Annotated in this window: 1 protein-coding gene (cut by a window edge); it reads left to right on the top strand. The window is 65.2% G+C overall.

Annotated elements, in window-relative coordinates; all coding sequences use genetic code 11:
• The first annotated feature begins 18 nt into the window (after window positions 1-18).
• Window positions 19-41,475 carry the 5' portion of a hypothetical protein gene (locus VL688_11955; GenBank protein HTL48763.1) on the top strand. Its footprint extends 6,207 nt past the window's final position, so 41,457 of the gene's 47,664 nt are visible here — the first part of the coding sequence; its start codon is at window positions 19-21; the stop codon falls past the right edge of the window.

Below are 41,475 nucleotides of genomic sequence, written 5' to 3'. Positions count from 1 at the left end.
CAGGCCGCTGCGTTCGTCATGCAGCAGGCCTTCCAGCTCTCCGCGGTCCAGGCGCAGAACGTGGCCGCGCAGCTTGCGCAGCACACCGACCTCGCGCCGGCCGTTGCCAATGTCGTGGCCGTCGCCGTCGCTTTCGGCGTGGACATCAATGTGGCCATCGCGCGCGCGACCGAAATGGCCAATTCGACGGTCGTCATGAACCAGGCGCAGCAGCTGGCCACGATCCTGGGCGTGTCCTTCAACCTTACCGCGGCGCAGATGCAGGAAGTCCAGAACCGCCTGGCCGCGTCTCCGGCATCCACGCCCGCCCAGGTCCTCGCGCACGTGATCGCGGCTTCCTATAATATAAGCCTCACCAATGCCGCGGCCGCCAACATCACGACGCCCGTGCAGGCCGTGCAGACCGTGCTTACCGCGGTCCAGCAGAACGCCCCGGCGCTGGCGGGTCTTGACCAGGCGCAGATGCTCGCGCTCGTCAACATGCTCGTCAGCAACGGCATCGCGGCCACGGCCGAGAATCTCGAAGTCGCGCGCGTGGCGCTGTCGCTCGGCATCACGGGAACGAATGCGGCGCAGAACGCGCAGCTGAAACTCGTGCTCGGCGCTTACGCGAGCGGCAAGTACAACGCGAGCGGCCTGCCGGCCCTCTTCGGCCAGATGGCGGAACTCGCGAACAAGGGAACGCCGGTGCAGACGCCGGCCCAGATGCACCAGGAAGCCGCGAAGGTCCAGGCCGCGGTCGCGGCGCTGTCGCAGGCCCAGGCCACCGCGACGCCCGAAGCCGTCCGGCTTGTCGCCGCCGCTCCGGCCGCCGCGCAGCTCGCGCTGGCCGCCGCCATTGCCGCGGCCCAGCAGATGGGCGTGACCGACCTTGCTTCCATCGTCAGTTTGATCGTCCGCACCGATTCGGCCGGCACCGTGACCTTCACGGTCACGAACGTGAACCGCGCCATCGCTCTCGTCGCCGCGCAGCAGGCGGGCAACGTCAAGATCGTCGATCAGGTCGTCGCGGCCCTCGGCACGCGCAATGTCTCGGCGTCGGTCGTCATGGTCGCCACCCTTGCCGCGGCGAGCGGTGTCTCGGTCGGCCAGGCCGTCGCGCTGGCGCTCCAGCAGTCCGCCGCGGGCACGGTCGCGTCACCCGTGCAGCTCGCGGTCCAGGTCGCGGCCCAGGTCCATGGCCTGACCCCGGAACAGGTCAAGAAAGTTCAGGAGGCGGCGGCGGCCCAGAACCTTACGGCCTCGGAGGTGTTCGTGGTGGCCGCGGGCGTTCTCCATGGACTGCAGGTCTCGAATGTGGTGGCGGCCGCAAGGACCGTCATCAATGGAGTCCAGGTGACGCCGGTCCAGGCGCTGGCGATCGCCTACGCCCAGGCGCAGGGCCTGAGCACGGGCGCGGCCCTTGCCGCCGTGAAGATTGCCCAGCAGAACGGAGTTAATGTTTCACTCCAATCCACGCCTTTCATTGTCGCCGCTTATAAAGCCAGCCCCACGCTTGTGACGGCCAATGTCATCGACGCGGTCATGGCTGAAGCGAGCAAGCTGATGGCCAAAGATGAAAAGACCGGCAAGACGAAATTCGATGCCACGGCGATTCCCGCGACCTTCGGACGTCTTGCGAAACTGGCCGAAGGCGGCGCGGTCATCACCACCAGCCTGATCCAGCAGGCGGCCCAGCAGTCCGGACTCGCCCTGAAAGCCATCGAGCAGGTGAGAAACATCACGGCCACGCCGGAACTGATCGACATCGTGACCAAAGTGCTGCCGGAGCAGAAACTGGCCATGGCCCAGGCGCTGGCCATCGCGCAGCAGCTCAATATCGACATCAATGTGGCCGCCCAGCTTTTGGCGCAAGGCCTTTACGGCGCTTCGCCGGTGCGCGCGATCGCGCTGGTCGTGGCGCACGCGACCGGGCATGACCTGGCGCAGGCCACGATCATCGCCCAGGAAATTTTCAATACGGTGGATCTGGACGTCACGCCTACAGTCGTGATGGCCATCGCCCTCGCGGTTTCGATGGGTATCGATACGCAGACGGCCATTGCCAAGGCCCAGGCGCTTGCGGCGGTTTCGTCGCCGATCACCGAACAGGGAAGGCTCGAATTTGTGGTGCAGATGGCGGCGGAAATCTTCGGGCTCACCGAAGCCCAGAAGCAGCAAGTCCTGTCAACGCCCGGCATTTCGGTCCAGGAAGTTTTCCCGGCCATGATGGCGCTGGCCAGCAATCAATCGATAGCTACCGTGCTCAGCCAGATCAACGGCGGCCTCGTGACGCCGGTGCAGGCCGTCGCGATTGCCGCGGCCGCGAACCTGGCGGGCATGACGCCGGCCACCGCGCGCGTGCTCGCGCTTGCCGCCATTGATTTCGCCCAGAGCCAGGGCATTACGGTCACGGCCCAGAACGTGGGCGCGGTCGTCGCGGCTTACAGCCAGAGCCCGACGCTCGTCACGAGCTCGAACCTCTCGCGCGTCCTGAACGTGCTGAGCGCCAACAAACTCAATGTGAACGCAGCTTCCGCGGTCTTTGCCGCGCTCGCGGCGCAGGGAACGACCGGCTCTTACACGAGCGCTCAAGTCAATGCCGCGGTCCAGACGGTCGCGCCGGTTCTTCAGGTCCTGGCGGCGGCCAATGCCGCGGCCACGCCCGCGGCGATCCAGGCTGTTCTTGCCGCGCAGTCGCAGAACGTTTCGCCCGCCGCGGCCGCCGCGGTTGTCGCCGCCGCGCAGCAGATCGGCGCGCCTGTCCACGAAGCCGTGGCGAACATCGCGGCCAATACGACCAACGCCATCGAGGCCGTGGCCGCATACATCGCCCAGCAGCTGGCATCGCCGGCGGTCAATACCACCGTGCTCGCCTCGATTCCCGGCGCCGCGGCCACGTCGCCGGCCGTCTTGACGGCCGTGGCCATTGCCCTGGCCAACGGCGTTTCGATCGCGACTATCGCATCGACAATCTCGACGGCCAGCCTCGGAGCCACGTCGCTCAGCGACGTGCAGGCGCAGAGCGTGGTCATCGCTCTCTTTGCCGCCTCTTTCGGATTGTCCACGGCGCAGACCCTCTCGATCAGCCAGCAGATCGCGGCCATGTCCGCGCCGGTCACGGCGGTCCAGATTTTCGCCATGGCCGCGGCCGCGCAGTTCAACGTGGCGCTGACCATGACGGCGATCGGCCAGGTGACCACCGTCACGCAGGCGCTGGCGCACATCATCGTCATCCAGGCTCAGGCCGAGAACACCGCGCCGATCACGCTGACCGAAGCCTTGAAGATCGTGGAATTCAGCCATCAGATCGGCGTGCAGGTCACGGCGCAGAGCGCGCCCGTTGTCGCGGCCGCTTACCAGGCGGGCGTCACTTCCGCGGAAACGGTGAAGGCCGTTCTCGGTGTTTACTCGAGCGCATCCGCGAACCCGCTCGCGCTGCCGGCCATCTTCTCCGCGCTCGCGACGCACACCGGTCCCGTGACGGCCGCGGTCGCACAGAACACGGTCGCGGCGGTCCAGGCCGCGATCACGACGATCACCGCCACGCAGGCCACGACGCCCGCCGTCGCGCCGGTCCAGTCGCCGGCCGTTGCCGCGGTTGCCGCGGTGGCTCAGCAAATGGGAGTTCCCGTGGCCCAGGCGGTCGCGAATGTCGCCCCGAATGCGACGCCGGTCCAGGCTGTCATGGCCTTCCTTGCCGCGCAGGCGGCAAACGTCCAGACGGCCCTCGCCAACGGCGTCACCGTGGCTCCGGCCATTGTGCTGCTGTCCGGTGTCGCGCACTCGAGTGCGATCATGGAAGCCGTGGCGATTGCCGTGGCGCAGGGAGTCTCTTTGGATGTGATCGCCAATGTTCTCAGGGTCGAGACCGGAATCCTGACCAGCGTCAACGGCCAGGTCGCGGTCACCGAAGCGATTGCCGCGACCATCGCCGCCCAGGTTTTTGCCGCCGCGCTGCAGCTTGATGCCACGCAGACCGCGCAAGTGGTTTCCGAAGCCGCGGCGCCGGGCATGAGCGCCGTCCAGGTTTACGCGGTTGCCGTAGCGACCAAGTACGGCACGGCGCTCACGACGGCCGAACTCGCGCAGGTGACGAATATCGCCGAGGCGCTTGCCAAGGTCATCGAAGTTTATTCGGCCGTCGAAACCACCACGCCGGTTAGCTTCACCGAAGCGCTGCAGATCGTCAATTTCGCCAACCAGTTCGGCATGACGATCACGGTGCAAAACGTGTCCGTGCTCCTTGCCGCGCACCAGGCCGGTGTCACGGGCGCGAATCTGACGACCCTGCAACTCCAGGCCGTGCTCGCGGCGCACCAGAGCTCGGCGCTCAACGGCCAGCAGCTGCAGGCCGTCTTCCAGGCGCTTGTGAATTCGGCGACCCTTGGCTCGCAGACCGCGACCGTCAAGAACGTGGTGGCGCAGGTTCAGGCCGTGGTTGCGGCCGCGACCCCGACCCATGCGGTCACGCCGATCGCGATGACGGCCCAGAACATCCAGATTGTCATGGAAATCCAGAAGACGGCGACGGGCACGGCGGCCGCCGCGCTGACCACGGCACAGAACGTGGCTGTCATCGCCAACATCGTCAATACAACCGGCGCTTCGGTGGCGACGGTGGTCCAGGCCCTCACGCTCGCGCAGGCTTCGGCGCCCGTCGTTTTCCAGGACATCGTCAACGGAACGCAGAACGGCCAGCAGTTCACGGCGGCGATCATCGAGATCGTGACGACGCACGGCGTGCAGGTCGCGCAGCTTGCGCTGGAGATCACGGTGGCCGCGGAAGCCAATTCCACGACACTCCTCGCTTCGGCCCCGCAGGTCGCGGCCGCGGTCGCCAATTACGGTCTCGCCAATGTCGCCCAGGCGCTCCAGATCGTCCAGAACGCGAACAGCACCGTGAACGAATGGGAACAGCTCGCGGTCAGCATGCCGACGCTTACGCCGGTCGCCAAGGCCCTCGCGCAGACGGGCGATGCGGCCCGCGTCGAAGCCGGCGTGAAGTTCTACCAGCGCGTCGCGAACGAAGTGATGGCCCAGAACACGCCGCAGTCGCTCGCGCTCACGTCCGAACTTATTGTGGCCTCGCAGTTCGTGGGCAAGCTGAACCTGTTCACGCTCGATACGGCGCGGCTCGCGGAAGTCATCCAGCAGATCAAGGACGCGACCGCCGCCTTCCAGGCCATCATCGCCAACAACAATACGCCTGGAGCTACGCAGATCGACATTTCCGACACGGACATGACGGTCCTCAATGCCACGCTCACCGCGGCCATCGCACTCCTGAAGGGCGGCGTCAAGATCACGCGCGCCGCCATCGACTTCGCGATTGCCACCGGCGTCACGTCCGTCACGCCGGGTACTACGGTCGGCACGCTCAACCCGTTCACCACGACGGTCGCGGGCCAGCAGGTAACGGTCCCGGCGCACGTCGAAGTCACGGTCGCGGCCAACGGTGCCATGACCGTGAGTGTCCCTGAAAACCAGACCACGACGATCACGCTTCCGAACGTGGGCACGGTCACGCTGCCCGCGGGTTCGACGGTCCAGTTCAACACCAACGGCACGGCCACCGTGAGCCTGCCGGCCGGCCAGACGGTCAACGTCCAGGGCCAGAACGTGGACTCGTTCGCGCTCACCACGGCCGGAAGCGTCCTCCTGACCACGACCGCGGACATGACGCTCGATAACGGCATCACCAGCGTCACCGTGGCCGCCGGCACCAGCCTGACGGTTGCGGCGGACGGCACGCGCACCTTTACCACCACGGCGCCGGTCACCACGACCCTCAGCGGCCAGCAGGTCACGCTCTCAGCCGGAGTGACGGTCAGCGTCAATGCCGCGGGCCAGATCGAAACCTTTACCATGGCGTCTTCCGGCACCCTGGAAGTGCAGGGCGGCACGCTCAACGTCGCGGCCGGAACCGTGGTCCAGGTCCAGGGCCCGAATCTCGAAGTCACCGCCGCTTCCGGCGCGGCCGTCTACACCTCGGGCGGCGTCACCACGACCCTCAGCCAGGGCGCGAATTTCACGCTCTCGAGCCAGGGCGAACTCTCGACCACTTCCGGCGCCAGCGTCACCGCAAACGGCGTGACGGTGAGTGTGCCCACGGGCGTGAATCTCACGGCGAACGCGCTCGGCGCCCAGGTCACGGCGACTTCCGCCGGCGTCACGGTCCAGACGGGCGGCCGCACGCTTACCGTGGCGCAGGGCCAGACGGTCAACCTCAGCGAGCAGCGCGCCAAGATTACCAACACGTCCGCGGGCGCGGTCTACACGGTCGCCAACCAGCAGGGCGCGGCGCAGCAAGTTGTCCTCAGCGCAAATACGGCCATCACGATCACGGACGAAGGGATCGAAATCCAGTCCAACGCGGCCGGCAGCACGGTGACGGTGAACGGCATGACCGCCACGCTCGGCAGCAACGCCTTCGTGCAGCTCGAGGCGGACGGCAGCGCGAAAGTCTTCGCGGCCGCCGGCAACACGACGGTCACGATCGGCAATCAGACGGTCACGCTCACGCAGGGCAGCAACGTCACCATCGCCGCCAACGGCAGCATGATCATCAGCGCCTCGACGCGGGGCAGCACGGTCACGGTCGGCAACGTCACCATGACGGTCGGCGCGAACACGCTCCTCACGGTCTCGGCCGCCGGCGAAGTCACGGTGATGGCCGCGCCGACTGCGGTCATTACCAACGTGAACGGTACCCTCATCACCATGGGCGTCGGCACCACGCTGACGGTTGACGCGGCGACGAACACGGTCTCGATCACGACGGGAGAAACCGGCTCGGCTTTCCGCGCTTCGATCACCGTGAACGGCACCCTTTACTCGGTCGGCCAGAACACGACGGTCACCCTGAATATGGCGACGGGCGCGGCCACGTTTGCATTCGCCGAAAACGGCAGCGTGCAGTTTGGCGACACCACGATTTCGGGCACGGCCGGCACGCAGGTCACGTTGAACGGCCAGAACTACAGCGTCACGCAGGGTACGGCCACGGTCAACGGCGCCACGCTCGGCGCAGGCCTCTCATTCCGTGTGGGCGCGACAGGCATGGCCGAGCTCAGCGCGAACGGCCGGACGATTACTCTTGCGGCAGGTGTCCGCGCGACGAGCACCGCGAACGGCAACGTCGTCCTCTCGACGCAGGGAACGACGGCGACGGTGACGATCAACGGCGCTCAGGTCAACATCGGCCTCAACACGCAGGTCGAAGTCAATGCCGTCACCGGCGCGGTCAGCGTGGCGGCCGGACAAATCCGCGTGGCCAGCGGCACGCTCGCCCTGCAGGCGGGCAACACGCAGATGACGGTGCCGGCCAACACGATCATCAACTCCGACAACGGCGTGCTCGGCTTCTTTGGAATCTCGGCCCAGAACGCGCTCACGGTGCAGGCGGGCGCGGCCACGGTCACGCTCGTCGGCAACACGACGGTTTCCGTCGATGCGGTGTCCGGCTCGGTTTCGTATACCAGCCAGGCGAACGGTGTCACGACGACGGTCCTCGCCGGCACGGACGGCATCACGGTCACGCATAACGGCGTTCAGGTCGCCTCCGTCGCGGCGACGGTCGGCGCGACGGTCACGCAGAACGAACAAGGCCAGCTCCAGATGGCGGTCGGCGTCACGCAGATCCAGGTCAACGAAACGGGCGTGGTCACGCTTTCCAACGGCACGCTGTCGCAGGCGCTGCCGCTCGGCGCCGCGGTCACGGTGGCCAGCGCCACGAACGGGACGGCGACGATCCCGGCCTCGATCACGATTACCTTCCGCGGCATCAGCTTTGCCATCGACGCCAACGCCACGCTCCAGTTCGACAGCGCGGGCAACATCAGCTTCACGGTCCTGGCCAACACGGAAATCGAAGTGGCCGGCCAGAAGATCACGATTCCGGCGGGCATGCAGGTGACGATCACCCAGAGCGGGGAAGTGGAATTTACGGTCACGGGTTCGGTCAACGCGGCCGCGATGAACTCGATGATGACCTCGATGGGCGCCAAGTTCACGCTGAGCCAGCTGACGAGTGCGCTCACGCAGGCCAAGGCGCAGCAGGCGCTGGCGGATCTCCGGAACAACCTGTCGCCTCCGATCACGCCCTCGGTGCCTACCGCCACGACCACCAAGTCCGCGGCCGAAGCCGTGCGGGACTTCGTGCAGGCCGTGACGCAGATCCTCGCCGAGGCGGAGGTCGACGTGGCTACGGCGCAGAACGTTTCGCAGAACCTGGCCGCGAGCCTCGGCAGCCTGGTTGTCGGCGACCTCCAGAACACGATCGTCAACACGCTGCAGTCCGAAATCACCAAGCTCACGGCGAGCAGCGCGAACTTCAACGAAGCCGTGATGGCCATGGTGTCGCTGATCGAACAGCTCTACGCCGCGAACATCATTACCGAAGAGCACCGTAACGCGCTCGTGCAGTCGCTGCTCCGCCAGATTTCCGGCACCGCGCAACAGACGGTTCAGACCGCGGTCGTGCAGGCCGTGACCACGCCGGTGGCCAAACGCATCGAAAATATCCGCAAGCTCGCGGAAGTGCTGCTCGGCCAGTCGCAGGTCACCAGCCAGTCGACGGGCGTCTTCGGCTTCATCCTCGCGCAGCTGGCCGGCGCGGTGAACTACCTGTTCGGCACGAACTTCATGGCGTACAATATTTCCGAAGGCTACGGCATCGGCCAGCAGCAGCTGACTGACCTGGCCAACCTCATCGTCACCTTTGACGACGTCCAGCGGGCCGTCGTGCAGGGTTACTACAGCTCGAACATGACGGACGCGCAGCGCGCGGATCGCGTGACCGAAGTCACGACGCAGCTGGCGGAACTCGACAGCAAGAGCCTGCAGCAGCTGGTCGCGAACCTGATCATGATCACCAATCTCAGCCCGGTGGGCCAGCGCTCCACGCAGCAGGCCCTCGCGGAGGCCTTCTCGTCCGGCCTCCTGAACATCGCGGACCTCCAGGGCATGAACTTCGTTTCGCTCATCGCCCAGGGCCCGGGCCGTGTGCAGGCCTTCCTCTCGCTGCGCGCGGCGCAGAACCAGCTCCAGCAGGCCGCGTCCGCCAACCAGCAGCTTTCGCAGGACCAGCTCAACCAGATCGCGGCCAGCCTCGCGAACAACTCGATCCTCAGCCAGCAGGGTGTTGCCCTCGCCGCCGGCCAGACGCAGGCCGACATGATGAACGCGATCAACGGCGCGGTGCAGAACTTCATGACCAGCCTCGGCAACGCGCTGATCCCGAGCGCCATCGCCGCGACCTCCGGCACGCAGCTGACCGCCGGCAATTCGCCGTTCGCAGTGCTCAACAGCACCGTGACCAGCCGCATGTCGCAGCAGGTGACGGGCACGGTCGTCACGACTCAGTCCCAGACCGCGGCGCAGCAGCAGAACGCGCCGGTTACGACCCGCGGGCCTCCGGTCGCGGCCACTACTTCGGCCCCGGCTCTTGCGGGCGCGCCGCAGTCCTGGTTCGGCAGGTTCCTGTCGAATCTGGTCGGCAACACCGTCGCGAGCTTCATCGAAGGCTTCGGTGAAACCGCGATCCAGGGCCTTGTCCTTGCGGGCACCATGCTCGCCGTCAGCACGCTCGTGGCCGCGCCGTGGGCGGCCGGCATCGGCATCGTGGCGCAGGCCGTCGTGTTTACCGCGCTTCATACGGTCGCGGCTTATCGCCAAGGCGACCTGACGCTGGCGCGCTTCGGCAGCCACTTCCTGTTCGGCCTCGGCACGGGTATCGTCGGCGCCCTCACTTACGGCCTGGTGTCCGGAACCGTGATGGCCAGCCTCGCGGGTCCGATGAACTGGACCGCGATGCTCGTCGCTTACGGTTCCATTTCGGCGTTCCACACCGCTTACAACATGGTCGCCCGCGGCACCGGCGCGATGATCACCCAGTCGATCTTCGGCTGGGGCGCGAAGAAAGAACAAGCCGCGGCGCCGACACCTACGTCACGCCGCACCGCGCCCGTGCCGAACGTCACGGCCACTTCCCAGGCCGCTTCCAAACTCGAAGATGCCACCAAGAACGGCAAGAGCGGCAAGATCAAAGGCGGCTTGAAGGTCGCCATGCAGCTGGCCGGCTGGATTTTCGGCATCACCGAAATGGGCTATCTCAAAGCCGCTCTGAGCCACGTGGTCCAGCTCTACCAGGGACGCGACATCGGCTCCAAGAGCGCCATCGACAAAATGATGATGGACGGCCTGCTGAACCGGAGCCCCGAGGCGCGCCAGAATCTCGCCGAGGATCTGGACACGTATGTCGCCGGACTGCCCGCCTCGGAACAGAAATTGGTCCGCAGCATGATCATGAACGCGGTTCAGACCGGCAAATTCCCGATCGACGTCCAGGCCCGCGGCCACTTCCTCACGTTCATGCTGACCAAAGCGCGCATCTTCTCGGCCGACGGCAAGATGGTCACGGCCCAGTACCTGCTCTCGTTCAGCAAGGCCGCGCAGATCGCTTACTTCGGCCAGGAACTTCCCGGCTTGAAAGAAGGCGCTTTCGAATTCAAGATCATCGCCGATGAGAATGCGAACTTCCGCGGCCAGGCCAGCCGCGACGCGGACGGCCGGACGATCTCCATCACCCTGAACGCCGCGGTCATGGACGACTTCGCGGGCGCCCTGCGCACGTTCGCCCACGAGCTCGGCCACGCCGCCTTCAACGCCGTCAACCTGGAACAGCGCGGCAAGTATGGCGCCGACCAGCTGTACGCCACTGAAGGCGTGGCCGAAGACTTCGCCCTTTTCATGATGGAACAGATCGCCGACTACACGAAGGGCGGCCCGGACGCAAACAAGGCCGACCACGGCTTCGACATTGCGGCCGCGCAGGCCCGCATCGCGAAGGCCGAAGCCGTGGATCGAGGCGGCATGTCCGCGGAATACAAATATTCGCAGGCCGTCATCCGCGCCATGCGCGAAATGCTGATCAAGCAGTTCGGGGAAGAGGAAGGCAAGCTTCGCTTCCAGGACTTCCTCATGAACGGCCTCAAGCAGGTTTGGAAGAACCAGGCCACGATGGAACAGGTCACCAATTCCTACCTGGCCGGCAATGTGATCGGGCAGAACACCAAGGCCGAGATGGAAACCCGCGCGGCCGCGCAGAAAGCCATGCCGCAGGCCAACCAGCTCAACCAGGCGGCGGAAGGCAAGCTGACGACGGCCCGCCAGACGTATGATACGGCGGCCGGCCAAGTCAATGATGCCGCGGGCAAGTACCAGCAAGCTCAGCAGGCGTATCTCTCGAGCCCGACCGCGGCTAATGCCCAGCGGGTCGCGGCGGCCCGGGAAGCTCTCAATGAGGCCATCAGCCGCCTCAGCGATGCCCGCGCCGATTACCAGCAGGCCATTACTCAGGCTCGCCAGACCGCGACCGCGCTGAACCAGCAGGCGTCGTCTCCCGCGGTTTCCAAAGCCGGCCCGGCGGTCCAGTCGCAGATTAAAAAGATGGCCGAAATGCTCGACAATCACGCGCAGGCCCAGCAGTCTTCGCTGGAAGACACGCACGCGGCCACGACCAATGCGGCCGACATGACCGTGCTCAACGAACGCGCTGCGAGCGCGAACCAGGCCAGCGCGGCTTCCGCCGCGATGCAGGACGCCGCGCGCAATTATCAGAGCGCGCTGAGCCAGGCCACGAGAGCCGCCAATGATTACGTCACGGCCAAGATGGAAGCGCTTGCCGGCAAAGCGGGTTCGGCCGAGAAATTGGAAGCGGCGCGGCTGGCCCTGGTGCAGGCGCAGGGAAGGCTGGATACCGCGCGCGCGGCCTACCAGCAGTCCATCGACAACGCCAAGAGCACGGTCGAAGGCTTGCAGCAGACGGCGGGCAACTTCAGTCAGAATGAGGCGGCTCAGACCGAAATCGAGAACCTGATCGCTTCGCTCCAGGCGCAGGCCGTCAACAACAAGACCGCGATGGGGCAGGCCACGAACAGCCTCGTCACCGACACGGCCAAGCTCGACGAACGCGCGGCCCAGGCCCATGCCGCGACCTCACAGAAAGCGACGGCCGCCGAAAGCGGCATCGGCGCCGCGACTACCGCGGACGCCCGTTTCGAAGCACTCATGAGCTACATGCGCGCGGCGCTCGGCAGCAATGCCACGGACGCGCAGATCGTCGCCGCGCTCAATACGGTCCTCAGCGGCAATAATGTCGAAGCCGGCGATGCGGTCGGCCAGGCTGCTCTCGCGGCTGTGTCGATCCTCCGGAGCGCCCTGATGCAGCAGAACGGCGATTCTCAGACCCTGGGCAAGGCGTCGCGCGCCCAGCTGGATGCCGTGGCCACCAACGCATGGGCTTCTCATGAAGCGAACGTGAACTCCACCGCGCCTCAGGCGCAGCAGCAGGCGGCTCCGATACCCGAAGGTCATCAGGCGATTCCGGGCGTCGCCAACAATGCCAAAGTCCCGACCGTCGTGACCGACGCCCAGAAGGAAAAAACCCGGGCCAAAGCCGAGCAAACCCTGCGCGATGCCGTCGCCAATTACCAGGCGGCCCTCAAAGGCTCGGGCGATGTCCAGAGCGCGGCAAAGGAAGTTCTGGCCGCGACCATCCCGGTCGAGATTTACGATCCGGGTCCGGATTCGCTCGCGCTCAGCCCGCTTGTCCTGAGCATTCTCAGCACCCTGGATTCGGATTACCGTGAAGCCATGATGTCGCTCCTGTCCGATCCGTTCAGCGGCTTTGCCAGCGGGGGCCAGCTCACGCCCGCCGGCCACATCGTCCTGAGCATGATCATCAACAACAGCCAGCACCTCAGCATCGAGGCGCGCCAGCACATCCTCGCGCGCTACATCGACGTGCGCGTGGCTTCGCGCTTCGGGGCCAGCGCGCTCCGCAACCTGGTCGGCAACCTCATCCGCATCGAAGTCATGGTCAGCAGGGGTAACATCACCCGCGAAATGGCGGATGCCTTCGTCAAGTTTGCCGGCAACATCGCGATCGCGCAGCTCGACGGCGGAATGCTGACCCGCGGCACGAACGTGCGGGCTTTTGTGGCGCTCTCCAGCGCGCTCGAGAAGGCTGCGAACGGCCAGGCGCTCAGCGCCAATGACCTGACGGCGCTCCGCAGCGCGGCCAAGGAACTGAAACTGAATCTTTCCGACAGCGATCTGGCCAAGACCGGCAATGACCTGACGGCCGCGCTGACGACAGCCTTGAACGAGATGCTCGGCAAGGCCTTCAACGGCGTGGACGGTTTCCTGGTGCCGGCGGCGATCGCGAGCGAAGGCGCTCCCGGCATCGCGGGCGCCAGCACGGGCCTGGAAGTCGAGAACGCGGAAATCGAAAACTTCGACGACAATAACCTCGGCTTGTTCGCCCAGTCGGGCCTCGGCCAGAGAATCATGGACAGCGTTCTGGGAACGATGCAGGGGCTGATGGAAGCGGCTGCCAATAGCGCTCTCATCGAACAGGCGCTGGCGGGCAACGCGCAGGGCATGCTGGATTCTCTGGCGGCCATCGGCGTCAATGTGGAAGGCCTCCAGGCCGGATCAGTGCAGGCCTCCGAAGTGCAGGCCCGCCTGCAGCAGTTCCTCTCGGACCAGACGGCGGCCATCGGCTCGATCCTCAACCATGTCACCACAACGCTCGAAACCGCGGAGGAGCAGGCCGCGGCGCCGCACATGTCCGGTCTGGCCGCGCTGATCGAAGGACAGCTGAATACCACGGCGCAGGACACATTCGATTACGGCGCGATCCCGGCCGGCCTCAGCACGGCCACGCCGCATCCGGTGAATACGACGAGCACGAGCCGCGCGGATGACCTGCTGCGCCAGGCCAACCAGGCCGCGCTCGACGGCAATCTGACCGAAGCCCGCCGTCTCTACGGCATCGCGCTGCACGGCATGGGCGTCGGCTACAGCAACATAGAAGGCGTGCCTCAGTCGTTCATCGACGCGGTCGCGGCGCGCTATAACGAACTCGAAGCGCTGGTCCCGGACATCAACAAATCGACCAAGGGAACGACTTGGGGGGACCGCCTCGCGCCGCTTCATCAGGAGGCCATCCAGAATATGATCCAGAACCGCGCGGCGCAGGGCCTCGGCATGAACGACCAGGTGACGGTCGTGGACGTGGGCCTGGGCAAGGGAGGCGCCCCGACCACGATGGAACTGGTCAACGCGCTGAAGGACGCGGGCTTCACCAACATCCTCGTCATCGGCATCGACAACACGCAGCGCTACGTGGACCAGGCCAACACCAATGCGGCGCAGCAGAATTTCGGCGAAGGCGTCCGCGTCGAGTTCCACCAGGTGGATAACTTCGAGCTGAGCAAGGTCGGCGCGCTCAGCGGCGGCACGGCCGACATGATCGTGGTCTCCAACGTCATGCTCTACTACAGCGACGACCAGCAGGCCGCGGCGCGCCAGAACATGCTGGGCGCTCTTGCCGCCCATGGCCAGCTCATCACCTCCGAAGGCCCGGCCGAACTCACGCCGGGCATCACGTACAGCTCCTATAATAAAGCCGGCGAAGCCGTGGTCAGCGGACGCCAGATCGACGCCGCCGACAAGATGGGCCGCACGGTCGCGTCGATGCAGGCCGAAAGCACGGTCGCGCAGCATGCCGCGGGCGTTGCCGCGCAATTCGGCTTCGACTCGTTCGACGCCATGGCTCAGGCCGTAACCGAGGGCATGGAAGACAGCCAGAAACGCAGGATCCTGACGGCGCTCTATGAAAATTTCGAAAGCAAGAGCGAGGCGGAGCAGGCCGCGATTCTGGCGCTCGGCGAGATCATCAACAGCAAGTGCTCGAGCTGCTCGGTGGCCGGCCTCGCTTCGGCGAACGCGCAGGAATCCCAGGAAGCTCAGGATGCTTTCGGCCTGCAATTGCGGGAAACGGTCGCGGCCGTCACTCAGGAAGTCCAGGCGAATCTTGCCGGTCAAAACATCAACGATCGGGCGCTGGCGAGACACAGCCTTGACATGATCATGCAGCGCCTCGCGCTGACGGGCCGGCAAAACCAGGATCTCACCCAGAAGATGTCGATCGATCAGCTGAGGGAGACCGCGGCCGCCGCGCTCAGGATCATCAATGGCGCCGGCGCGGCCGAAGCGGATCCGAACCTGCGCCGGACTTACACGCTCCTGGCGGAAGCCGTCGGGGCCGTCTTTTCGAATCTCGAGCAAGACATGGTCGAGAACGCCGCGCAGGCCGTGGGCGCGAAATTGCTGAATGAAGAAGCGCCCATGACCCCTCTCCAGGTCGAACTGAACGCCTTTAACCAGACCATCAGTCAATTTATCCGCGGCGGCAGCCTCGGATCGAATGTTTATGCCCAGACTTATAAAATCGCAAGGGACGCGAAAGCCCTTCGCGCGGCCGGCGCCGACGAAGCCCACCTGACCTTGCAGCTCAGTCAGGCGCTTGCCCGTTATTTGGAACAGGGCCATGATGTTTCCTCTGTCGCTCAGGCCGGACAGGCCTTCGGCCTTGATGCTCAAACGGTCGCTTCGATCATCCTCGAGCACATGCTGGACGGCGGAAGCCTTAGCATGATCGGCGGCGTGACGGATGCCGCGATCGCAAGCGCCCTCAGCGCGGTTTTCGGCGCTTCCTTTAATAGTGACGCCTTCCTGCAGCAAATCGCCGCCTCGAGGCAGCAGCAAAACCAGGCAGCTCTTAACCAGACCGTCGGAGACGCGGTGCGCGGCTTTGAATCGGCCAAGAATTCCGTAGAACAGAACAAGCATTTCCAGACTCTCCTGAATATTTATCTGATGTCCTTTACGGGCGAAGGCGGGGCCGAGGCCTTCCGGGCGGCTATTGCGGCCACGGGCCTGCGGTTCAAACTCTTCGATAATACGTGGCAATTCATGATGTCCCTCCGGAGCTCGCCCGAAATGCAAAACAATCCGGGTCTCATCCTAAGCCAGGTCGCGGCCCTCCAGGGTTTTGCCAAGGCCATGGATTTCGATGCGACTAAAATGAAGAACTTCGGCTTTGGTGTGACGATGATTACCGGCCAGGCCCAGAAGGCCCTCGATGCCCAGGCCATGGCGCGCGCGGACAAGGCCGCAGCCGCGCACGGCGGCTATGCGGCGGTCACGGCCGAATCGTTCACCGATGCCGCGGCCAAGAACGAAGTCCGCGAAGCCCTGATCAACCTGGCACGCCAGGCCAAGGCCGAAGGGAACACGGCGCTCGCTGATGCGTACTACAACCTCGCGTCCGAGATCAAATGCTCCAGCTGCGCGCTTGTCGCAGGTGTCAACACCGAGACATTCAAGGCCGAAGTGGAGCATCAGATGAGCGTGACGCCGTATACGGCCAATAAGTACGACGGAGGCACGGATATTAAGGGCAACGACGTTGCTCAGGCCCTGAATCTGACGGCGGCGCAGAATGCCGACATCGAAGGCACAATTGCGAATCTCACCAACATGATCCAGAACGGCGGGAAAATGATCGGGGTGCTGGCGGAAATCAGCCGCTCGACGACCGACCAGCAAGAAAAGCACGTGCTGCGTAATGTCGCGGGGCATATCCAGAGCGTCATCGATCAAGTCCGCTATGAGGCGCTGTCGGGCCATGTCTCGGCTGCCGCCTTGAATGCCTGGGCCGACGAAGCCATGGGGAAAATTTCTTCCGTGGTCGCCCAGGGAATGCTGAGCGCCAATGCCCTTAAGCAGCAGAACATCGCCGTGAACGAGAGCGCCGATGCGATCGCGGCCGCTTTCGGCGCAACCTATAACGCAGAGGTCGAAGCGATATTCGGCGAATTCGAAGGCGCCGGAGAAATGAGCCAAGAGTCGTTCCAGCATGACATGAAGAGCCTGGCTTCCAAACTGGTGCGCGGCATGGAAGGCCGTTCGCCCGAGGATATCGCGGCGGAGCGTCATTTCACCTCCTTCAAGGTTGAGCGCGCGGCGCTCGGACAGAACGCGGATGCGATCCTGACCCAGCGCCTGAGAAACGCGATTCTTGTTCTTGCGAGCACCAGCCAGAGCGTCGACGACCTTAAGCGCGCGGGGGCATCCAACCACCTGGTCGCGCTTGGGTTCCCGGAGCGGGTGCCGGCCGACGTCGAGGCCGTCTTCGTGACCCGCGATGTCTTCGAAGCCGTCCGAAATCAGCTCGATCCGGAAACGCTGGGCAAAGTCCAGGTCGTGGGCGAGACCCAGATCGCGGGCACGAACATCAGCGCGCCGGACTTCCTGGGCGCCGTGCAGAATTACCTGTCAGTGACCCTGCAGGGCCAGCAGGAGTCCAAAACCTTCTTCTCGCACACGGTCCGCCTGTCGACGCCGGTCGAAACCGAATCCAGGTTGATCATGGATCATGCGCGCGAGATCCAGTCGCAGGTGTCCGGACTTGCCGAAGCCGCTGCGAATTCGCTCGGCTTCGAATCGTTTGCCGCTCTCAAGGCCGCCGCCGCCGGCATGACGTCGGAGGAAAGAAGCACGCTTACAACGAAGCTCGCCGGGTTCACCGAAGGCCAGTCCGCAGAACTCCACTCGGCCTTCGCCAGCTACGTCGGCGAACAGGTCGAACAGTCGGCGGCCCAGGCGGGCGCGTCCACGCAAGCGGCGCAGCAGGCCGCGGCGCAGACAGGCGTCACTCTGAATGCCAGCGATCTCGCGGAATCGGCGTACAAGTTTGCGGGCGGCAGCGTCAGCGTGGACGAAGCCACGGCTGCCGCGGCCACCGAACAAGCCAATCAGCTCGTCCCGGGCATGACCCGCGAGCAGGTCGCCCAAAGCAATGACCAGGCGGCAGCCCGCCAGTTCAATACGGCTCTCTTCAAGGCCGCGGACGCGGCGCGTGCGGCGGGCAACGAAGCCCTGGCTCAGGCGCTTGAAGCTCTCCAAATGGAATGCTCGTTCTGCGGCTGGTCGGCTCCGGCCGGTTCCAGCCAGGCCCAGCAGGCGCGTTCGGAATTGACGGGTGAAGCCGAACGCGCGGCTCAGGCGGCCCAGGGCACGGGGACGCAGACCGCCGCTCAGGCTGCGGACGCTTTCGTGGTTCAGAACCAGCTCCGCGCCGAAGACAACATTGATATCGCGTCGTCCACGCTGACGCCGAATGCCAGCGCCACGGCCGGGGATTTCCGGTCCAAGGCCGCGGCGGCTGCGGCAGCGGGCAACGCCTTTGCCGCTGATTTCTTCAACCGCGTCGCGGACATCATCGAAGGCAAGGCCACGGTCCAGAATTCGGCGAAACTGCTCCTCGGCTCGGCCGTGATCGACCAGGCCGTCAAGAGCGCCCAGGCGCTCGAAGCCTCGGGCCAGGCGCCCGCGGGTTATGCCGACGCGGTCCGTTCGGCGCTCGAATTCATCGCCAGCGAAGGCATGGTCATCAATCTCGGCGGCGTGAACGGCATCGTCGGCCAGCGCAATGCCGCGACCGGCGACATGGACATCGACCTGGCCACGCTGCAGGCTTTCGTCAACCTGGCCGGCCAGATGCAGAACGGCAATACCGGCGTGGCCGATGCCTTTAATGCCCTGACGCAGCTCCTGCTCGCGACCGCCAGCCGCGCCCAGGTGCAGGGCGGCATGGTGCACAACGACGCCCTGACGGCCCCGTTCCTCGGTGTCCTCCTGAACCTGCAGCAGCAGGAAGCGGCCGCCAACCGTTCGGGCAGCCTCGGCGCGCTCGGCAGCATCATCCTGGCGCTTCTCTCCACGCCCGAAGGCGTGCAGAAGCTCGCGGCCCTTGGCGTGACGCTCGACGCGGACATCCTGAACGACGCCACGCGCGCCGCGGCGCTCGGCGACTCTTCCAAACTGATGGCCGCCGTGCAGGCGGTTCTCACGAACGGCCAGGCCACGACCTTTGTGGCCAGCCAGCTGCTCCTCAGCTCCGACGCGGCCCATCAGGCGGCGAAGGCGCAGGCCCTCGCGGCCCTCGGCCTGCCGAACTGGGCGCAGGCGAATGCGAACAACTTTGCGATTACCGACACGGGCGTCCTCGCCGTCATCAGCGAACACGGAAACGCGGGCGCCACGGTGAATGCGGCGGCCCTGACCAACGCGTTCGATACGATCCGCGCCGCGGAAGAACAGCTGGCGCTCGGCAATACGGCGGAAGCCGCGAGATTGATGGCCGAGGCGCAGGGACAGATGCCGCAGCTCAACGCCTTTGCTTCGGATCCGAACGTCCAGAAGGTGGCCGGACGCTTTGCGGCCCTGCAGTCCGCGGTCCAGCAGGCGCAGGCCGCGGAAGCCGCCGCGTCCACCGCGACGTCCACGCCCACGACTCCGGGAGCCGCGTCGACGTCGACATCGACGCCGACCGCCGCGGCTCCGGGCACGACGGCGCCGGCGAGCGCGTCTACGACGGCGGCGGCCACGAGCACCACGGCCCCGGCGACGGCGCAGGCAAAGATCGATGCGGCCCAGCAGAAGCTCGACGCGGCCGCGGCGGCGGAAGCCGAGGCCCAGCAGAAGGCGACCGAGGCTAAGGACAAGCTGGCCGCGGCCCTGAAGCGGCTCGAAGGCGCGAAGCAGGTCGCGCCCACCGCGGACCTGTCCCAGGAACTCACGGACGTGGCCACGGCCCGCGCGGAACTGACCAAGGCGCAGACCGACCTGAATACCGCCAAGCAGCAGCGCCTGGCCGCGGAACACGAACTCAATGTCCTCACCGGGAAAGTCACGGCGCCGGTCACGATCGAATCGGTGACCCAGGAAATCGCGGATCTCGAAAAGATGCTCGAAGACGTCATGCTCCTCGTCAACGCCGATGGGTCGCAGAGCGTCTTCCGCAACGGCGTCGAAGTCACGGGCCAGGAAGCGCAAACGCTGCTGGCCGACATGGCGAAGCTCGATGCCAAGCGCTCGCAGCTTGAAACACTGCGGCAGCAGAAGCAGGAGAACGAGACCCGTACGGCGGTTTATCACGCGTTGAATTCCCAGGCCGACCGCCTCGCGGCCAAGATCACGGCCATCCAGGATCAGGCCAAGGCCGAAGGCCGCGCGCTCAGCGCGGAAGAAAGCCGCACCGTGAACTCGCTCAACCGCCGGTTCCAGAAAATCGTTTCGGAAATGAACGACCTGAAAGGCAAGCTCCTCGCGGCCGGAGTGAAGGTCGAAGACCGGAAATCCGCGGCTCCGCAGGTCGAAGCCCGCAAGGCCGCGGCCGCGGCGGCTCCCGCTCTGACCGAAGGCGGCGTGCTGACGACGCGCCTGACGAACTTGCTCTTCGGCGGCCAGTCGGCGACGCCCACGACGTTCCTCGGACAATTCTTCGGCAGCCTGCTGGGCAACCGCATGACCGCGATTCTCGGATTCCTGACCGGCGCGGGCATGATCGCGGCCGTGTCGCTCACCGGCCTCACGTTCCTCGCGGCCCTGCCGGTCATTCTCGGCGGCCTGTGGATGATGGCACGCAACGCGCGGTTCCACGCCGCGGTCATGGCCAGACGCCAGGGTCTCGACGGCGTGCCGCTCGTCAATCCGGCGCAGGGCATCAAGATCGGCCTCCGCTTCCGGATCGGCAACGCGCTGCAGGGAGAAAATCTGCTGGCGCCTACGACGTTGTTCGGCAAACTTGTGGATTGGAAGTTCGGCGAAGACGGCGGCGCTGCGCTGCGGCTGTTCTATGCTTCTCCGATTTTCCTGGTCCGTGCGATGGCCGTGATCTTCGGCGGGGAAGCCGCGGGCAAAGTGGTGATGGGTCTCGGCCTTACGGCCATTCTGGGTTCGCCGCTTCTGCTGGCGGGCGCGGCTGTTCTCGGCGTGTCCGGCGCCTTGCTCGGCGTGCTTGGTGGTTTGGCGGTGCTTGCTTACGGATTCAAGGTCATGCAGGGCGCGCAAAACGAACGCTTCGCGAAGTCGGCCGGCCTGCCCACGAAGCTCACGGAAGACCAGGCCAATGCGCCGATGACGCAGCTGGCCGCGAATTCGATCCTCGGACCCGGACGCGCGGAACCGAGCTCGGCTTTCGGACGCTTCGTTGCGAAACTCTTCGGCAACTGGGCCGCGGGAGTGACCGGCATGGTGGCGGGCGCGGGCCTCATGGTCGCCGGCCTGCCGCTCTTCATCGGACTCGGCATTCCGTTCGCGATCGGCGCGCCCATCCTCGGTATTGTTGCCGCGGCCGGCGGGCTTGTCCTGGCGCGCAGCCTGAGGCTGGTCCTCGCGCTCGAGAACCAGGCCGCTCAGCAAAGCGCGCCGCGCAGCGAAGTCAAAGAAGCGGAGAAGAAGGCGGAAGAAGCCAAGAAGGCGGAAACGGCCGAGACTCCGGCGGCCCCGGCTGCGAAGACCGCCGAAGATTTGACGGGCAAGACGACAGCTCAAATCGCGGCCGAGCTTGCGGCCCTCGGACAGGAAATGAACATGGCGCATGTCTCCGAAAGCCTCGCGACGGAGCAGGCCGACCAGGCGCTGGGCCTCGCGCCCGATGCGCTGCAGGCCCGCATCGACCAGCGCGCCGTGGATCAGCGCGCGGGTGAAGTCCTGAACGCGTTCGGCGCGCTCGGCGGAAATCTCGCCGCGCAGATGCAGGGCCTCATCGCCGGCATCGCCGGAAACAACAACCTCACGCACACGGAAAAGCAGGCGCAGCTGGAAATGCTCGCGAAACTTGCCTCGAGCCTCTCCCGCATGAGCCAGGGCATCCGCGAAATGGCCATGGCCCGCCTTGCCGGCGCTCTCGAAGGAGCAGCCAGCGCCAATACGAAGTGGTACGCGCTTGGCGCGGCGCAGGGCGAAGTCGCTCAGTTCGTGCAGGCCGTGAGCGGCCTCAGCGCGGCGCAGACCGCGGCTCTCGAAAGCTGGGCGCAGGTCTTCACCGGCGACGCGGCGCTCATGAACGGTCTGATGACGCTAGGCACGCAGCACCTCGCGATGCTCGCCGACGGCCTCGCCGTGCAGCAGGGCACGGAAAATCAGAATGCCGCCGCGGCCCGCCTTGAATTGGACGAAGTTTTCGCGATCCGTGCGGCCCAGGACAGGCACGCGGCCGCGCAGGCGGCGGTCGACCAGCACGCCGCGCGCGTTCTCGAACTCGACGCGCAGATCGCGGGCCTCGAACAGGAAATCGCGCAGAAGTCCGCGGATTACGCTTACGTGATGGCCAACATGGACGAGATGCGCAGCCTCCGCAGCCAGCTCAGCTCCGCGCGGGCCGAACGCGAATGGCTCACGCTCGACACCGCGATCAGCCAGTCCACGGCCCGGCTCGCGCAGCTTGGCTCCGCCACGCGGGCGGTCCTCCTCGATCTCGACGACCAGATCGCGGCCGCCGAGCAGGCGCTCGCGCTGCACCTGGGCACGAACCTGACCGAAGCCGAAAAACAGGAGCGCCAGCAGGCGTTCATGAGCGGCGGCGTGAGCCTGTTGGACTTCAACGCGGAAACGTCGCGGCTCCAGGCGCAGCTCGACAGCCTGAGAAGCCAGCGCGCTTCCGAAGAAATCCGCCTGAACGGCGAAATCGCCGCGCTGACGGCCCATCTCGCGAATCTCGAAGCCGAACGCACGAACCTCTCGAAGACGCCGGCCGCGGCGCAGCGCTCCGCGGAAGTGCAGGCCGCGCTGGATGCGCGCCAGAGCCGCCTCGCGCAGCAGCAGGCCGATCATGCCAGCCGCAAGGCCGCCGAACAGCTGAAGGCCGAAAACGAAGCCCGCGTGAAGGGCGCGCAGGGACGCCTGCTCGACCGGCTCGGGGACAAGGAACTCGGCCAGAAACTCGTGGACGCGGTCGGCCGGTTCGGCCTGGATGCCGACGCGCAGGTCGAAATGCTGCATGATCTCGCGGCCATGGATTCGGGTTCGCTCAACCTCTTCCTCGCGGCGCTCGTCACGGGCGCGGAGAACGGCAGCCTGACGGCCGTCCTCGGCCATGTCTTCCGTTATCAGAACTTCAGCACGCGCGCGCTGCAGGCCCAGTACGCGGCGCTGCTCGCGGCGGCGACCGACGCGGCTTCGCTCCAGCAGGCGCTGGAAACGACCGAAGCCCAGCTCATCGCCATGAACGAACGCCGCGCCGCCGAAGAACGGGGCAACGCGGTCGTCGAAAACTTCGCGGCCTTCGGCACCGCCCTCCAGGCCATGATTTCCGGCGCGGTCATGCAGACGATCAACAGCGGCCTCACGTTCGCGGAAATGACCGCGCGTCTGGCGGAACTGCAGCGGCTCGCCAATTCGCTGAACAGCATGGACTCGGGCCTGCGCACCTTTATGATCGCCGCCATCCTCATGGCGGGCGCGGCCACGGGCTCGGCCGACATGGGAGCGAACCTCCGCGCGGGCCGGACCGAGAGAAGGGCCTTCAACGCCGCCTTCCTCGCGCTGAGCGACGAACAGCAGAACACGCTCAACAACTGGTTCGGGACGATTGCCGAAGATGCCGGCCTTGTGGCGCGCGTTCTCGCGCTGAATGAATCCGGCCTTCGGATGCTTGCCAACGGCCTGATCGTGGCGAGCGAAACCGGCGCGACCGGCGCGGCCGCCGTGGAACGCGAGCTTGCCGACGTCGAAAACATCAACCGCCTGCAGGCGAAGTTCAAGGACGCGCAGGCCAAGGCCCTCGAAAACCGTGAGCGCATCGCGGAGCTGAAGAAAGGCATTCCCGCGCTGGAAGCCGAGATCGCGCAGAAGTCTTCCGATTACGCCTACGTGATGGGGAACATGGAAGAGATGCGCGACTTGAACCGCCAGCTTGCCAGCATGAAGTCGGAACTGGAACAGCGGACGCAGGCCGAGGGCCTCCAGGCCGCGCAGGCGAAACTGACCGACCTCCAGGCGCGCCAACCCGTCCGGCTTGAAGAACTCGACAAGCAGATCGCGGCCAACAAGACAGCGCTCGACGCGCACCTGGGCGTGAATATGACCGAAGCCGAGAAGCTCGAACGCCAGCAGCAGTTCATGAGCGGCCAGATGACGATGAGCGAATTCAACGCGGAAACCTCCCGCCTGCAGGCCGAAGGCCGCACGCTTGCGGACCAGAGGGCGCAGGAAGCCGCGAAGTTTGACGCCGACATCCAGGCCGCGCAGCAGGAGATTGACGCCCGCGAAGCGGCGCGCGCCATGCCCGGAACGCGTGTCGTGGAAGCGGCCAAAGAAGTGAATGATGCGCTCATCGCGCGCCAGGCCCGCTTTGCCCAGATGAGGGCCGAAGCCCAGAAGCAGGCCTCAGACAAGCAGGCCGTTGCCGAAGCCGGCCAGCGCGTGCTCGCGAAAGTCAGTGAGGCCCGCCGCGCCGACGCCCAGAAACTGGTCGATGCCGTGTCCGCGCTGAACATTCCCGCGGCGCGCCGCGTCGGACTCCTGAACCGCTTTGCCGCTCTCGAAGGCCGGGCGCTCGAAGCCTTCCTCACCGCGCTCATTAATGCCGCGCAGTCGACGTCGGCGGTCACGGACCTGATTTCGATTTCGAAGGCCATCCAGCGCTTCAATGCCATGACCCCGGCGCAGCAGGCGGAATTCATCGCCATGCTGAACGCGGCCGGAACCGCCGCGCAGATTCTCGCGGTGCTGAACACCTCGGCTGCCGCGGTGCAGATGAGGATCGATGCCCGCGAAGCCAATAACCGCGCCATCCAGGTCGCGGCGCAGTTCGCCCCGCTGGACGCGGGACTCGCGTCCGCGGTGAACGCGCTCATCCAAGGCCTGCTCGCGGACGGAACCCTGACGCCGCAGGAACGCATGAGCCGCCTCGCGTTCCTCGAACAGCTTGCCGGCCAGATCGCCAACTACGCGCACGGCCTCGCGGGCGTGGATTCCTTCGTCATCGCGCAGCTGACACTGGCTCTTACCCAGTTTGCCGGAAACGCCCAGCTGCAGTGGAACGCTCTCGCCGTGAAGCAGGCCCAGCTCCAGAATTTCTTCGGGACGCTGCAGCGCGTCAGCGTGGGCGCGATGATCGTGCTGGCCGGATGGCTGAACGTGATCGGCTCCAACAGCGGTATTGCCGCGCGCGTCATGAACATGAGCGCGGCCGACCTCGAGCTTCTTGCCGAGGCCCTGCAGGTCGCGGAACTCACCGGCGACACGGGAGCGGCAGTCGTGGCCCGCGAAATGCGCAATATCGCCGAGATCCGCGGCCTCGAGCGCCAGCAGGCGGCCGCGCAGGCGGTTGCCGATCGTCATGAAGCGCGCATCACCGAGCTTCGCGCCTCGATTCCGGCGCTCGAAGCCGAGATCGCGCAGAAGTCCGCGGATTACGCGTACGTCATGGGCAACATGGAAGAAATGCGCGACCTGAACCGCCAGCTGCGCAGCCAGCGTGCGGAACTCGAAGCGCTGACACTCGACAATGCCATCGCCGATTCCCAGGCGCGGCTGGATGACCTGCACGTGACGCTTACGTCCACGTTGACTCTTCTGGACAACGAGATCGCGGGCAAGCAGGCGGAGCTGGACGCGCGTCTGAACACGAACCTTACCCTCGAAGAGCAGCAGGAACGCCAGGCTCTGATCCAGAGCGAAGGCGTGCTGGCTTACAACCTTGAGACCTCCCGGATCCAGGGCGAATTAAATGCGCTGCAGCAGCAGAGAGCTTCCGAACAGAACCGTCTTGGAAATGCAATCCAGGCCGAAGAGCAAACGCTTGCCGGGCTGCAGGCCGCGCGCGCCACGCTCGCGACCCGGGCTCAGAATGCTTCCGATGCGGTCGATGCCGCTTACGAAGCCCGCGCGCAGCGGTTCGCGGCCATGCAGGCGGAATATCAGGCCCGCGTCGAGGAACAGGAACGGCGCGCCCAGGAAACGGCCCGCGTGAGCGCGGCCGCGGATGCCGTCGTGGCGAAGGCGGCGCGCAAGGACGAAGCGCGGCGCCTGGCCGACATCCTGCGGAACATGGACGTGCCGCTGAATACGCGCGTCGCGGCCCTCAACTTCCTTGCGAATCTCGACGTGAACGTGCTCGAAGGCTTCCTGATCGCGCTCCGGATCGCCGCCGAAAACGGCGTGCCGTTCGGCATGATCGGCCAGATCAACCGCTTCCTGGCCATCACGGACGCCGCGCTCCAGACGGAACTCCTCGCGATGCTCATGGCCGCCGGCGACAACGAAGCCCTGATCCAGCAGGCCCTCGCCATGACCGAGGCGGAGCTCCAGGCGCGCATCGACCAGCGTCAGGCCGACGCCCGCGCCCAGGCCGTCCTCGATCAGTTCGCTCCGTTCGGCAGCGCGGTGCAGACGCTTGTCGGCACGCTGATCAGCACGTTCCTCACCGGCGCGCTCAGCCACACGGAAAAGATGGCGCGTCTGGAATCGCTGGCCAAGCTCGCTCAGCAGCTCTCGGCTCTCAGCGCCGGCCTGCAGAGCTTCTTCCTCGCGCAGATCACGATCGCGCTGAACCTTGGCACCTGGGACGCGCTCGCGGCCAAGGTGCAGGAACTGAACCAGTTCGCGGCGCTTCTGCGCGGCATGAATGTGAATCTCCGTACGGTCCTGGACGGCTGGCTTGCGGTTGCCGCGGCGAACGAAACCTTGATGGCGCGCGTCATGCAGTTTGCGGCTGTCGACCTGCGGCTCCTGGCCGTCGCGCTCCGCGTGTCGACCGAAGTGGGCGAGAGCGGCGAAGCCGCCCTGGAAACCGCGGTCGCGGAAACCGAAAACCTGCGCACCCTGCGTGAAGAGATCGCCAAGGCGCAGGAGCAGGTGAAGAAGGCCGATGAGCGCATCGCGGAACTTCAGGCCTCGATCCCGGCGCTCGAAGCGGAACTCGTGCAGAAGGGTTCGGATTACGCCTACGTCATGGCCAACATGGACGAGATGCGCGACCTGAACCGCCAGCTGAGCAGCATGCGTTCGGAGCTCGAAGCGCTGACGCTCGACAAGGCTTATGCCACGGCGCAGCAGCAGCTGGCCGACCTCAAGGCGCAGCAGCAGACGCAGATGGAAACCCTCGACAAGCAGATCGCCGCCAATCAGGCCGCGCTTGAGGCGCAAAATCCCGCCAATCTTACGCCGGCCCAGCAAACCGAACGCCAGCAGCAGTTCCAGAGCGGCGAGATGTCGATAAGCGCCTTCAACGCGGAAACGTCCCGCCTTCAGGCCGAAGGCCGCACGCTCGCGGAACAAAAGGCCAAGGCCGAAGCCCAGAACCAGATCGATCTGGCGGCCGCGCAGAAGAATGTGGACGATCTCGCCGCGGCGCGCAGCCAGCGTGCCGACCGAGTGGCCAAGGCTGAACAGGCTTTGGAAGCCGCGTTCGAAGCCCGCGAAAACCGGTTCGCGCAGATGCGCGCCGATGCCGCGGCCCGTGCCGCCGAGCAGGCCAATCTCCAGGCGGCCCAAGCGGCCCTCACGGAAGCTTCCAACAATTTCACGGCGCGCGTGAGCGAGGCCCGCCGCGCCGAAGCGCAGCAGTTCGCCCAGCAGGCGGCCGCGGTGCTCGCGCCCGCGGACATGCGCGTGCGCGCGCGGCTCCTGAACTTCCTCGCGGGCCTTGCGCCGAACATCCTCGAAGCCTTCCTCGGCGCGCTGGTCATTGCCTCGCAGCAGACCGATGCAGAAGGTACGGTCCGCGAAGTCGTGCGGGCCCTCCTGCGGTTCCAGGCGCTCGACGCCTCGCTGCAGGCCGAATTCCTCGCGAACCTCGCCGAGGCCAAAGACGCGCTCGCGATCTTCACGGCGCTCGGCATCAGCGCCGCGCAGCTGCAGGCGCGCATCGAAGCCCGCGAAGCCGCGGCCCGCGTGGCGGCCGTGCAGGCGCAGTTCGACGGCTTTGCCGCGGGATTCGCGTCGCAGATCCGCAATCTGATCGCGGGCATCATGGCGCAGACGCAGCTTTCACATCAGGAAAAGATGGCGCGCCTGGCCGAACTCGAACAATTTGCCGCCTGGGCGCAGAACCTGGGCACGGAACTCCGCGCGTTTGCCGTGGCGCGCCTGTCCGAAGCGCTGGACGCGCAGGGCCGCACGAACTTCGCCGGCCAGTGGATCGCGCTCATGAACGCGCAGGCCGGCATCCAGGAATTTGCCGGCAAGCTCGCCGGACTCGGCGAAGCCGCGGCGGTCCTGAACGGCTGGCTCGGTGTGATCGGCAGCATGGCCTCGGTGGCCGCGGCGGTCATGAACATGAGCACGACGGAACTCGGACTCCTCGCCGAAGGCCTGAAAGTCGCGGACGGCCTCAACGACCACTCGCTCGGCGCGCTCGCCCGCGAAATGCGCGACATCCTGAACCTGCGCGCGCTCGAACGCCGCCAGGCGCAGGCCCAGCAGACGGTTGAGAACATCGCGGCCCGCATCGAGCAGCTTGATAAAGAAATCGCGGCGCTCGAAGCCGAACGCACTTCGATCCAGAGCGACCCGAGCGTCGCCAACAGCCCGGACGGCTTGTCTCAGCTGCGCTCGATCGCCAGCGACTTGAATTCCAAACGCGCCGAACGTGAATCCCTGTCTCAGAGCCAGGCGCTGCAGGCCGCGCAGGCCCGCCTCGAACAGCTCCGCCAGGAATTGCCGCAGCGCCTTAAGGACATCTCCGATCAGATCGCGGCCGCGGAAGCCGACCTCCGCTCGCACCGCCGCCAGGACCTGACGCCCGAACAGCAGATCGCCTGGCAGGCCGAAATCCAGAGCGGCCAGGTCGACCTGATGGAATTCCGCCGCACCGAACGCCAGCTCGAAGCCGAGATCGCAAATCTCCAGGCGCTGCGCACGAGCGAAGAAGCGCGCCTGACCGGCGAAATCGCGGCCCAGACGCTCGAAGTCAGCCGCCTGACCGCGCTCGGCGAGCAGGTGAGCGGACGCGTTGCCGCGGCCCAGGCCGGCGCCAGCGTGCAGGCCGCGGTCCAGGCCCGCGCTCAGCGCCTTGCCGGACGCCAGGCCGATTACCAGGCCGCCAAGAGCGAGCAGGAAAGAAAAGCGAAAGAAACCGCTTCCGTGACGGAAGCCGAAGGCCGTCTCGTCGCGAAGGCGACGGCCAAAGACGCGGCGCAGCGCGCGGCCGAAGCGATCCGCAACCTCAACATCGACGTGACCGAGCGCGTGAACATGCTCAATCTTCTGGCGAATCTCGATGCGAGAGTGCTGGATGCCTTCATGGGCGCGCTGCAGGATGCGCTTAAGGCGGCGGACCCTGTCGCGGCGGTCAACGCGGTGCTCGCGAAGATCGCCGAGTTCCAGGCCATGAGCGCCGAACACCAGGAAGAATTCCTCGCGAGCCTCGGTAAGGCCACGGATACGGCCGCGGTGCAGGCCGCCATCAATGTTTCGCCGGCGGAACTGGATGCGAAGGCCCGCGCGACCGAGCTTAATAATAAGAAGGCGTCCGTCATCGCCGCGTTCCAGAGCTTCCCGGATGCCATGAAGAGCGTCATCGCCCAGATCGCGGAACTGATTGCCGCGGCCGACAGCGGGCTGGATCACGCGGCGCAGCTGCAGGCGCTCGATGCCCTGGCCGCGCTCGCGGCAAGATTCGCGGTTCTCGGAGCGGGCCTGCAGGCGCACCTGGCCGGCCAATTCCAGCAGATCCTCGGCACGACCGCGGCCGCGCAGGCCAAGCTGCAGGCGCTGCAGAACTTCCAGCGCGCGGCCGTGCAGTTCCTCGACTCCTTCGGACGCCTCGATGCCCAGGCCCAGGCCATGCTGAACACGTGGATCGCGGCCATCGCGGCCAATGCGAACCTCATGCAGCGGCTCATGAACCTGAGCGAAGGCGACCTCGCGGAACTGGCGAGCGGCCTTGCCGTTGTCACGGAAGCGGGACAGAGCGGCGAAACGGTGTTCGCGGCCGAGCTCGCGGAGCTCGAGCAGATCCGCGGCCTGAGAGACCAGGCGGAACTGATGGGCACGGAACTGAGCGGTTTTGAGGACCGCGTTGAGGAGCTTGACCAGCAGATCGCGGGCCTGGAATCGCAGCTTGCGACCCTGCAGGCCGATTATGCGGCGGCCCTCGAAAACCGTGACGAGATCCGCCAGATACAGAGCGATCTCACGGCGCTCCGCGCGCAGCGTGAAAACCTGACGTTTGCCAACGCGCTGACCAGCGCCCAGAATGAGCTTGTCCAGGCGCGTGCCGCTCAGCAGACCCGGCTCGAGAACCTGGACAAGCAGATCGCGGCCGCGCAAGCGGAGCTTCAGGCCCTTATCAATATGACGGAAGCCGACAAGCTCGAACGCATGCAGCGCTTCATGAGCGGAGAAGCCCTGCAGTCGCTCAGCAAGGAACAGGAGGATCTTGAAAACAAGGTCCGCAAGCTGCAGGCCGACCGCAATTCCGAAGCCGCGCAGTTCACGCTGCAGATCCAGACGCTCGAAGCCACGGTCGCGGACCTCACGGCGCGCAGCGCGGCTTACGCCACGCGCGCGGCCCAGGCCCAGCAGGCGCATCAGGCCGCCGTCGACCAGCGCGCCCAGCGGCTGGCGCAGGTCAAGGCCGAGCACGAAGCGCGACTCAAAGCCGCGGCGCTGGCCCAGGAAAACAAGGAACGCGTCGCGAGCGCCGGACAGGCGGTCGTGGCCAAAGCGAGCGAGTCCCGCAAGGCCGCGGCGCAGCGGTTCGTGGACGCGCTGGCCGAAGCCCACGGCATGGACGTCAACGAACGCGTCGAGCTGCTGCAGGATCTCTCGGAAATGACGCAGGCTGAAATCGACATCTTCATCCTTTCGCTCGACCGCGCGGCCGCCGGCGCGAACGTGGAAGACGCGGTCCGTGCCGTCGCAGCCAATCTCCAGCGCTACGCGGCCATGGACGAAGCGCACAAGGCGGAATACCGCGGCGCGGTCCTGGAAGCCGAGAACCGGATCCTCGAAGCCCGGGCCCGCCAGGCGGAAACCGCGGCCCGCATCGAAACCTTCAAGAAAGAACTGGCCGCGCGCCTCCTGACGGAAGCGTCGAACGAGACCCTGCAGGAAGCGATCCGTAACGGCCAGGTCGAGATCAAGTCCGGCCGCGTCACGGTGACGATCACGGCCGAGCAGGCGAAAGCGCATCAGCAGCAGCGCGCTGAAACCATCGCCGCGCTCGAAGCCGAACTCGCCCAGGTGCTCCTGCAGCAGATGAGCGAAGCCGCGGAAATCACGGACGAACTCGAGGCTGAGGCCCGCGCGGAAGCCCAGGGCATGATCGGGGACATGATCTCCGACACGGCTCCGTTCACGCAGAACGTGGTCGGCATCCGTCAGATGATCGATGACATGAAGAAAAGCGCCGCCGAGCAGCAGAAACTGAGGCAGGAAGAGCAGGCGGCCGCGCAGAAAGCCGTGGAAGACAGCTTGAAGGATATCTTCTTCACCGGGGAAATGGATGACGGTCAGAAAGCCGTTATCGCCAAGATCGCGGACTTCTTCCGCCAGGCCGTGGACGGAACCGGCGGTCATCACGGCATGGCCGCGTTCCCGATCAGCATGAAGGCTGCCGCGAAGGGCGCGCGCACCTTCGAAGGCCAGAACCTGCTGGGCGACTCCATGACCTCGGTCGAGAACGCGCAGCTGGTGACGATCGAAAACGGCCTGATCTCGATCGACGTGCAGCTTGCCTCAGCCGCGAAGAGCCAGGCGGAACTCTGGGAAATCCTCCGCGCCGAACTGGCCGGAGTCTTCGGCGTGCTGTTTGCGGGCATCGACAACGACACTTACCGCGTCCTGCAGGAACGCCTCGTGCGGCTGATCGCCACGGAACTTCTCGCGGCCCAGCGCATGCAGCCGGACCTCCAGAAGGTCCAGATCCGGCTCCTCAAAGAAACCACGCAGGTCGCGGGCGTCGCGCTGAGCGCCGACAACACGACGGCGACGTTCTCTTTCAATGCGGACCTGCTGCGCACGACCAAGCTCAGCGCGCGCGAAATCATGGCGATCCTCGATTTCGCGCTCAGCCACGAATTGTCCCATCACAACCTGAACACCGAAGACGAGGCGGCGGCGATGCTGGGCGACCTGGTCCGCTTCGGCCAGATGACCGAAGGACGCCGCGTGGCGCTCCTGAAGGCGCTGTCGAAGCTCGAGCTCGCGGGCCTTGATTTCGAAGTCCAGAATACGCCGTACTATCAGATGCTCGCGGCCGCGCAGGAAGCCTACACGCTGCGGGCCCAGGCCGAAAAAGCCAAGGCCGACGCGGAAGCCAAGGCCAAGGAAGCGGAAAAAGTCGAAGCCCGCGCAGGCCTGGTCAACCGCGTGCAGGAAGCGAAGACCGCGGAAGAAACGGCGCGCGAGGCCCTGCGTCAGGCCCAGGAAAAACTCGCGATCGGCGACGCGGATGCCAAGGCCGCCGCGCTGATCCAGGTGCAAAAGGCCGAGGCCGACCTCCAGGCCGCGCTCGAGAGCCGCTATGCCGCGGAAAAAGCGCTGGAAGAAGCCGCCGCTCCGATTTCCGATGCGGACAAGGCCGAAGCCGGTTACGGCGAGAAGGAAAAGGCGCGCCTGGCCGAAGCCCAGACTCAGGCGCAGCTGCGGCTGGCCGAAGCCGAGAAGAGGCTCGCGGCCGCCAATGCCACGGCTCAGGGCGCGATGAAGTCCTTTGAAGAAGCCCAGAAGAAGATCGAGGAAGCCCGCGCCAAGGCCGTCGAGCAGGCCCCGATGAGCGAGAAGCAAAAGGAATCGCTGCGCAGCATCGCGTTCCTCAGAGACCTTGTCAAAGAAGCCCGCAGCGGCGGCCAGATCTCGGTGCAGGAAGCGGCGCGGCTGACCGACCTCATCGACGCCGGACACGTGGATGAAGCCGGCCTGAAAGGCATGATCGCCCAGTACGCCGAGACCACGCCGGAAGTCCGCGCGCTGGAAAATTCGCTGGGCCGCGTGGAAGACGCCATCGAGACCGTGCTGAACGGCGGCAAGCTGAACGCGCCGGCCCGGACCGAGCTGCCGAAGACGGCGGCGGAACAGGCTGCGAGCGAGCAGCGCACCGACAAGGTCACGGAAGCGTTCAAGAACGTGGCGCTCCAGGATTCTGAAAACCTGAAAGACGAGAAGAAGGCGGCGGGCAAGATCCTCCAGACGATTTCGGAACTCATCGCCAGCCAGCCGGACGTCACGGCGCAGGAAGTCGCGGACGGCGCGACCCGTGCCGTGGCCCAGGAACTCGGCATCACGATCGACCAGAACGCTTCGGCGCAGGACGTCATGGACGCGGTCAACCAGGCGACCGAAGACATGGCGCAGGAAAAGAGCGAGCTGCTCAAGTCCGAAAACGGCCTGCTCGGCTGGCTGCAGAACGCGATCCTGCGCCTCCTGAATTACCTCATGACGCCGGCCACGAACTCGCGCTCGATTCTGGTGCAGTTCCTGTCCTCGATCGTGGGCCGCATCGCGTCCTTCATCCTGAAATACACGCACGGCCTGCTCGGCATTTCGAGCGCGGACTACCAGAAGGCCATGGACATCCAGGCCAAGCAGACGAAGCTGCGCGTGCTGGCCGTCGTCCGCGCGGTGATCGACTTCCTGGCCGCGCAGATCGGCGCCGACCGGACCAAGCTGCTCGAGCTGCTCCAGAAGGTGGCCGAGCAGGTGATGAACGCCGACGGCTTCAACATCCTGGAAGTCCTCGAGGCCGTGGCCGAAGTGATCCAGGAACAGATCCTCGCGCAGAAAGGCGAGGCGACCTCCTTCGGCCGCTTTGCCAAGCGCATGCACGCGGTCCAGGAATGGTTCGTCTTCAAGGTGGTCGAGAAGGCGCCGGTGATCGGAGCCCTTATCAATCTCGTGCTGCCGGGCCTGTTCGCGCTGATCTTCTCCGAGTCCACCCTCGGCCTCAATAAACAGGCAGCCGAAGAAAAAGGCTTCTTCGGCGTTCTCAAGGACATCACGGCGCAGCTGCTCACGGTCGGCCTGGTCGGCGGCCTGGGTTACCTGTTCGTGAGCGGCCTCCTGGCGGTCTTCGGCATCCCGGGCGTCATCACGGTCCTTTCGGCCTTCATTCTCAAGACCTCGGTTTCCTGGGTGAAGGCTCCGCTCGCGGCGCTTCTCAACCGCTTCGGCGCCAACATCGACCTGGAAAACAAGAATAACGCGCAGACCAAGCGCTTCAACCTCTGGACGAATACGATCATCTGGGGCACCGCGATTGCTCTGGCCGCCACCGGCTTCGGCGTGGTTGCGGCGATTCTCCCGTTCGCGCCCGCGATCCAGGCCGCGATCCTGGGCGGCGTCTCGCTCTTCATCTGGGCCGTGAAAGTCATCGCCGCGATCCGTGCGAACGCGCAGACGCGCGCCGGACCGCAGGCCGAAGAAGCCGCCGCGCCCCAGACGATCCGCGAAGCGGAACGCGTCGCCGCGTCTTCGGCCCCGACCACGGGCCAAGTCTTCGGCGCCTGGATGGAACGCATCGGCACGCTGCTCTTCGGCAAGATGAGCGCCGAGCCTACGTCGTTCATCGGCCGGATGGTGTCGGCCGTCATCGGCCCGTGGGCCGCAGGCGTCCTCGGCGGATTCACCTCCGCCGTCCTCATGGTGGCCGCGCCGGTTCTCGGCCTCACCGTGCTGGCGCCGATCGGATTGCCGGCTGTTCTCGGCATCCAGATCTTCGCGGCGTATCTCGTGGGCCGCTCGCTCCGCCTGGTCATGGCCGTGGAGCAGGGCGCCAAAGCCCCGAGCGTCGCGGAAAATGCCGTGGCGCAGGTCCAGGCGCGCACGGAAGCGCAGGCCGAAGCGAAAGTGAAATCGCCTGAAGTCATCGCCGCGGAAAAAGCCTATGCGGATGCGCAACAGGAACTGCACCAGGCCCAGACCGATCTCGCCGCCGCGCGCCAGGCCCAGCTCGAAGCCCAGGCCGCGCCCGCGCTGTCAGGCACCTCGGCGCCGGCCGCCCCCGTGACGGTCTCTTCCAAAGAAGTTTCCAAACAGACGCTCGGCCGCGACGCGGTCGTGGTCGAAGAACGTCAGCTCTCCAACGGCGGCTCGATCTACGCGGTCACGATCAACGGCATCACGGTTGAAACCTACGCCACGCAGGCCGATGCCCAGACGCGCGCCACCGAAGAATTTGATGTCCTCACCAAGCTCGACGGTTACAGGACCGAATACGCGGGCCTGAAAAAAGCGATCGAAGCGAACAAGATGAATACGCAGGAAGGCATCGCGCGGCTGGCGAAGTTCCGCCAGGACCTGCAGGACCTCGGCCAGCGCATCCAGGCCCTTCAGACGAATGCCGCCAATCCGTGGGCGCAGGAACAGACGCACTCGCTCATGGTCCTCAATATCGATCTCCTGATGTCGGCGCTCATCGCCGCGCTGAACCGCATGGACGTCGCGAACGCGCAGGTGTACGTCGATCAGATCCAGGCGCTTCTCGGCACGGTCAACGCGCGCTTCCTGAGCTCGTCGCTCCTCAGCCAGATCGCGCAGCACCAGGCGACTCTGAAAGTCCTGGCCAGCCAGCTCGAAACGACACGCCAGACCAAGGACCGGATCCTGGATGCGGTCGCCGACGTCGAACAGCGCCTGAACCTGTCGGCGGACGGCCGCTCACTGAACGAAACGCAGTATAAAGACATGGTCGAAGACCTGGCCGACGTTCTCGGAACGCCGGTCCGCGCCTCGCGCTCGCCGCTGGCGAAGTTCGCGCGCGCCGCGGCTGTCGTCAGCCTCGGCTTCATCGGCATCGTCGCGGCCCTGGCCGCGCTCGGCACCTTCCACGGCGTACCGTTCAACGACGCCTTCGCATTCCTCGGCAATTACGTGCAGGGCGACGTGCCGTACCAGACGGCCGCGCTCGGAATGTTCGGATTCATGCCGTTCGGTTTCAACAGCTTCCGCGGCCATCCGCTCTTCAACATCCTGGTGCCGGCCGGCGTTTCCGCGCGGGTCCGGGCGCAGCGCATGATGATCGCGCACGGCCTGATGGCGGCGCTCGAAAACCTGAAGGCGCGCGACGGCACGGAAATCACGCTGGCCAACGCCACGGCGCAGGACCTGTTCATGGCGCTCCGCCAGATCGAGCTGAGCCGCGCCGAGCTCGCCGGCGAAGCCATGCTGATGCGCTTCGAGATCTCGGAACAGGCCCGCCTCGGCCGCCTGGAAGCCACGCGCACTGAAGCCGCGGCCGCCCGGGAAGCCGCCAAGGCCCCGGCCGAAAGCGCCAAGGCCACGCCGACCGCCAAAGAAGCGGCCGAAGCGAAGAAAGCGGCCAAGGCCCCGGAACCTGCGCGCGCCGCGGCGCTCGAAGAATTCCAGAGCGCTCAGGCCCCGACCGCAAGCCCGCTCAAGACGGCGCCCGCCGCGGGCAGCCTGGCCTTCCGTTTCCAGGAAGCGCTCGTGAAGATGGAAGATCTCCGCAGCCAGCTCGCGGTCGTGCGCGGCATGCCGATGCGCCTGCGCGATCCGTCGCTCTCGATGAAAGAAGAGCAGCTCGAAGACCAGATCGAGCAGCTCGAAAAGGGCGAGCTCTCGGCCCTGCGCAAGGAAGCCTATGAAACGAAGGATCTCGCCGCGCTGCAGGCCATCGTCGATGTCGCCTTCAGCATGCCGTCGAGCCTGCGCAACGATACAGCCACGCTGACCGTGCTTTCGAGGGCGCTCGCCAACAACAGCCTGGACGCCGATCAGCGCGCGCAGCTGCACGCGTATGCGGACAAAGCCATTGCGGAATTCACGGGCGCCAATCCGAACGTCGCCCAGGACATCAAGTACGGCATCTTCGACCTCCAGGCCGAAATGGAATTGACCGCGGGCCAGGCGGGCCGGCTGCTGCAGGACTACTTCAAGAACGGCACGATCGACGGCGCCGCGGTGTACAAGGCCTTTGTCGAAGGCGTCAAGGCGCGCCTGGGTGACGGTTACAAGCTCGACCGCGAATCCCTGCTGGTTTATCACAACAAGATTTTCGGACACCGGCTGCTGATCGAATTCATGCGCGAGACTTACCGCAAGACGTACGAAGAAGTCGAAGGCCGGACGCACGACAAGGATCAGGCCGCCAGAGAAGCCCAGGCCGCGGCGGATAAGGTCCGCGCGGACAGCGCTTACCGCTTCGACCTGCGCGCCGTGCAGAAGGGCATCATCGGCGACTTCCTGATGGAAGAAATCGGCAATGGTAAGACCGCCGTCGGTAAGAACATGGTGGCCATGGTCAAGGCGTCCACGGAAATCGCGCTCGCGCGGCAGAACAGCGAAGTCTCGGGCAGCGTGATCCTGGCGGAAACCGAAACCAAGGGCGCGGACTTCGCCAACGGCAAAGCCGGCATCAAAGGCCCGAACGACCTCCGCGTCAGCGTCCCGAACCAGGAACTGGTCCGGCTCTTCGGCGCGGGCGAACTGATCGACATCCAGAAGCTCCTGGTCGCGCGCGATTTCGAAAAGCTGGAAGCGGCGCTCAGAAACGACGAGGCCATCAAGGTCATCGCCCCGGACCAGGTCGGTTTCGCGCTGATTACCCTCCAGGACCAGCCCGCGATCCTCGAGCTCCTGATGGCGAAACTGGATTCGTGGGGCATCGAAGAAATCGATAAGTTCCAGGCGGAAATCACGCAGTACATCCTGTCCGACACGAAGAACGCGACCGTAAACGCCGAGGAATACATCAACAAGATCCGCGAGCTGTATACGATGCTCGGCGTGACCTACGACGAAAACGGCATTGCCAACAAGAACGCGCTTCTGGTCGCCAAAGACAACCGCGAGGCCAAGCGGCTGCTCGACATCGCGGACAAATTCGGAAACGCGCAGCTGATCGTCGAAGGCACCGACAAGGACGCGGAAGTGTACATGTCCAAGGCCCTGAAGGAGCGCGTGAAAGAGCGCATCGTGTCCGGCGAATTCCGGGCCTCAGAAGTCAAGGAAGCGGTCCGCGCGCTCGGCATGCAGTATGCCAAGCACTTCGAAACGAACGAATACGGCGAGCTGCACCCGAAAGAGAACGGTAAGATCCAGTCCACGAATTTCAGCGGCCGCGTGACGAAGCTCGTCCTGTCGTTCATCAGCAACGAGGTGCTGGCGAAGAAGGCCGCGAAGCTTACGGATGAAGTTACGGCGCTCAAGGGCGACCTGGAAAAACTGAAGACCGACGCGGCTGCGAACGCGGACAAGATCAAGGAAAAGGAAGCTCGTCTGGAGAAGATCCAGGGCCGCAACCTCGCGGAAATCGAAACCGAGAAAGAGAACCTCGAGAAGCAGCTGCTCACCACCGCGGATGCCGCGCAGCGCGACGACATCCAGGCGCGCATCCGCGAAATCAACGTCCTTCGCGGCGAGCTGGCCGAAGTCAACGACAAGATGGTCAAGGAGCACGAGCTCGAGAATTCGCTGACGCAGGCGACCTCCACGCAGATGAGCTTGATCAAGCGCATCATCGACAAGGCGAATAAGAACGTCACGCGGATCGAGATCGCCGACATCACCGGCCGTACGGAAGTCCAGGTGGGCGCGCACGCGGAAATCACCAACACGGCGTCGAACGTGACGCTGGAGCGCGTGCAGATCAATGGCGCGGAATACCTGGTCGTCGAAGGCCGCTACGGCCGCGACCTTATCCGCATGAGCGACATCCCGCAGGAAAACAACGGGAAGAACCAGGGCATCCTGAACCTCAACAACCACATCACCGTGACCCAGACCGCGGAAGGCGAGCTGCTCCTGCGCCGCCACATCCGCCGCGCGGGCAGCACCGCGACTTACAGCCCGCTGTCGTCCATCCTGATGGGCGTGCACACCGTGGCGCGCGACCGTTCGCGCATGCAGCAGGGCGAGGAGCGCGACAACGAAGGCAATGTCATCAGCGCGGCCTGGACCTATGCCGAAGACATCACGGCCAATGACGTGAAGCAGCTCATCGCGAAATCCGAAGCCGCGGAAGCCACGAAGAAGAACGACGAGATCGGCAGGGCCAACGCCAAGAACCTCATGTTCGTCGACGAAGAAAACGGCGTGGCCAAGATGCTGGAAATCGGCCGGGCATACCTCGAGAAGGGCTGGGCCCATCTGATGTTCGTGGAAGACCACACGGAGTATTCGAAGGTCCTCGAAAGCTTCAAGGCGGAAAAGGACAACGGCGGCCGCACGTATATCGAAGTCGATGTGGGCAAGAACGTCAAGTCGGTCATCGGCCTGTTCGAACGCCTCCAGAAAGAGGCCACGCAGCTCGAACGGCAGCTGGGCGACAACGTGTGGAGCAGCCAGCGTTACCAGGAAATTCAGGACAACCTCAAGAAGAAGACGGACATGATCCTCGAGGCCACGCAGAAGGACCAGCAGGAGCTCGAAGCGCTTCCGAAGCTGACCGACAAAAACAAGAGCTACATGTTCGCGGTCGACGCCGTGGCCTTCAGCGAACTCATCCCGACGGTCGCGCGCGTGGCCGCGTCGCTGGGCACGCCGTCGCTCGTCGTCACCAACAACATCCAGGACACGCAGCAGGGCGTCGACTTCCAGGGCAAGTGGTCGCTGACCATCAAGTCCGCGAGCCGCGGCTTCCGCGAAATGATGCAGATCCTCGGCCGCATCGTCCGCGGCAAGGGTGAAATCGGCCATCGCCAGGTGCTGCTCCCGACCAAGGATTTCCAGGCCATCCGCAATTCGATCGAGATGGACATCCACGAGCGCAACAACAGCTTCAAGGGCGCCATGCAGGAAGTCCTGGCCCAGTTCGAGGCCGGCCTCCTGAAGGATCTGAACCGCGGCAAGATCACGCTGAAAAAGTACCAGGAAGAAATGAAAGAAAACGAATTCCGCCTGACGCTGAACCTGATCGAGCGCCTCGAAATGAAGGACACTTTGACCGAGATCGAATGGTTCATGATGGTGTCGGCGTGGAACTACATCAAGAACGACGTGTCCGGCTCGCTGCTGCACAAGGTCGGCGAAACGCTGAAAGACCGCGGCCACGAAATCGCGCAGTCCATGCTGAACGGCTTGAAGGGCGAGCTCGCCCAGATGGAAAAACAGGAGCGGAAGGCGTTCGAAGACCGGCAGAAGCAGCTGGTCGAGGACATCAAGGAGCTCTCCAAGAACATCCAGAACTACTCGAGCCTGGCCGGCCGCGACAATACGGCCCGGGGTGACGAGGCCCGCCGGATGGTGACCGCATGGCGCGTCGAGCTCAAGAGCGCGCTGGCCGAACTGCAGCGCATGGAAGAGCACGGCTTCCAGTTCAGCGAGGATTACAAGGCCAAAGCCAAGGTCCACCAGGCGATCAACGATTTCTATACCGACTGGCAGAACCGCGAGGCGCAGGACGACGACGTGAACTTCGACTTCCAGGAAAAGGGATACCTGACCGGCGGCGAGCAGATGCAGTCGCGCGTCCTGGGCGAACTCAACTCCATGCGCGAGGCCTACCTCGCCGGCTACCGCAACATGCTGGCGCTGAATAATGAGGCGATGGACCTGAACGCCATGGAAACCGACATCCACGACTTCGCCAAGAACAGCGATGATCCGATGGACATGATCAAGGGCTTCCTCGCGGAAATCGACGCGGCCAAGAAGGAGCTGCTGTTCGGCTCGACGGTGGACGCGAACAAAGTCGCGCTCGAAGGCCAGATCAAGAACCTGTTCGCGAATTCCGAGTCCGCCCTTAATTCGCCGGCCACCGCGGAATCGGCCCTGAAGGCGCTTCTCGAGCAGATCATCAAGGGCCAGCAGCGCGACGTCCTGGCCAGTCACGAAGACAATGTGGCGCGTTCGGAAAGCACGTTCCGCACGCTGGCGCTCCTCGCCGAGCAGAACCCGGCGCTGAAAGCCCTGCTTGCCGACGTGTCGAAGACCGAACTGCGCGGCCTGCTGGTCGAGCTCAGCGAATCGTGCTCCTCGTGCTCGGTCCGGTTCAGCGACCGCGGCATCCAGATCCTCCGCGACCTGAATATCGGAGAAAGCGTCGCGCCGGGCCTGCGCGTCGAAAAGGAAAGCCTGTCCACGACCAACAACCTGGTGGATACGGTCCGCCTGGCCAAGAACCTGGAGAAGATGGTCATCAATGCCGAAGCCGTGGAACGTCATCAGGAAATCAAAGTGAAGTCCGCGAACCTGGCCGACGCCAACCGCGCGATCGCGCATCTGGGCAACAACCAGGCCGAAGCCGCGAAAGCCGTGGCTGAAAACCTGGAGAGCCGCGGCCTTGTCAGCGAGCAGAAACGCGAGGTTACCGACGTCAGGAACGGCGAGACGGTCGAGCAGAGTCATTACGAATTGACCCGTAAAGGCCAGGCGTTCACGCGGACCATCGAAGACCTGCAGAACCTGTCCGACTATCAGAAGAACAGCCTGCGCAAGCTCGGCTTCCACTGGGACGACGGAGATGACCGCGAACTTTACCGCATCGCGCTGGAACTTTCCGACCGCGGCTTCGTTGACTTCACCAGCTACGACCGCCGCGGCCTGAACCAGCTGCTCAACGTGGTCCGCCATCTCGAGAACGTCGGTCTGACCGGCGAAGAAATCGAAAGCAAAGTGGACTCGAAGCTCCTCTTCGACATCTACGGCGACGGCTACGGCGAACTGAGCCCGGCCGGCCGCATCGCGCAGATCGCCCTGAAGAACGCCCGTTCCGACATGCCCAAGCCTGTCCGTCAGCTCTACACGCGCCTGTCCCAGCAGCGCGACAGCCTGCGGTCCGCGGAGATCGAGCTGCAGAAGATCGCGCTGCGCAAGTCCGAGCGCGGTTTTGCCACGGCGACCGGCGAAGAAATCGACCGCGAAAAGGCGAGCCTCGAGAAGGCCAAGGCC

Source organism: Verrucomicrobiia bacterium (assembly GCA_035495615.1).
Taxonomy (GTDB): domain Bacteria; phylum Omnitrophota; class Omnitrophia; order Omnitrophales; family Aquincolibacteriaceae; genus DATJFP01.
This window is presented reverse-complemented; position numbering and strand designations above follow the sequence as displayed.